The sequence below is a fragment of the Salegentibacter sp. BDJ18 genome (assembly GCF_017579965.1).
GTDB lineage: Bacteria > Bacteroidota > Bacteroidia > Flavobacteriales > Flavobacteriaceae > Salegentibacter.
In genome coordinates, this window is record NZ_JAFLQX010000021.1 from 57,672 (window position 1) to 115,342 (window position 57,671).

At 36.1% G+C, this 57,671-nt stretch carries 53 protein-coding genes (1 of these 53 only partly in view); 14 read left to right on the forward strand and 39 right to left on the reverse strand.

The window, feature by feature from the left end; all coding sequences use genetic code 11:
- From J0871_RS11855 to J0871_RS11865, 3 genes are all read right to left on the reverse strand, one after another.
- Positions 1-177, reverse strand: partial view of a VOC family protein gene (locus tag J0871_RS11855; protein ID WP_208225505.1) — the beginning only. 747 nt of this gene lie to the left of the window's left edge; 177 of the gene's 924 nt are visible here — the first part of the coding sequence; it begins with the start codon at positions 175-177; the stop codon falls past the left edge of the window.
- Positions 178-239: 62 nt separating this feature from the next.
- The gene (locus J0871_RS11860; RefSeq protein WP_208225507.1) at positions 240-602 is read right to left on the reverse strand and encodes a nuclear transport factor 2 family protein; all 363 of its coding nucleotides are present in this window, start codon (positions 600-602) and stop codon (positions 240-242) included.
- 41 nt (positions 603-643) lie between these two features.
- The gene (locus J0871_RS11865; RefSeq protein ID WP_208225508.1) at positions 644-1,024 is read right to left on the reverse strand and encodes a VOC family protein; all 381 of its coding nucleotides are present in this window, start codon (positions 1,022-1,024) and stop codon (positions 644-646) included.
- Positions 1,025-1,201: 177 nt separating this feature from the next.
- On the opposite strand from J0871_RS11865, the gene J0871_RS11870 reads away from it, so the two are divergent.
- A complete protein-coding gene (locus tag J0871_RS11870; protein ID WP_208225510.1) occupies positions 1,202-2,188 on the forward strand; it encodes a helix-turn-helix domain-containing protein in 987 nt (328 codons plus the stop codon).
- On the opposite strand, the gene J0871_RS11875 is transcribed toward J0871_RS11870, so the two are convergent.
- On the reverse strand, positions 2,189-5,107 hold the full coding sequence (locus tag J0871_RS11875; RefSeq protein WP_208225512.1) for an FAD-binding and (Fe-S)-binding domain-containing protein: 2,919 nt from the start codon (positions 5,105-5,107) through the stop codon (positions 2,189-2,191).
- Positions 5,108-5,246: 139 nt separating this feature from the next.
- Here J0871_RS11875 and J0871_RS11880 point away from each other — a divergent pair, with 139 nt between their 5' ends.
- On the forward strand, positions 5,247-5,747 hold the full coding sequence (locus tag J0871_RS11880; RefSeq protein ID WP_075326873.1) for a hypothetical protein: 501 nt from the start codon (positions 5,247-5,249) through the stop codon (positions 5,745-5,747).
- Positions 5,748-5,802: 55 nt separating this feature from the next.
- Here the strand turns inward: J0871_RS11880 and bshA are convergent, their stop codons facing one another.
- From bshA to J0871_RS11915, 7 genes are all read right to left on the reverse strand, one after another.
- Positions 5,803-6,936: an N-acetyl-alpha-D-glucosaminyl L-malate synthase BshA gene (gene bshA / locus J0871_RS11885; RefSeq protein ID WP_208225513.1), complete on the reverse strand. Its 1,134-nt coding sequence runs from the start codon at positions 6,934-6,936 to the stop codon at positions 5,803-5,805.
- Between the two features lie 101 nt (positions 6,937-7,037).
- Positions 7,038-9,965 carry a glycoside hydrolase family 3 N-terminal domain-containing protein gene (locus J0871_RS11890; protein ID WP_208225515.1) on the reverse strand — a complete coding sequence of 976 codons (2,928 nt, stop codon included), beginning with the start codon at positions 9,963-9,965 and terminating at the stop codon, positions 7,038-7,040.
- Complete coding sequence (locus tag J0871_RS11895; protein ID WP_208225517.1) at positions 9,965-10,450, reverse strand: ABC transporter ATPase; 486 nt, start codon at positions 10,448-10,450, stop codon at positions 9,965-9,967. Before J0871_RS11895 ends, J0871_RS11890 begins: the two co-directional genes overlap by 1 nt.
- A gap of 174 nt (positions 10,451-10,624) precedes the next feature.
- On the reverse strand, positions 10,625-11,416 hold the full coding sequence (locus J0871_RS11900; protein WP_075326877.1) for a (Fe-S)-binding protein: 792 nt from the start codon (positions 11,414-11,416) through the stop codon (positions 10,625-10,627).
- Between the two features lie 77 nt (positions 11,417-11,493).
- Positions 11,494-12,834, reverse strand: coding sequence for a (Fe-S)-binding protein (locus J0871_RS11905; RefSeq protein WP_208225518.1), 1,341 nt, complete (start codon positions 12,832-12,834; stop codon positions 11,494-11,496).
- A gap of 6 nt (positions 12,835-12,840) precedes the next feature.
- Complete coding sequence (locus J0871_RS11910) at positions 12,841-13,797, reverse strand: MlaD family protein (RefSeq protein ID WP_075326879.1); 957 nt, start codon at positions 13,795-13,797, stop codon at positions 12,841-12,843.
- A gap of 55 nt (positions 13,798-13,852) precedes the next feature.
- Positions 13,853-14,959 carry an N-acetylmuramoyl-L-alanine amidase gene (locus tag J0871_RS11915; RefSeq protein ID WP_208225520.1) on the reverse strand — a complete coding sequence of 369 codons (1,107 nt, stop codon included), beginning with the start codon at positions 14,957-14,959 and terminating at the stop codon, positions 13,853-13,855.
- 136 nt (positions 14,960-15,095) lie between these two features.
- Between J0871_RS11915 and J0871_RS11920 the strand changes: the two genes are divergently transcribed.
- Both J0871_RS11920 and J0871_RS11925 read left to right on the forward strand, forming a co-directional pair.
- Positions 15,096-17,825, forward strand: a complete 2,730-nt coding sequence (locus J0871_RS11920) for a putative LPS assembly protein LptD (RefSeq protein ID WP_208225521.1) — start codon at positions 15,096-15,098, stop codon at positions 17,823-17,825.
- Between the two features lie 20 nt (positions 17,826-17,845).
- Positions 17,846-18,229: a RidA family protein gene (locus J0871_RS11925; RefSeq protein ID WP_208225626.1), complete on the forward strand. Its 384-nt coding sequence runs from the start codon at positions 17,846-17,848 to the stop codon at positions 18,227-18,229.
- Here J0871_RS11925 and J0871_RS11930 read toward each other — a convergent pair.
- From J0871_RS11930 to J0871_RS11945, 4 genes are all read right to left on the reverse strand, one after another.
- Positions 18,226-19,071 (reverse strand): hypothetical protein, encoded by an 846-nt coding sequence (locus J0871_RS11930; RefSeq protein WP_208225523.1) that lies wholly within the window; start codon positions 19,069-19,071, stop codon positions 18,226-18,228. The genes J0871_RS11925 and J0871_RS11930 overlap by 4 nt on opposite strands.
- Before the next feature lie 61 nt (positions 19,072-19,132).
- Positions 19,133-19,498: a methylglyoxal synthase gene (locus J0871_RS11935; protein ID WP_075326884.1), complete on the reverse strand. Its 366-nt coding sequence runs from the start codon at positions 19,496-19,498 to the stop codon at positions 19,133-19,135.
- Between the two features lie 3 nt (positions 19,499-19,501).
- Positions 19,502-20,488, reverse strand: coding sequence for a 6-phosphofructokinase (pfkA, locus tag J0871_RS11940; protein ID WP_208225525.1), 987 nt, complete (start codon positions 20,486-20,488; stop codon positions 19,502-19,504).
- A gap of 120 nt (positions 20,489-20,608) precedes the next feature.
- Entirely contained in the window at positions 20,609-24,979 is a 4,371-nt protein-coding gene (locus J0871_RS11945) for a translocation/assembly module TamB domain-containing protein (protein WP_243870484.1), read from the reverse strand.
- A 126-nt stretch (positions 24,980-25,105) separates the two neighbouring features.
- Here J0871_RS11945 and tsaD point away from each other — a divergent pair, with 126 nt between their 5' ends.
- From tsaD to J0871_RS11975, 6 genes are all read left to right on the forward strand, one after another.
- Positions 25,106-26,128, forward strand: a complete 1,023-nt coding sequence (gene tsaD, locus J0871_RS11950; protein WP_208225529.1) for a tRNA (adenosine(37)-N6)-threonylcarbamoyltransferase complex transferase subunit TsaD — start codon at positions 25,106-25,108, stop codon at positions 26,126-26,128.
- 3 nt (positions 26,129-26,131) lie between these two features.
- Positions 26,132-26,842, forward strand: a complete 711-nt coding sequence (locus tag J0871_RS11955; RefSeq protein WP_208225531.1) for a 16S rRNA (uracil(1498)-N(3))-methyltransferase — start codon at positions 26,132-26,134, stop codon at positions 26,840-26,842.
- Between the two features lie 92 nt (positions 26,843-26,934).
- Positions 26,935-27,585, forward strand: coding sequence for a DUF4159 domain-containing protein (locus tag J0871_RS11960; RefSeq protein ID WP_243870485.1), 651 nt, complete (start codon positions 26,935-26,937; stop codon positions 27,583-27,585).
- Positions 27,585-28,103, forward strand: coding sequence for a TrmH family RNA methyltransferase (locus J0871_RS11965; protein WP_208225536.1), 519 nt, complete (start codon positions 27,585-27,587; stop codon positions 28,101-28,103). The genes J0871_RS11960 and J0871_RS11965 overlap by 1 nt, the downstream gene beginning before the upstream one ends.
- Positions 28,104-28,115: 12 nt before the next feature.
- Positions 28,116-29,204 (forward strand): AI-2E family transporter, encoded by a 1,089-nt coding sequence (locus tag J0871_RS11970; protein ID WP_075326891.1) that lies wholly within the window; start codon positions 28,116-28,118, stop codon positions 29,202-29,204.
- Positions 29,205-29,213: 9 nt separating this feature from the next.
- A complete protein-coding gene (locus J0871_RS11975) occupies positions 29,214-30,392 on the forward strand; it encodes a class I SAM-dependent methyltransferase (RefSeq protein WP_208225538.1) in 1,179 nt (392 codons plus the stop codon).
- On the opposite strand, the gene J0871_RS11980 is transcribed toward J0871_RS11975, so the two are convergent.
- The 4 genes from J0871_RS11980 to J0871_RS11995 form a co-directional block, all read right to left on the reverse strand.
- The gene (locus J0871_RS11980; RefSeq protein ID WP_208225540.1) at positions 30,389-30,784 is read right to left on the reverse strand and encodes a hotdog domain-containing protein; all 396 of its coding nucleotides are present in this window, start codon (positions 30,782-30,784) and stop codon (positions 30,389-30,391) included. The genes J0871_RS11975 and J0871_RS11980 overlap by 4 nt on opposite strands.
- A gap of 124 nt (positions 30,785-30,908) precedes the next feature.
- Positions 30,909-31,322 carry an NUDIX hydrolase gene (locus J0871_RS11985; protein ID WP_208225542.1) on the reverse strand — a complete coding sequence of 138 codons (414 nt, stop codon included), beginning with the start codon at positions 31,320-31,322 and terminating at the stop codon, positions 30,909-30,911.
- Positions 31,323-31,329: 7 nt separating this feature from the next.
- Complete coding sequence (locus tag J0871_RS11990) at positions 31,330-32,205, reverse strand: DUF72 domain-containing protein (RefSeq protein WP_208225544.1); 876 nt, start codon at positions 32,203-32,205, stop codon at positions 31,330-31,332.
- A 6-nt stretch (positions 32,206-32,211) separates the two neighbouring features.
- Positions 32,212-33,570, reverse strand: a complete 1,359-nt coding sequence (locus J0871_RS11995; protein ID WP_208225546.1) for an NAD-dependent succinate-semialdehyde dehydrogenase — start codon at positions 33,568-33,570, stop codon at positions 32,212-32,214.
- 189 nt (positions 33,571-33,759) lie between these two features.
- Here J0871_RS11995 and J0871_RS12000 point away from each other — a divergent pair, with 189 nt between their 5' ends.
- Entirely contained in the window at positions 33,760-34,167 is a 408-nt protein-coding gene (locus J0871_RS12000) for a glyoxalase (RefSeq protein ID WP_208225547.1), read from the forward strand.
- Here the strand turns inward: J0871_RS12000 and J0871_RS12005 are convergent.
- Entirely contained in the window at positions 34,144-34,875 is a 732-nt protein-coding gene (locus tag J0871_RS12005; RefSeq protein ID WP_208225549.1) for a DUF3307 domain-containing protein, read from the reverse strand. The two genes, J0871_RS12000 and J0871_RS12005, sit on opposite strands and share 24 nt — an antisense overlap.
- A 2-nt stretch (positions 34,876-34,877) precedes the next feature.
- On the reverse strand, positions 34,878-35,531 hold the full coding sequence (locus J0871_RS12010; protein ID WP_208225550.1) for a hypothetical protein: 654 nt from the start codon (positions 35,529-35,531) through the stop codon (positions 34,878-34,880).
- Positions 35,532-35,719: 188 nt separating this feature from the next.
- On the opposite strand from J0871_RS12010, the gene J0871_RS12015 reads away from it, so the two are divergent.
- Positions 35,720-36,169 (forward strand): transcription elongation factor, encoded by a 450-nt coding sequence (locus J0871_RS12015; protein WP_208225552.1) that lies wholly within the window; start codon positions 35,720-35,722, stop codon positions 36,167-36,169.
- 4 nt (positions 36,170-36,173) lie between these two features.
- Here the strand turns inward: J0871_RS12015 and J0871_RS12020 are convergent, their stop codons facing one another.
- A complete protein-coding gene (locus J0871_RS12020; protein WP_208225554.1) occupies positions 36,174-38,219 on the reverse strand; it encodes an HDIG domain-containing metalloprotein in 2,046 nt (681 codons plus the stop codon).
- A gap of 115 nt (positions 38,220-38,334) precedes the next feature.
- Between J0871_RS12020 and J0871_RS12025 the strand changes: the two genes are divergently transcribed.
- Positions 38,335-39,516 carry an acetyl-CoA C-acyltransferase gene (locus J0871_RS12025; RefSeq protein WP_208225556.1) on the forward strand — a complete coding sequence of 394 codons (1,182 nt, stop codon included), beginning with the start codon at positions 38,335-38,337 and terminating at the stop codon, positions 39,514-39,516.
- 18 nt (positions 39,517-39,534) lie between these two features.
- On the forward strand, positions 39,535-40,284 hold the full coding sequence (locus J0871_RS12030) for a C40 family peptidase (protein ID WP_208225558.1): 750 nt from the start codon (positions 39,535-39,537) through the stop codon (positions 40,282-40,284).
- 3 nt (positions 40,285-40,287) lie between these two features.
- Here J0871_RS12030 and J0871_RS12035 read toward each other — a convergent pair whose 3' ends face one another.
- From J0871_RS12035 to J0871_RS12115, 17 genes are all read right to left on the reverse strand, one after another.
- Entirely contained in the window at positions 40,288-41,544 is a 1,257-nt protein-coding gene (locus J0871_RS12035) for an AMP-binding protein (RefSeq protein ID WP_208225559.1), read from the reverse strand.
- A complete protein-coding gene (locus J0871_RS12040) occupies positions 41,545-43,215 on the reverse strand; it encodes a C45 family peptidase (RefSeq protein WP_208225561.1) in 1,671 nt (556 codons plus the stop codon). It abuts the gene before it with no gap.
- Positions 43,216-46,191, reverse strand: a complete 2,976-nt coding sequence (locus J0871_RS12045; protein ID WP_208225562.1) for an MMPL family transporter — start codon at positions 46,189-46,191, stop codon at positions 43,216-43,218. It abuts the gene before it with no gap.
- Entirely contained in the window at positions 46,192-47,391 is a 1,200-nt protein-coding gene (locus J0871_RS12050) for a DUF2062 domain-containing protein (RefSeq protein ID WP_208225564.1), read from the reverse strand.
- 60 nt (positions 47,392-47,451) lie between these two features.
- Positions 47,452-47,823: a hydroxymyristoyl-ACP dehydratase gene (locus J0871_RS12055; protein WP_075326907.1), complete on the reverse strand. Its 372-nt coding sequence runs from the start codon at positions 47,821-47,823 to the stop codon at positions 47,452-47,454.
- Between the two features lie 70 nt (positions 47,824-47,893).
- A complete protein-coding gene (locus J0871_RS12060) occupies positions 47,894-48,514 on the reverse strand; it encodes an outer membrane lipoprotein carrier protein LolA (RefSeq protein WP_075326908.1) in 621 nt (206 codons plus the stop codon).
- Entirely contained in the window at positions 48,501-49,271 is a 771-nt protein-coding gene (locus tag J0871_RS12065) for a polysaccharide deacetylase family protein (protein WP_075326909.1), read from the reverse strand. Before J0871_RS12065 ends, J0871_RS12060 begins: the two co-directional genes overlap by 14 nt.
- The gene (locus J0871_RS12070) at positions 49,261-50,325 is read right to left on the reverse strand and encodes a beta-ketoacyl synthase chain length factor (protein ID WP_075326910.1); all 1,065 of its coding nucleotides are present in this window, start codon (positions 50,323-50,325) and stop codon (positions 49,261-49,263) included. Before J0871_RS12070 ends, J0871_RS12065 begins: the two co-directional genes overlap by 11 nt.
- Complete coding sequence (locus J0871_RS12075; protein ID WP_208225566.1) at positions 50,315-51,505, reverse strand: beta-ketoacyl-[acyl-carrier-protein] synthase family protein; 1,191 nt, start codon at positions 51,503-51,505, stop codon at positions 50,315-50,317. Before J0871_RS12075 ends, J0871_RS12070 begins: the two co-directional genes overlap by 11 nt.
- A gap of 3 nt (positions 51,506-51,508) precedes the next feature.
- On the reverse strand, positions 51,509-51,766 hold the full coding sequence (locus J0871_RS12080; protein WP_075326912.1) for a phosphopantetheine-binding protein: 258 nt from the start codon (positions 51,764-51,766) through the stop codon (positions 51,509-51,511).
- Positions 51,741-52,361, reverse strand: a complete 621-nt coding sequence (locus J0871_RS12085) for a hypothetical protein (protein WP_075326913.1) — start codon at positions 52,359-52,361, stop codon at positions 51,741-51,743. The genes J0871_RS12080 and J0871_RS12085 overlap by 26 nt, the downstream gene beginning before the upstream one ends.
- A gap of 1 nt (position 52,362) precedes the next feature.
- Entirely contained in the window at positions 52,363-53,505 is a 1,143-nt protein-coding gene (locus tag J0871_RS12090) for a beta-ketoacyl synthase N-terminal-like domain-containing protein (protein ID WP_208225568.1), read from the reverse strand.
- Positions 53,505-53,924, reverse strand: a complete 420-nt coding sequence (locus J0871_RS12095) for a thioesterase family protein (RefSeq protein ID WP_093302737.1) — start codon at positions 53,922-53,924, stop codon at positions 53,505-53,507. Before J0871_RS12095 ends, J0871_RS12090 begins: the two co-directional genes overlap by 1 nt.
- 1 nt (position 53,925) lies before the next feature.
- Positions 53,926-54,375 (reverse strand): hypothetical protein, encoded by a 450-nt coding sequence (locus J0871_RS12100; protein WP_075326915.1) that lies wholly within the window; start codon positions 54,373-54,375, stop codon positions 53,926-53,928.
- Positions 54,376-54,387: 12 nt separating this feature from the next.
- Positions 54,388-55,266, reverse strand: coding sequence for a lipid A biosynthesis acyltransferase (locus J0871_RS12105; protein WP_208225570.1), 879 nt, complete (start codon positions 55,264-55,266; stop codon positions 54,388-54,390).
- 3 nt (positions 55,267-55,269) lie between these two features.
- Positions 55,270-56,001 carry a 3-oxoacyl-ACP reductase FabG gene (gene fabG / locus J0871_RS12110; RefSeq protein ID WP_208225572.1) on the reverse strand — a complete coding sequence of 244 codons (732 nt, stop codon included), beginning with the start codon at positions 55,999-56,001 and terminating at the stop codon, positions 55,270-55,272.
- A 48-nt stretch (positions 56,002-56,049) separates the two neighbouring features.
- Positions 56,050-57,582 (reverse strand): aromatic amino acid ammonia-lyase, encoded by a 1,533-nt coding sequence (locus tag J0871_RS12115; protein WP_208225574.1) that lies wholly within the window; start codon positions 57,580-57,582, stop codon positions 56,050-56,052.
- Between the last annotated feature and the right edge of the window lie 89 nt (positions 57,583-57,671).

The following is a 57,671-nucleotide window of genomic DNA, read 5'->3' on the forward strand; positions in this document are numbered from 1 at the left end:
CACAGTCAATACACTACCTGGCTTTTGCTTATGAATTTCCTGACCTGCTTTCCCATAGCGGGAAATATTTTTAATTTCAACGTTTTTAAAAATTGTTTTATAGAACTCCACCACTTTCTCTACCGAATTTTTTTCGTTGTCGAACCACAGATGGGGTATAATTTTTTGTGTTTTCATTTTTCTAATCATTTGAATTTATAGGTCATTTTAAAACAGTTCAGAGAGGTTTTTTTAAAAAACTATTCTTCCTTCAGCGAAATTACATACGAAGTCATTTTCTTTACTTTCGCATTTTTAAATCCGTTGAATTCATAGAGGTCACAGAATCCATATGCCTTTTCTTTACCGTTTTTCTTCAACCTGAAAGTACCATTTGAGGCAGCAGATTTTCCGTGGGTAATGATTTTATCAACCTTCATTTCCAGCATTTCAATATTTTTCATTGCAGCCATTTCTTTTTCAATTTCTGCTTTGCCGCGGCTGGTGTTTCCTCCAATCATTTCCCAAATAATATCGTCAGCCATACAATTTAGAATATATGGAACATCTCCTTTCGCAAATGCATCGTTAAGCTCCCGGATAAACTTTTCTTTTTCTGTCATAATTTCGTTTTTAGTAAAACTTGTGATGTTTATGTTTTGATTCATTCCATCAAAATCGAGATAATATTTCCAGCCGGGTCTTTAAACCAGGCTATATCTGGACCTTTTCCATCGCTTCTACATATTCCTTTGTCATCGGTGGCGATTTCTCCTTCATATCGTTCAAACTGAATTCCTTTTTTAACTAGGTGATCTACAGCTTCATCAATATTTTCTACCGGGATATTTAATACGGTAAAAACAGCCGGTTGGTGATCTGGTTTTGGATAGATTATAATGTTATTATTATCAGTAATTTCTAATTCAATATGTCCCATAGCATTAGTCTTCACTGAAAACTCCAGGATATTGCTATAAAACCTTACTGCTTTATCTATATCGTTTACCGAAAAGCCGCTAAATACTGATGAATACTTAAACATTTCATGTTAATTTATTGGTTATCATAAAATTACAGGGTTTTTAGTAAAAACAGCTGGGGGAAATACGCCAAATTTTAGGGGAGTTTGCGTCAAAAAAGTTTTAGAGTTATTAAATTAGTTCCTTGATTTTCAGAATAAATCAATAATAAATTCGTTTTAGATACAAGAGTAAGACCGATGAAAAAACATATTTCCATACTAATTCCCAGGGGCCATACCAGTTTGGTAAATATTGTTGGTTCTCACCAAATTTTTAATCAGGTGAACGGCTTTTTAGAACAGCGCGCTAAGAAACCGCTCTTTGAAGTGGAACTTGTAGGCGTTTCTAATCCTACCGAGCAAACCAACGGACTTTTTTCAGTTAAACCCGAAAAAATGATCGAGGAGATCACTAAAACCGATCTTATAATTATTCCCGCCATTCACGATGAACCGGAAGTTGCTTTGGAAAAAAATAAAGATTTTATACCCTGGTTAAAGAAACACTATGATGAAGGAACCGAAATTGCCAGTTTATGCGTGGCAGCATTCTTCCTGGCAGAAACGGGACTTTTAAACGGGAAACAGTGTTCAACCCATTGGATTCACGCTGATGATTTTAAATCTCGTTACCCTGAAGCCAATTTGGTAGCCGATAAAATTTTGACTGAAGATTCGGGTATTTATACCAGTGGTGGGGCTTATTCTTATTTAAATTTACTTCTGTATTTAGTTGAAAAATATGCGGGTCGTGAAATGGCTATTCTTACTTCTAAAGCTTTTATGATAGATATGGATAAAGCGGAGCAATCGGCATTTAGAATATTTGAAGGTCAAAAAAGTCATGAGGATCAAACCGTTAAAAAAGTTCAGGAATATATTGAAGCTCATTTTCCGGAAAAAATTACTGTAGATAATCTGGCTAATAAATTCGCTCTTAGCCGCCGCAGCCTGGAACGCCGATTTAAGAAGGCAACAGATAATACTATAAGCCAGTATACACAACGCGTAAAAGTTGAAGCCGCCAAGCGTAGCCTGGAAACTTCCCGTGAAAATGTTGGCGAAGTAATGTTTGAAGTCGGTTATTCTGATGAAAAAGCCTTTCGAAACACTTTCAAAAAAATAACCGGGATTTCCCCGGTTCAGTACCGAAATAAATACAATCGCGCAAGGGCGAGCACTTAATTAAACCAAAGCTTCCCTTAAAATACTCACAGGATGCAGTGCGTTGCGTTTTGTGCCATCAAAAATCTGGTGGCGACAACTTGTACCATTTGCTGAAATAAGCGTTTCTTCAGTTGCTTTTCTAACTGCAGGGAACAAAGTTTGCTCGCCAATATTCATACTCGCCTCGTAATGTTCTTTTTCGTAACCAAAAGAACCCGCCATCCCGCAACAACCTGATGGTATTATACTCACTTTAAAATTCTTTGGAAGATTGAGGATATCAAAAGTCACCACCGTATTTGAAAGTGCTTTTTGATGACAATGCCCGTGAATTTTAATATTTTTTTCTTCTGAAGTAAATTGTTCCGGGTTTATATTACCAAGTGCGATTTCCTTTTTTAGAAATTCTTCTATGATGAATGAGTTTTTTGCCAGTTTTTCAGCTTCCTTCTTATTATCGCCTAAACGCAAATATTCATCTCTAAAAGTCAAAATAGCCGATGGCTCCAGCCCAATTAAAGGGGTTTCTTCAGAAATTAAATCTTTAAAAATGGTTATGTTTTTATTAGCAAAAACCTTTGCTTCCTCAAGGAAACCCTTAGAGATATGGCTTCTACCGCTTTCTTCATGTTTTACAATTTCTACCCGATAATTAAGTTGATGCAATAATTCTAACGCATCAATTCCTATTTCTGAATCGAGGAAATTGGTGAATTCATCATTAAAGAAATATACCGTTTTGATAGGATTTTCAAGTTGAAAACGCTTCTTATTTTTCTTATAATAATTAGCCAGGGTTCGCTTTGCTAAAATTGGTAAATTCCTTTCCGGTGCTACGCCCATCATCTTTTTGGCAATGCTGGAAGTGAAAGAATTTTTAAAGAAAAAGTTAGCAATTCCAGGTGTTTTAGAAGCCAGGCCGTTCATTCTGCCATTGTTCGCAAATGCCTTACTTCTTAAGCTTTTCCCGTTTTCCTTTTGATATTGATACTGGAATTCGGCTTTTAAAGCAGCTACATCAACACTGGAAGGGCATTCGCTTTTACAGCCTTTACAACTAATACAAAGATCAAAGGCTTCCTTTATTTCTTCGTGGTTAAATCGGTTACTTTTATCTGAATTTGTTAAAAACTCCCGCAAAGTATTTGCCCGGGCGCGAGTAGTATCTTTTTCGTCTTTTGTGGCGCGATAACTTGGGCACATTGTGCCACCGGCTTCAGCCGATTTTCTACAATCTCCACTCCCATTACATTTTTCGGCAAGTTTTAGAATTCCTTCAGACTCTGAAAAATCCATTAAAGTGGAAATCTCAGGTTCCTTTCTATCTACCTCGTAACGTAGTGAGGTATCCATTGGAGCGGTATCGGTAATCTTACCGGGATTAAAAATATTATCGGGATCAAAAGTGAATTTAATATCTCTAAGAATTTGATAATTCTTAGAACCAATCATCATTTCAATAAACTCAGCCCTTACCCTACCGTCCCCGTGCTCACCGCTTAAAGAACCATTGTATTTTTTTACGAGTTTGGCAACATCAGTAGTAATACTTCTAAAGAGTTTTACGTCTTCAGATTTTTTTAAATTCAGGATTGGGCGTAAATGAATTTCCCCGGCACCAGCGTGCGCGTAATAAACAGCATCCTGGCCGTAATTTTTCATTATTTCGGCAAATTCAGCAATATAATCTGCTAGATATGGAATCGCTACCGCGGTATCTTCTATACAGGCTACAGCTTTTTTATCACCAATAATATTTCCTAAAAGCCCGAGGCCGGCTTTTCTCAGCTCCATTGCCAGCTCTATTTGTTCACCCATTAAAACCGGAAAGGCATAGCTTAAATTAGATTCTCTTAAAGTTTCTAATACACGTTTGCTCTGTTCCTGGACTTCGGCAGCGGTATTTGCCCTAATTTCCAGCATTAAAATCGCTTTGGGATCTCCTTCAATAAAGAAGCGGTTTTCTTTATATTTTAGGTTTTGTTTGGTGCAATCCAGGATGGTTTTATCCATCATTTCGCAGGTATACAGCGAATGTTTCATCACCGGTACCACGGCTTGCATGCAGCTTTCTATACTGTCAAAATGAGCGGCGATCATAGCGGCTTCCGGAGGTTGTAAATCGTCCAGCTTCAGCGTTATTTCTGTAGTAAAAGCCAAAGTACCTTCACTTCCGCAAAGTAATTTACACAGGTTTAAAGGCTCGGTAGAACCTTCAGAAAAAACTTCAGCATAGAGCAATTCATCTATTGCGTAACCGGTATTTCTTCGGTGTAAACTTTTAGGAGGATATTTTTCAATTAGCTCTTTTTTATTTTCTTCAGAAGATAAGTGCTTATGGATATTTCGATAAATCTCACCTTCCAGACTTTCCAGCTTTAATTTTTCCTGAAATTCTTCTGCAGAAATATCTTTAAATTCGGCTTCACTCCCATCGCTAAGAATGGTTTTTAAAGAAACCAGTTTTTCGCGGGTTGTACCGTATTTAATAGAAGTGGTTCCGCTGGAATTATTCCCTACCATTCCACCAATCATACACCTATTGGAAGTTGAAGTATTGGGACCAAAAAATAAACCAAAATCATTTAAAATCCGGTTAAGGTCGTCACGAATTACACCGGGCTGTAAAGTCACGGTCTTCGCTTCCTCATCTATTTTTATGATTTTTGTAAAATGCTTAGAAACGTCTACCACAATCCCATCGCCTACACACTGGCCGGCCAGCGAGGTTCCCGCGGTTCTTGGGATTAAAGAAGTTTTATTTGTTTTTGCAAATTTTATAAGTTTCTTTAAGTCGTTTTCACTTTTTGGATAACAGACTGCCAAAGGCATTTCGCGATAAACGGAAGCATCTGTAGCAAAGATTGATCGCCATAATTTATCGTCATATAACTGGCCGTCAATTTGCTGGGATAGTTGGTTAAGTTTTTCTTTCATAATTGTGGGTTAAAAATAGAAAATTTCCCCTAAAGTGCTTAACAGATTTTTAAACAATATTAACAATAGATTGGCTTACCAGAAGTTTTCGGAGCGGTTTTAACATTTAAATTTGCCAACAAATCTAAAAATGCTAACTATGAAGAAATTAGTTTTACTTGCCGTTTTTACAATCGGCGCTACGTTTTATAACCAGGCTGAAGCTCAGACTATTTCAGACAATGCCATTGGACTAAGATTTGGGGGTGGAGATGGTGTTGGTGCTGAAGTTTCTTATCAAAGAGCAGTAGGAACCAATAATAATCGTTTAGAATTTGACCTTGGATGGCGTGATAATAGCGATTATGATGCATTTAAACTTACCGGACTATACCAATGGGTTTGGAATATTGAAGGCGGATTTAACTGGTACGCAGGTGCGGGAGCTGGAATCTTAGGTGTGGATGCTAACCGGGAATTTCGTGATGAGGATGACGGTACTTATTTATTCCTTGCAGGTGATATAGGTATTGAATATAACTTTGATATCCCGTTATTGCTTTCTTTAGACTTTAGACCAGAATTTGGATTCTTTAGCGATAATAATGTACTGAATGAATTTTCTCCTGATATAGCTCTTGGAGTAAGATACCAATTCTAGATAATAACAGATAAGGTTAAAGAAAAAGAGGCTGATTCAAAATCAGCCTCTTTTTTTATACGGTAATTTGTAAAGCTCTTTTATAAATATCTTCATAAAGCGGCATTACATTTTTAATGTCAAATTTTTCAGCAACACTCCTGGCGTTGTTTTTAAATTTCTCCAGGGTTTCATCGTTTTCCAGGATTTTTAAAGCATTAGCTGCCATTTCCTGAACATCACCTACATTACTTAAATACCCAGAAATTCCATGTTGGTTAACTTCCGGAAGCCCGCCGGTATTTGTAGAAATTATGGCGACTCCATTGACCATCGCTTCCAATGCCGAAAGACCAAAACTCTCTTTTTCTGAAGGCAGTAAGAATAAATCAGAGAAGCAAAGAATCTTATCTATTTCGTGGCTTTGCCCCAGGAACATTACTTTATCTGCAATATTGAGTTCATCTACCAGGTCTTCTGCCATTTCTTTTTCAGGGCCTTCTCCAACCATCATTAATTTCGCATCTATTTTCTTCTGAATTTCATAAAAGATTTTAATCACATCATCTATGCGTTTTACTTTTCTGAAGTTACTAATATGCGTAATAATTCTCTCTTTATTTTCAGCCATCATTTCGCGCTGGCAGTCGGTAAAAGCTTTATTATCGTATTTGCTGCAATCTATAAAATTGGGTATTACTTCAATTTCATTCCTAATCTTGAAGAATTTTAAGGTGTCTTCTTTTAAACTTTTAGAGACCGAAGTAACTATATCGCTGTTATTAATACTAAAAGTTACCGCCGGTTTGTAAAAAGGATGATTGCCAACCAAAGTAATATCGGTACCGTGAAGAGTAGTTACCATGGGGAGGTTAATTCCTTCTTCAGCAAGCATTTTTTTAGCCATATAACCGGCATAAGCGTGCGGAATTGCATAATGAACATGCAACATTTCAATATCAAACTGTTTTACAACATTTACCAATTTACTACTAAGCGCAAGCTCGTATGGTTGATAGTGAAATAGCGGATATTCTGGAACGTGTACTTCGTGAAAACGTACATTGCTTGAAAGTTGATCTAAACGTACAGGTTGACTGTAGGTTACAAAATGTATTTCGTGACCGCGTTTTGCCAGGGCCAGCCCCAGCTCTGTGGCTACTACTCCACTACCTCCAAAGGTAGGATAACATACAATGGCTATTTTCATTAAGCTCGATTTACTCACCTTAGCGAGAATTTTAATAACACGGTCAAAGACCGAATTCTTGGTTTTTATATGAAGTTTTGCAGATAAATTCTCCCAATATTCTAAAAATCTATAGATTCGTAGATAACTTCCTGTATTCTAGATCTTACATCTTCCCTAATTAACTTCCTATTGGTAGAATCGGGAAAAGTTCTATTAGACAAAAATACATAAACAATTTCTTCTTCGGGATCTGCCCAGGCAAAGGTTCCCGTAAAACCGCTATGGCCAAAACTTTCCATAGATAAACAGTTACAGGTTGGACCCGAGCTTCCCAGTTGGGGTTTGTCGAAACCAACGCCACGTCTTACATTTTTTTCGCAATAATAACAGGTATTAAATTTAGAAATGGTTTCTTCTTTTAAATACCTTTTACCACCATACACCCCATTATTAAGGTAAACATGCATTATTTTAGCCACATCGATAGCGGTGCTAAAAAGCCCGGCGTGACCTCCAATACCTCCCTGCAAAGCTGCACCCTGATCATGCACCACCCCGTGAATAAGTTGCCTACGCCAAAGTTTATCAATTTCGGTAGGAACAATTTGTGCTAAGGGAAATCTTGAAGCTGGTATATAACCTGTATGGGTTGCTCCCAAAGGTTTATAAATTTTTTCCTGGGTAAGATTATGCAAAGTTTGGCCATAATAGCCTTCCAGGTAATATTTTAAAATGTAGAACGGTAAATCACTGTATTTATAATCTAATCTTCGTTCTAAGTCGCTATCCCTAATAATACTGATAATTGTATCTTTCATGTCATTTCTAAGATACATTTCATTGGCAACTTTAGTATTAAATTCAGCTGAAGGAGTTTTTTGAAAATAATCTTTAGAAGGTAACCTTGTTTTCCTGTCTATAGTATTAATATGAAAAGGAATCCAGGATTTTAACCGGGCATAATGCATAAGCATATCCTGTAACCTAATATTCGCTTTATTCGAATTTTGAAAAACAGGCATCATTTCTCCTAACTTTGAATCAAAACTTACAATCCTTTCTTCTTCCTGCTCCATAATAAGCGGTAAAGTTGCCAGAATTTTGGTTAATGATGCCAAATCGTAAACCGATGTATCTGAAACGGGAATTTGTTTATCGTAGGTATGATAGCCAAAATTCTTGTTGTAAACTATTTTTCCTTTTCTCGCTATTAAAATTTGAGCGCCGGGGGTCATTTCTTTGTCAATAGCTTCAGTAATAATGCTATCAATTCTGTTTAATTTATAGGAATTAAGACCTACACTTTCCGGTAACCCGTATGCCAACCTATCTATATTTCTGGTTTGATAACCAGTCCCTTCGGGAAAATTATTTCCTATGCTTACCGGGAGTTTTCCCCTGGCTTCAACAGCACCAAAAATTAATTGTGCAGCTTTTTTCTGGGCTACGGGATGGTTTTGGTAATTAACTAAAATACCTTCCAATTCACTGATTCCCCGAAGTTCCCTTAACGCATACGGACTCGAAAACAGACTTAGAACGGTTTTATTTTCTATGGCAATTTGATTGATCCAGTGTAATTCTCCCGAAGAAAATTTATATGACGCCCAGGGACTGCTATTAGATTTATGATAACCTAAAATTACAAGATCGTATTCTTCTAATTTCTTTTGTAAATCGTTTAAATGCGTTGCTGAAACCCAATCTATATGGGCATATCGTTTCAATTCGTTTAAAAAGGTACTCCCGTCATCATCTCCAAAATTCACATAGGCAATCCTGGTGTCGGCAATATCTTTAACCGGGATTACGGCTCTGTTATTTTTAATTAAGGTAAGTGCGTTTTCAAAGAGTTCTTCCAGTAGAACTTTATCGCGAACAGAATTAAGTTCTTCAAAAATAAAATTCTCCTGGATGCTTTCTTGCTGGTGCAAGCCTACTTTGTATTTCGCCTTCAATATTTTTTTTACTGAATGTGCCAATCTACCTGGACTTATAATATTATTCTTATAAGCATTGATTAAAACTTCAGAAGCAACTTCAACTTTTTCAGGCATTAATAATACATCATTTCCTGCTAAAAATGCTCTCAATTCGGCATCACCGGGCTCTGCATTGTTGGTGAGACCTTTCATATTAAGGGCATCGGTAAAAATAAGCCCTTCAAAATTCATTTTTTCATGTAAAAGGTCTGTAATTACCGCTTTTGAAAGCGAAGATGGCGTATTAGGATTTTCCTGAAGGGCAGGAACATTTAAATGAGCAACCATTACGCTAGAAAGTCCGTGAGCAATTAAGGGATAATATGGATATAATTCTAAACTATCCAACCTTTCTTTAGAAAAAGGAATGGTGGGTAAGGTTTTATGCGAATCGGTATCTGTATCACCGTGACCCGGAAAATGCTTTGCACTGGATAATGTACCTACCCGGTGCATACCACGCATAAACGCAAGCGATTTTTCGGCTACATTAATTTTATTCTCGCCAAAACTTCTATTTCCAATTATGGGATTATTGCGATTGGTATTAATATCTACTACTGGAGCAAAATTAATATGTACGCCAAGTCTTTTGGAGTGCCTGGAAATGGCCGCCCCGGCCTCTTCAATTAAATTATTATCCTGAATGGCACCCAGCGTCATATTCCAGGGTAGCGCAAAGGTAGAATCAAGGCGCATGGCCAGGCCCCATTCGGCATCCATCCCAATAAGTAATGGAGTTCTTGAAAGTTCCTGGAAATCGTTGGTTAATTTAGCCTGTCTAACAGGGCCACCTTTAGAGAAAATTACTCCCCCAATATATTCTTCTGAAATTTGCTTTTTTGCTTTTTCAATATAAGCTTTCCCACTTTCTGAAGAAACGCTAATCATAAGCAATTGCCCTATTTTTTCTTTAAGGCTAATTGCATTATAGGTACTATCTACCCATTCCTTTTGTGCAACCGTATCTTCTGCCAGCAAAGGATCGTTTTGTGCAGAAAGATTAGAGCAAACAAGAAGAAAACAGGCTAAGACAAAGATTTTCGGAGCGAAAGTGAATTTCATTAACTAACAAAACGCTTATGCCAACTTTCAGAAGCAGGAACCTCCCAATCTGAAAGAAATTCAGCTTTATTATTTACAAGATTATTAAATACAATGGTTTTAGAAGAAACAGCTTTTTCTTTGGCCATTTTTCTAAAATCTGAAAGGGTTTTATATGCAATGAACTCCCCCTGTTTGTAAGAGACATTCATTTTATCTAAAAGATCTACATTAAATTCTTTTTCTAATTGCTGAATAAAATGTACTGAAGCATCTATAGAACAGCCTGTAGCTGCATTTTTCTCCTGGTCTAAAGCCAGGATGATAAATCTTTTATATTTAATTAAATAACCGGCCTGTAAATCGGCGCCGTGAGCTGTCCATTGGGTTACAAACTGGTCTAAACGTGATTGTATTTCTTCTAACTCTTCAGTAGTAAAAGAGCGGTTTGCCTGGTATATCCACACCCTTGAAGAATCGGGTAGATTTTCGAATGGTACTAACATAAATTACTGAAATTATATTTTTACAAAACTAATTGATTTAAACATTGTCTCAAGGTTACTTTTACCTTTTAACGTTTGGATTTCCTCAAAAATTATACTTAAAAAGTCAAAAAGCCCGAGAAAAAATCTCAAGCTTTTTAAAATTGAATTATTTAATTGAATACTTAAAATATTTTAGAGATCGTGAGCATTGGCAATAAGTTCTGCCACATCCATTACTTCTACACTATCTTCTTTGTTTTTTCCTTTTACACCATCTGTCATCATCGTATTGCAAAATGGACAACCCGCAGCAATAACTTCAGGTTTAACCTCCATAGCCTGTTCGGTACGTTCAATATTCACGTCTTTATTTCCTGGCTCGGGTTCTTTAAACATTTGGCCACCACCTGCACCGCAACAAAGTCCGTTAGACTTGCATTTGCGCATTTCTACGAGTTCTACTTCAAGTTTTCTAAGTAAGTCCCGTGGCGCTTCATATTCACCGTTAGCACGGCCTAAATAACAGGGATCGTGAAAAGTAATTCGTTTTCCTTTAAATTTTCCTCCTTCAACCTTTAACTTTCCTTCAGTAAGAAGGGATTTTAAAAATTGTGTATGGTGCATTACTTCGTAATTTCCACCCAGGGCAGGATATTCGTTTTTTATGGTATTAAAACAGTGCGGACAGGCAGTAACCACTTTTTCTATTTCATAGCCATTAAGAACTTCAATATTTGTAGCAGCCTGCATTTGAAAAAGAAACTCGTTCCCGGCGCGTTTCGCGGGATCTCCCGTACAGCTTTCTTCTGTTCCTAAAACGGCAAAATCCACACCCGCTTCGTGTAATAACTTCACGAAAGCCTTGGTGATTTTTTTTGCCCTATCATCAAAACTACCGGCGCAACCAACCCAAAATAGAACTTCGGGTTTTTTGCCTTCTGCCATATACTCGGCCATTGTTGGTACTTTTAACGCTTCTGCCATATCTAATTTCTTTTAATTTTATTCCGAAGACTTTTGTAAGCCCAGGTTTCAAAAATATTTTGTTCGCTTTTAGAAAATTAATTTTCTTTAGCCCAGTTTAATCTATCTTGTTGGTTGTAAGGCCATGGTGCACCATTGTTTTCTATATTAGTCATTGCAATGGCGAGCTCGTTTGGCGCTGCACTTTCTTCCATCACTAAATAACGACGCATATCCAGAATAATAGAAAGCGGGTCTATCCCAACCGGGCAGGCTTCTACACAAGCATTACAGGTGGTACAGGCCCAAAGTTCTTCTCGTAAGATATAATCGTCTAATAATTGCTTACCGTTATCTTCGTATTTTCCTTTTGTATTGATAATCTCCCCTACTTCTTCCAACCTGTCTCGCGTATCCATCATAATTTTCCTGGGAGAAAGTTTTTTACCGGTTTGGTTTGCGGGGCATTCTGCAGTACATCTTCCACATTCGGTACAGGTATATGAGTTTAATAATTGTACCTGGTTAAGATCAAAAACATCTGATGCTCCAAACTTATCGGGTTCCGCGCCTTCCTCTTCTTCTGCCGGCGCAGCAAATGGGTCGGCATCGGGATCCATCATTAATTTAACTTCATCGGTAACCGATTGCAGGTTGTTCATTTCTCCCTGTGGCTGAAGTTTAGATAAGTAAACATTCGGGAAAGCCAGTAGAATATGCAAATGTTTAGAGTAATATAGGTAATTTAAGAAGAAAAGAATACCTAAAATATGTAACCACCAGGCCGCTCTCTCTATTATAATAAGTGTTGCATTGTTCATTCCTTCAAAAATAGGAAGTAAAAATTGGCTAATAGGAAAACTTCCGGTTATGCCTGCTTCACTTGCATAATGAGGAGCTCCATTAAGTTGAAGTTGATAATCTGTAGCATTCATTACCAGAAAAAGTACCATAAGCACCATTTCAAAATAAAGAATATAATTGGCGTCATTTTTAGGCCAGCCTTTTAATTCACGACTTAAAAACCGATAAATATTTAAGATATTTCTTCTAATCCAAAATACAATAACTCCAATTAAAACTAATAGCGCTAAAACTTCAAAAGAAGCGATAAGAACATTATAAAAGCCGCCCATAAAAGAGAGTACCCGGTGAGTTCCGAATAAACCATCTATTATAATTTCAAGAACTTCAATATTTATTATAATAAAGCCTACATAAACAACTACGTGAAGAAAGCCTGAAACTGGTTTTTTTACCATTTTGCTTTGCCCAAGCGCAATCCTGGCCATTTTAGCGAAACGTTCTCCTTTATTATCGCTACGATCTACTTCTTTTCCTAATTTTATATTTCTTAATAACCTGCGGATGTTTCGAATAAAAAAACCTATACCTACCACTAGGGCAATTAGAAATAAGACCTGGGAAATAATTTGCATAGTTGGTTATTTAATAGAATCCTTTTCTTTGGGTTCCTGATATGGTTTCGGGTTTTTTCCGAAGACAGAGAAATGTACGTATCGTTTAGGATTCAGTTTTACGTCTTGTAGTAATTGTTCCAACTGTTTGGTAGCATTATCCAGGTTGTTATAAACGGCATCATCATTAATTAACTTCCCGGCGGTACCTTCTTTATTATTTAATTTATCTGAAACGCTTTCAAAATCGGCTACCACTTTTTCAAGATCAGCGGTGATTTTACCAATATCCATCTTGGTTAAAGTATCTGAAAATGAATTGAAATTGGTAGTCATTTCATCAAGATTAGTAAAAGTATTATCTATTTTTCCTGAATTTCTACCTACAATTCCTTCTAGTGCGTTAGCGGTTACTTTAAACGAAGCAACAGTTGCATTAAGATCTTTAAAAGTGTTTTGTATATTATACCTGGTACTATCGTTTAAAATTTTATTAATTGCTGTAACTAAAGAATCTGCACTAACTATAGTATTTTCAACTTTATCCTGAAGCGGGGTCAACCTATCGTTTACCAACTCCATAATACCTTCTTCAATATCACTATTTAAGGTATCTCCAGATTTTGCCATTTGATTAATTTCGTAATCTGGAAGAATAGCAAGAGATTTTCCGCCAATTATATTCCCACCATAAATTTGCGCAGTACTATTTTTTGAGAATTCGAAATCATTTTCTACAGTAAAGCTAACTACCAGGGTTCCCTGGGCATCAAGAAAATTAATTTGGGTTACCTGCCCTACTTTAAGGCCGTTTATGGTTACTGCCGAGGAAGGTGATAGCCCTTCTACATCGTTATAAACTGCATGAAAAGTTCTGCTGGAATCCAACAGGTTTTTACCTTTTAAGAAACTATAACCAAATATTAATAAGAGGATAGCAATTATTGCTAGGAATGCAGTTTTTACTTCACGTGTAAATTTCAAAAGCTATTTTTTTAGGAATATGGACAAATTTAGAAATAAAAATAGAAAAGAACCGTTAATTCACCTTAGATTTTAACGCCTCATTAACTGTAATCTTGCTGCCTTCCTTAAATGCAACAATATAACTTGAAGGATATCCATTTTGTTTTGCCTCGTTATGAAGCTTATTTATTTTTATGTAATCTGAAGTAGCTCCATAATAGTATTTATACATTCCCTCTTCCCTTGCACGCTCTACATTTTGCAATCCTTTAAAATTATATGCTTTGGTTTCTAAACGTTTAGAACCGGCGGCTAGCTGAATTTTAAAGGTAATTCCCTCGTAAATCTGACTTTGAGGTGGTGTGTTTGAAGAGGAAGTACTCCCAATACTCTCAAGGTTAGACAGGTTTATAGTGTTGGCATATTTATTTATTGCTTCTACAATAGCCGCAGCCATTTTGTTTTGGCCGCCCGCACTGTTTAAATATGGGCCTTCGTGGTTATTGGTTAAAAATCCTGTTTCAATAAGTACACTTGGCATTACCGCCATTTTTAATACCACGAAACCGGCTTGTTTAACTCCACGATTTTTTCTTTTTAATTCGTTGGTGAAATTTTTCTGAACAAAATCGGCTAAAAGAATACTTTGGTTTAAATATTCTTCTTGCATTAGCGCCATTCCTATATAAGATTCAGGGGAATTGGGATTAAAACCCCCATAAGTTACTTCATAGTCTTCCTCTAAAAATATCACCGAGTTTTCTTTCTTGGCTACTTCAAAATTTTCTTCGGTTTTATGAAGTCCCAATACAAAGGTTTCGGTACCGTAAGCTTGGGAATTATGAGAATTACAATGTACCGAAACAAAAAGATCGGCATCGGCCTCATTGGCAATTTGAGCTCGTTTATCTAAAGGAATAAATATATCAGAATCGCGGGTATAGATTACTTCTATTCCTTCCTGTTTTTCTAATGCCTTTCCAATTTTTAAAATAATATTAAGCGCAATATCTTTCTCTTTAAAACCATTTCCCATATTTCCGGGATCTTTCCCACCGTGCCCGGCATCTAAAACCACCACAAATCTATCTCTCGGTTTATCATTATTTGCAAATAAGCTTTGCAAGCTTGCAAGAAAAATGAAGAAAAATACGAAAAGTTTAAGTAGGTTCGTTCTCATAAAAAGGTAACGCTAAGTTTAGGCTAATTATTTTAATTACTTTTTTCAGGAAATCTCAAATCTAAGCTGAAAAAATATATGTAATTTTGATTTTGCAAAAAGCAAGCCATTCTTTACAAAAATAGCACTTAGAGCATTGCAAACAAACATACCTAATATACTTTTTCGCTGTATTTTTATACTGCTTCCTATCGTTTGTATAAACGCACAGGAAATAGGGAATAATCAGGAAATAGATATTGAAGCCCGGGAACGAGATTCGCTGGTTACTGTGGGCGATTCCTTACCACTTGCCCAAACCATAAGGCTAACCGATAGTATTGTTGGAGATTCGTTGCAAACTCCGCAACGGGGCAACCAATTAATTACTGATGCGGTAAAGTACCAGGCTAAAGATTATATGCGAATTAGCCAAAAGGAGAATCGCATGTATCTCTATAATGAAGCGCAAATTATTTATGGAGATATGCAGATTAATGCCGGGCTTATTATAATGGACAATGAAAAAAATGAAGTCTATGCCTATGGAATTCCCGATTCTACCGGTGCGTATTCTCAAAAACCGGTTTTTGTACAGGGAAATCAAACCGTAGAGCCAGATTCTATTCGGTTTAATTTTGATACTGAAAGAGCACTGGTTTATAATTCCAGGACACAACAAGCCAATTTTAATGTAAGAGGTGAAGTTACCAAACGTGAAAACGATTCGGTGTATTTTATGCAAAATGTGCGCTTTACCACCGATGACGATTTAGATAACCCCGATTATTATTTCTATGCGAGAAAAATAAAATTTGTTCCAGATAAAAAGATCGTGGCGGGTTTTGTTAATATGTACCTGGCAGATGTACCTACACCGTTGGGGCTTCCCTTTGGATATTTTCCTTTAACCGAAGAAGAAACTTCAGGATTCATTATCCCCAGTTTTGGGGATAGCCGTCGTGGTTATTTTCTGCAAAACGGAGGTTATTATTTTGCGATTAGCGATTATGTAGATTTACTAACTTTAGGCGATTATTATACCAATGGAAGTTATGCCGTACGCCTGGAAAGTAATTATGCCAAGCGTTATAATTACCGCGGAAACGTAAGAATACGGTACGAGAACCTATTTCAGAGTGAACGAGGATTCCCAGATTTTGCTGAACAATCTGTCTATAATATTCAGTGGTCACACAACCAGGATGCCAAGGCAAATCCTAATTCAAGGTTTAGTGCTTCGGTAAACTTGGGGAGTAGTACTTATTACCAGAATTCTGTAAATCAAATGAATACAGGTAATTTCTTAACAAATACTTTAAGTTCTTCGGTTTCGTACAGTAAAACCTTTCCCGGTGAACCTCAGATTAATTTAAGCCTTGCAGCACGGCATCAACAAAACACAAGGACGCAAACTATAAATATGAGTTTGCCAACTTTACAGGCGAGTATGACGCGTATTTATCCTTTTGCTCCAAAAACCGGCGCAAAAAAAGGATTGATAGAAAATATAAATTTTCAATATAACGTAAGGGCCGAGAATCAAATTAGAACAACAGATTCTTTGTTTTTTAAACCAGAAATGTTCCAGGACGCCAATTATGGCGCGCAGCATTCTATTCCGGTTACCACAAACTTTAAGCTTTTCAATTATCTAAGTGTTAGTGCTAATGCTAATTACGAAGAAAGTTGGGTTTTCAAAACCTTCGAACAATCTTACGATGAGTTTAATAACGAGGTGGTAATTGATACTATAAACGGGTTTGATTCTTACAGAACCTATAATTTTGGAGCCAGTATTGGTACCACCTTATATGGATTGAAGAATTTTGGAAAGGACAAAAAAATCCAGGCTATTAGGCATGTGATGCGACCCTCGATTAGTTATAATGTAAACCCCGCTTTTGACCAGTATTACGATACTTATGAGCGTATTGATCCCGCAAACCCTATCGAGACTAATATGGTAGATTATTCCCGGTTTAATGGGACATTATATGGGGCGCCGGGAAACAGGTTTTCAAGTTCCCTGGGGCTTAGTTTAAGCAATACTCTGGAAGCCAAAGTACGTTCTAAAGACAGTACCGCTACCGAACCGGAGAAAATCACACTACTTAATAACTTTAGTATGAGTACGGCATATAACCTTGCCGGGGAAGACGGCCAACCAAAGCTGTCTCCCATTGCTCTTAGAGGTAGTATTCCCATAGTTCGCGATAAATTGGATATTAACGTTGCCGGTAATATGGATATTTATGCTTTAGATAATAATAACCGAAGAACCGATAAACTAAATATAAATAACGGTGGTAGTTTATTTAGGTTTACCAACGCCAATGTAAGCTTTGGTTATGCTTTCTCCAGTAAAGATTTTGAAGACGAGGGTGAAGACGAAAGTGAAGATGAAATAGATAACGATACTTATCGCGGTGGCGGAAGACGTGATGACCTTTTTGGAAAAGGATCTGATTTAGAAGGAAAGTTCTATGATGAAGAAGAAGATCCATTTGCAGATGAAGATCGTGAAGAAAGAAACGATAATTGGTATAATTATAAAATCCCATGGGATTTACGGCTTTCTTATACCATGACCTACAATAATACCGCTCGTCAAAATGAAATTACCTCCCACTCTATAATGTTTTCGGGAGATGTGGAACTTTCGCCAAAATGGGTAGTTGGAGCTTCCTCTGGTTACGATTTAAAAGAGTTAGGCTTTACTTATACCCAATTAAGATTTCAGCGTGATTTAAATACCTGGCGATTAAGTTTTAACTGGGTGCCTTTTAGTGAGCGTAGATCCTGGTATTTCTTTATCGGGATAAAATCGTCTATCTTAAGTGATATTAAATATGATAAACGAAACGAACCAGACCGAAGATTATAAAATTTAAAAGTTTAAAAATGATGAAAAAAATAATTAAAACCGACAAAGCTCCGGCTCCAATTGGGCCCTATAACCAGGCAGTTTTAACCGGCAATATGCTTTATATCTCTGGTCAAATAGCGCTTAATCCAGAAACTAACGAACTGGAAACAGGCGAACTTAAAGAAGAAACTACCAGGGTAATGCAAAACTTAAAGGCAATTTTAGCTGAAGCCGGGATGAATTTTGAAAACGTAATAAAAACTTCAATTTTTATAAGCGATATGAATAATTTCGCTAAAATAAACGAGGTTTATGGATCTTATTTCAATGCTGAAACTGCTCCTGCAAGGGAAACGGTAGAAGTTGCAAACCTCCCTAAATTTGTAAATGTAGAGATTAGTGCAATTGCGGTAAAAGATTAATAATTGCTAAAAAGATAAGCTTCACGCTCAAAATAATTGGAATAATAGCCTTCAAAAGATTTTTGGTCTTTTCCAAAATGCTCCATTTTATATAAACCAGCAAAAACGAAAATATTAAAATCGTAATGAAAGATTTTATCCATTTTCCGGAAGAAGCCAGAGCCTTTTTTGAATTCTTTCAATGGTTTATTTGCATAAGCGTTTAGTACATTAAAATCGTGATACTGGAACACGTGAATTAATTCGTGGGTAACGGTATTATAATTGAATCCGCCGGCTTCAGGATTTAGTAATATTGCCGTACTTATGGCTCTGCCAAGGTAATAATCGTTATTATCTTCATAGCCAAAAGTATTATTGCCTGAGAAGACAAATTCTCCAACTCTTAGACTTAATTCAGCTTCAAATTTATTTTGAACCGCGGTATAAGCAGTAAGAAGAAAAGAAACCGGTTGTATCCTATATTTAAGCTGAAAACGATTTTTGGTGTGAAATTCAATTCGGTTAAATCCAATATTCAGGTTCCATTGTTCCCAGAAATTTCTATTAGAAGCGGCATTTTCTATTATGGAGGTTCCCGCCGAATTCATAAATTTTGCCGGCCAGCCATAAGTAAGGTTTTTCTGGTTAGAAATTCTTCCGGCAATAACTTTACTTTCATAAACTAGGTAGCCGCCAAGTGCACCCTGTGCCATTCCTTTAACCAGTACTTTGCCGAACTTTTCCTGCGGTTCTTTATTAATTACAGCACCAATTCCACTAAAAACCGTACCTATTCCTATATTAAAAATAGCCGCTTCAGTTTGGTTGCTCTGTGACCGTACCAGGGAGGTTGAGATCAAGAAAACAGTAATTAAAAATAGAAGAAAGCGGAATGAAAATTTCAATTAAATAAATTAGATTTTAGAAAGCCTGCATTAATAAACGGGCACTGGCGGGATTTGTAGCCAGGGGAATATCGTGTACATCGCACAAACGCATTAACATAAAAATATCGGGTTCGTGCGGATGCTTGTCCAGCGGGTCTCTAAAGAAGATTACCATATCTACTTTACCTTCGGCAATACGGGAGGCTATTTGCGCATCTCCACCTAAGGGGCCTGATAGTAGTTTTTCAACCTCAAAACCGGCAGATTCCGTTTTTGCGCCCGTAGTTCCCGTAGCAATTAAGGTAATATTTTTGGCCTGAAGGGCTTCTCTATGGTTATTTAAAAACTGAACCATCTCAGCCTTTTTCCCGTTGTGGGCAATGATTGCAACTGTTTTCATAAATTAGACAGATAAAATATCAGAAATGCGAAGTAATTCTTTATTAATTGTAGGTTTTGATTTTAATGCATTTACCAGTTCTATAGATTTTATTTCATTATTCATCATTCCAACCATAATATCCTGCTGACCGTCCAGGGCAAGTTCTACTGCTTTCACGCATAATCTACTGGCCAAAACACGATCAAAACAAGTTGGGCTTCCACCTCGTTGAATATGCCCTAAAACGGTTACTTTTGCATCGTAATAAGGTAAATTGTCTTTTACGTAAGCTGCCAGCTCAAATACGTTTTTACCAATTTTGTCACCTTCAGAAACAATAACTATACTTGATGTTTTTCCAGATCTACGGCTGCGCTCCAGGGAGTTTAGCAAACGATCTAAACCAAGATCTTCTTCGGGAATTAAAATTTCTTCTGCTCCTGCGCCAATTCCACTGTTTAGCGCAATAAATCCCGCGTCTCTACCCATTACTTCTACAAAGAATAATCTATTATGGGAACTGGCAGTATCTCGAATTTTATCTACAGCATCTATAACTGTATTTAAAGCCGTATCGTAGCCTATGGTATAATGGGTTCCAAAAATATCGTTATCTATAGTTCCGGGCACGCCAATTACAGGGATATTATGTTCTTCACTAAAAACTTTTCCACCTCTAAAGGTCCCGTCACCACCAATAAGAATCATTGCATCTATATTAGCTTTTTTAAGATTGGCCGCGGCTTTCGCCCTACCTTCTTCAGTTAAAAATTCTTTAGACCGGGCAGATTTTAGGATAGTTCCGCCTAAATTGATGATATTCCTAACGCTACGCGCATTAAGCTCTATATAATCGTTTTCTATCATTCCCTGGAAACCTCTCATAAATCCGAGACATTCTACACGATAATAAGAACTTGCCCTTGCCACAGCTCTTATTGCAGCGTTCATTCCGGGGGAATCTCCGCCAGAGGTCATTACTCCAATTCGTTTAATTCTTTTTGTCATACTTTAAAATTCTTGCCTAAAATTACAAACTCAGAAGCTACCTGAAAAGAAAAAAGAATAAGTTTTACCCAATATTAGAGATTTAAATACTCTAAATTGATTTGCTTAATATTCCTAATTTTAATTTTCATCTGGAAAACGAATATAATCAGGAGACTGGGGACGCGTTGCAGGCTCTTCTTTCTCGGTTTCGCTATTTAAAGATTGAATTTCGGTATTTGCAATTTTTCTAATCAATTCTTTGAAGGTGTCAAAATCTACCGAATAAGACAAACCAATTCCCTGTGTAAAGCCTATTTCTTCCCCTATAAACTGAATATTATTTTCCCGATTAAAAACCTTTGCTCTTAGGCTTCCGTCTTCGTTTAAAAGAAAATCTATCTCCAGGTCGCCTACAATAATAGATTCGGTAACGCCTCCAATGGGGACACCTACCTGGCCATTAATAATTACGCGGTCGTTAATTTGGGTAGAAAGTGTTAATCCAAAACGGTCTACAGTTTGTTGGTCTGGCGTACGATCTCCCTGCACATAATTAACGCCAACCTGGAATTTACCATCATCTCCCGCAAAAATATCGTTAACTATACTCGAAGCTCTTTCGGCCAAAGTTCCTGTAATTGCATTTTGCCTTAAGCCGAATTCACTATAGAAAGCTCCCTGGGTTACCAGGAATAACGCCTGAAGCTCTTTACTGGAGCGGTCGTCCATTCTATATTCTAACTCAGATCTTACCACAGAGCTGGCGTTTGGAAAAGCAATATCAAAAGTAATATCGGGTTGTTCTATTTCTCCCTGCAAATTGATAACTACTTCCACCGGAATTTTTCTATTAATTGAAGGATTTTCAAGTAAAACTGCTGGGTTTGCGTTTAAGGAATAAATAGCACTTACATCAAGTTGAGCATCGGTAGGATCTCCATTCCAATTGATACTTCCGCCAGATTCTACATTAAAAACTTTTTGAACCAGCCCCGCATACTTAAAATTATAAACTCCTTCATATACTACGAAATCACCCCACATATTAAATTTACCGTTGGTATTTATCTCCAAAAGTAAGTTTCCAGAACCACGGCCTTTTAATGTACTTCCACTGGTTTGATCTACTACTACTTCTACTTCAGCATCATTGGTAACATCTAGATCAAATATAAGTTCCAGGCCAGTGACTTCGGGCAGCTCAATAGATTCACCGGCTTCACGGGCAGCTTTTTCTTCCGGACTTAAAAAATGAATGTACGAGTTATCTCCTACCGATTCTGTATCACTTAACGGAATTTTAAAAACCGTTCCGCGCTCGGTTGTGGCGGTAACATCTATAACTAATTGATCTGTTGGGCCGGCTATACTTGCGTCTCCACTTATAAAAGCTGTTCCGTAATACAATGCGTCTTCATCACCTTCGGTATCTAAAACCAAAAGCCTGTCTGTATCTATATTTAGATCTAAATCCCATTCCTTGAAGTTTTTATGCCCAATACTTCCATTAAGCGTTCCCGTGGTTTTGTATTTAGTATCTTCAATTTCAACATCGTCAAATACAAACTCTTGCTGGGTTAAATTAACTATTGCTTCATCTTTAAAATCCAGATCTATATTAAGATATGGAACCCGTAAACCTGCATTTTCAAGACTTATTTCTCCTGAAAAATCGGGGTTTTTGTAATTTCCTGAAACCTGGGCATTTCCTGAGGCACCACCCCTAATATTACTAAGTACTTCACCTCCCAAAGGACTAAAAGCGGCGAGATTCAGCTCGTCTAAATCTACATCCATTTCTATGGTAGGCTCACTCCCACTCACATTTATACTTCCTATGGCATTTAAAGATTCATTGCCATTTTTACGCAAATTGGCGTTTATATTATAATTGGTGAGATTTTCATTTCCTTCTACATCCAGCACCAAATTACCCAGTAAATTGTCGTTAATATTTAAAGAATCTACCTTAAGATTTGTATTGGGATAATAAGCCCCGTTTTCCTGAAGTAAATCAAATTTTCCATTTAGCGTTCCCGCAAGGTCCAGGCTATCTATGTGGGGAGTGATTTTGCCAATATCTACATTATCAAATTCCATTTTAAAATCTTTATATGTAGAATCTCTCATAACGCCGCTAAGCCTTATTTCTTCGTTTTTATGATTCATCACCAAAGAATCTATCGCAAAATCTTTAAAATCGAGGTCAAAAACTATTTTATTGCTTTTATTGCTTTCCTCATTTATATACCACGTATTATTTTTAAAAGTAAGATCTGACCGCTGTATACCAACAACCGATTTATTTTCTTCGTTGATAGTATGAAAAAGGTTAAGGTTAAAAAAATCTTCATTGTTTTTGCCACCCTGAAATTCAGATCTTATAAAAAGCGTATCGCGCTGGGTTACGTTAATAAAGCTGAATTCTGAAAAATTATAAAAATTTGTAGAAACACTATCGGCTTCAAAATAGGTATTATAAATAGGATTGGTATTATCTACGTTTAGATTTACGGTTTCCATCATATTCCCGAATATATCTATTCTGGGAGAACGGAAATTCACCTTAAATTCAGATTCATCTGAAGCTAAGTGACCGCGAATAAATGTATTTGGCGCAAGATTAATTTCGGGGTAAAAAACTTCTATAATCTTATTATAAATATCAAAATCAAATTCAAGGTATTGATTATTGGTAATGGTTCTGGGTTGGTAATTGGTATAAATACTTCCCAGGGAATTCTCAATTAAAGGTCTTATTTCTGAAAGATTGAAATCTCCAATAATTTCACCGCTTATCACATCGGGAGAGTTTATACTTAAAGTTCTTTCCCTGCCTTCAAAACTGGAAGTTATGCTGAAATCATCAAAAAAGTAAAGATCATTTTGATTTTGGTAGGAAGTGTTAAGCAGCAAAATTTCACCAAAGGCATCGTCTATACTGGTGCCTTTCATATTCATAATCACGTCTCCTTTAAAAATAGAAAGGGTATCGCGAGATACAAAATTTAAGGCATTAAGATCGGCATAACCAACAGAAGCTTCAAAATCGTAGTTATTTATATCTTCAGAAAGGTCGGCCAAACCATTAAATTCCATTTTTAAATTAGGATCGCTGGCCATTAATAAACCATTAAAAACCGGGTTTCTAAGATTTCCAATAACCCGTATGCTTTGGTAGGTATACCCGTTAAATTGTAATTTAGAAATTTGTCCTTTTAATTCGGCATCAAGCGATTCAGCATCAAATCCGCTACCATCTATATCCAGGTTAAAGCTGGTTTTTCCCAGGCTTGTATTATTAGCGAGTTTACCAGTATTTACATCTTCAAAAATTAGTTTACCCTGGTAGGTTACTTCTCTTGGGTTGTCAAATCCACGTAAAATTAGATCTGCTTCAGCCGAGCCTAATTGTGTATTTATAATTACATCTGCATCTAAATTTGAACCGGTAACAATAGCATCACCACGCATTCTTAAATTACCAAAATCCCGAAGATTTTCGGGAAGTTTTCCCTGAAGGTCACCCGGCAATAAATTTACCAGGTCATAATAATTAGTAGTAAAATCGCTAAAATCTCCTGTTAATTTAAAATTTTCACCTCCGCGGGAAAATGCTCCTTCAACATTAACTTCTCCCTCAATCCTGCTACGATCCATCCCGGTTAATTGCAAATTGGGAAGAACAAAATCGTTTAACGTTCCATCAATATCGCTAGTTAATTGCATTATTTGGTCATCTCCAAAACTTGAATAAAAAGCCTGAAGATCGGTACTGGAAATAATACTTTCAGTAAAAGTTCCTGTTACTTCAACTTTATTTACAAAATCTGAGAAATACTCGGTTTCATAATTAAATTCCAGGTTTGCTTTTACAAAAGACTGCGGAGTTTGAATCCTGAGATTATCAAAAACCATTCTTTGCGGACTATAGAAAAAATTCGTGCTTAGGTTATCTACTCTTAAACCACGCTTTTCGTAACCCTTAAGTCCTTCAATATCAACATTAATTTCGGGCCCTTTAATTTTTAAATCTTTAGCATAAATATTTAAATCGTCCAGGACTACGAATTCAGGGTTTTCACTATCTTCATTTATAAAACTGTAAGAACCGTTATTAATCTCTACCCTATCTACCAGGAGTTCAAATTGTGTAGAATCGCCAGAGGGTTTAGTGCTTAATTGCTGAATAAAATAGGCAAGATTATCCCGGTCTTCGCCTTTATATTTTTTCATATTTAGTTCTAAACCTTCTAAATAGGTCTTTCCTAAATGTGGGTTATTACTAAAGATATTTGAAATTCCTAAAAGTGAAGTACGTAATTCTTTAGAAAAAATTAAGGTATCTTTATGATGATCTTCAATGTAAACTCCGTTAATTTTCACCCGGCCAAAATACGTGAGACTAACACGGTCTACAGAAATATTTACCTGGTTATTTTCGTTAATTGAAGTAGTAATGCGGTTTGCAATACCGGTTTGAACGGCAGGAATGGAGAATACGATCAAAATTATGACAAAAAGTAAAACCAGCGCAACCACTGTTCTAGTTAATATTTTCCAGAATTTTTTGATACGCTTTTATATTTTAACTTTGTACACAATATTAACAATTTCTATGCCCCTTATTTCTTAATGGCTTCACAAAATATTTACATATTAGGGATCGAATCTTCCTGCGACGATACTGCTGCAGCTGTACTGCATAACGGTAAAATACTATCTAACATTGTAGCAACGCAGGAAGTTCATAAACAATACGGCGGGGTGGTACCAGAACTCGCTTCCAGGGCTCACCAACAAAACATAGTTCCTGTAATTCACCAGGCATTGGCCAGCGCAAATATCGGTAAAAAAGATGTATCTGCAATTGCTTTTACCCGTGGTCCCGGCCTTATGGGTTCTTTGCTTGTGGGCACTTCTTTTGCAAAATCTTTATCGCTTGGGTTAGGAATTCCGCTTATTGAAGTGAATCACATGCAAGCGCATATTTTAGCGCATTTTATTGAGGAAGATGGTTTTAAAAAGCCAGAGTTTCCGTTTCTGGCTTTAACCATAAGCGGTGGTCACACCCAAATCGTGAAAGTTTCTAATTATTTTGACATGGAAGTAATTGGGGAAACTACCGATGATGCCGTGGGAGAAGCCTTTGACAAAAGCGCTAAAATTCTAGGTCTACCCTATCCCGGCGGGCCTTTAATAGATAAATATTCTAAAGAAGGAAATCCTAAAGCTTTTCCGTTTCCCAATCCTAAAGTACCTGATTTGAATTTTAGCTTTAGCGGATTTAAAACTTCAGTGCTTTATTTTGTTCAGAAACAAACCAAAGAAAATCCTGATTTTGTTGCTGAAAATTTGAAAGATATCTGCGCTTCCATTCAGTTTTCAATAGTTAGAATTTTAATGGATAAACTTAAAAAGGCCGTAAAACAAACCGGAATTAATCAAATTGCCATAGCCGGTGGGGTTTCAGCAAACAGCGGGATTAGAAATGCCTTAATGGATGCCGAAAAAAAATACGGCTGGAACTGTTTTATTCCAAAATTTGAATATACTACAGATAATGCAGCGATGATTGCTATCGCGGGCCATTACAAATATTTAGAAGAAGATTTTTCAGACTATTCTATTACTGCCCAGGCACGCTATAAATTTTAATCAATGCAACTTTTCTATACCCCAAATATTGAAAAAACCGATAAACAAATTGTTTTCCCAAAAGATGAAAGTCGGCATATTGCGAAGGTTTTGCGAAAAAATGCTGGGGATACTTTAAAAGTAACCAACGGAAAAGGTTCCTTATTTACAGCAGAAATAATTGAAGCTAATCCTAAGCAGTGTTTAGCTAAGGTTATTAAGGTTGAAGAAGAAGCTTCTAAACCTTATCGTTTGCATCTAGTAGTAGCGCCTACCAAAATGAATGACAGGTACGAGTGGTTCCTGGAAAAAGCTACCGAAATTGGGATTGATGAGTTCACCCCTATAATTTGTGATCACAGCGAAAGAAAAACCATAAAATTGAATCGTTACGAAAGGGTTTTGCAAAGTGCGATGAAGCAATCTTTACATTATAGATTACCTATGCTTAATGAAGCGATTAGTTTTTCAGAATTTATAACAACTGAAACCGAAGGGCAAAAATTTATTGCTCATTGTGAAGACGGAATGGAACGTTTTTCATTAAAAAATCAAGCTAAATCACAAGAAAATATAACTATTTTAATTGGTCCCGAAGGTGATTTTTCTCCTGAAGAAATAAAATTAGCACTTAAAAATAACTGGAAACCTGTGAGTTTAGGTGAAAGCCGCTTAAGAACAGAAACTGCAGCCATAGTTGCCTGCCATACCGTAGCACTTATAAACCAGGATTAAGCCTATAGAATTAACCTAAATTTTTTCAAAATATTTTGAAATTTATTACAGGTTAGTAAACTCCCTTTTTTATTGATATTTTTACCCAAATGTTGAGTTTAAAAAAATATTTTTTCTTAGTTCTTTTTCTTGGTTGCTGCCAGTTCTTAGCAGCTCAGGAAATAGCGCTATTAAAATATAATGGTGGCGGCGATTGGTATGCAAATCCCACTTCTTTGCCCAATCTTATAAATTTTGCCAACAATAATATTGGCACAAATTTAAACACCAAACCGGTTACGGTTACCCCAGAGAATTCAGATATATTTCAATATCCATTTGTACATATGACGGGTCATGGAAATGTAGTTTTCAATGATAAAGAAGCCGAAAATCTTAGAAACTATTTATTAAGCGGTGGGTTTCTTCATATAGATGATAATTACGGAATGCAGCAATATTTAGAAAAAGAGCTAAAGAAAATTTTTCCCGAAAAAACACTTGAAGAATTGCCGGCCAATCATCCTATTTTTAATTCAGCATTTAATTTTCCGCGTGGCTTGCCTAAAATTCACGAACATGATAATAAACCGCCACAGGCTTTAGGCATTTTTGATAAAAATAGACTGGTACTTTTATTTACTGTAGAAAGTGATTTAGGTGATGGCTGGGAAAGCCCCGAAGTTCACAACGATCCCGAAGAAGTAAGGTTAAAAGCACTGCAAATGGGAGCAAATATTTTAAAATACGTATTTGAGAATTAATGGAACAACTCACCCATTTTGACGAAAAATTCAATAAAGAAAAATCGCCGGTTATTCTTCTATTAGACAATATTACCGGGGAAGCAAATATTGGTAGCATCTTTAGAATCGCCGATGCTTTTAATGTAGAAAAGATTGTATTCTCGGTTACTGAGCCTAATCTTGATAGCAGAAGACTGCAAAAAACGTCAAGAAACACTCATAAAACCGTAGTTCATGAATTTACGCAGGATGCACCGGGTTTTATAAGAGATTTAAACAATAGTAGCGTTTATGCGCTTGAAATTACTTCAGGCAGTATTCCGGTAGAAAATTTTCAATATCCTGAAGAAAAAAAGAACGTTATTCTAATCCTGGGAAATGAAGTTTCAGGAATTAATAAAGAATTATTAAAGATTTCAGATAAACATTTGCATATCAATATGTTTGGGCAAAATAGTAGTATGAATGTTGCCCAGGCCGCAGGAATTGCATTATATGAAATATCAAAAACAATATTCGCTTTCACTAAGAAATAATATATTTACCTCGTGAATTCAAAATCGATTACTTTAGGGATATTAAGAGCGGCAGGAATAATGATTGGCATTGTTCTCTTGCTGTATTTTTTATGGGAAATCCAATCGGTATTGGTTTATATCGCTATTGCGGCTGTAATTTCGCTTATTGGCCGGCCTGTAGTCATCTTTTTTAGACAAAGATTAAAGATTCCAAACCAACTTTCGGTAATTCTTGTACTTATTCTTGTTCTTTCCATATTTGCGGGAATTATTTTCGTCTTTGTCCCCATCGTGGTAGAGCAAAGTCAGTATTTAAGCCGAATAGATATGGAAGCTTTTAGAAGCGATTTAAATGAACTTAACGACCAAATAAATAACTATCTGGGAGTTCAGGAGATTAACTTAATTGAAGGCTTAAAACAAAGCGAATTTATTAGAAACTTTGATATAAGTGCGGTTCCCAGGCTTTTAAACAATGTTTTTAGTATTTTGGGAGCTACTATTATTGCTATTTTTTCTATACTATTTATTTCCTTTTTTCTACTTAAAGACAGTAAGTTAATGCTGAATAGTATCCTGGTTTTTGCAAACCGTGGTGACGAAAAGAAATTTCAGCGTGTTTTTAATAAAATTAAAATTTTATTATCGCGCTATTTTGTTGGGCTTACCTTACAAATAACCGTACTATTTGTTCTTTACGCGGTTTTATTAAGTGTTTTTGAAATAAACAATCCTATAGCCATTGCTTTTATTTGTGCATTTTTAAACCTGGTACCTTATTTAGGACCTCTTTTTGCCGGAATTTTAATGGCATTGTTTGTAATTTCCAGTAATCTTGGAGCCGACTTTCAACTAATTATACTCCCAAAATTAGGGTATATAATGTTGGGCTATGCTATTTGTCAGCTTATAGATAATATGATCTCCCAACCTATGATTTTTGGTGCCAGCGTAAGATCACATCCATTAGAAATTTTTCTAATAATCTTAATTGCAGGTATCATTTTTGGAATTACCGGAATGGTTGTCGCAGTACCCTTCTATACGGCGCTTAAAGTAATTGCAAAAGAATCTTTAAGTGAGTATAAGATCGTAAAACGACTTACCCGAGACCTTTAAACCTTAATTTTGAATAAAGCGATTTTAAATGAAGAGGTTCAGGAATTTCTTAGAAATAACCTGAAAACCACTGCTGCTGAGTTAGCGCTACGCGGAAGCTCCTTTAGTGGAATTTCTTCTTCAGAATTAGCACAACAATTAACAGGATTACAAAAGGCTGAAAAAAAGTTGCCAACCTGGTTTAAGAACTTCCAGATATATTATCCACCAAAACTAAATTTAGAGCAAACTTCTTCTGAAACTACCGCAAAATACAAAGCTTCTCTTGTAAAAGGCAAAACTTTAATAGATATAACCGGCGGACTGGGAATAGATGACTTTTATTTCGCTCAGAATTTTAAAGAAGTAATTCATTGCGAATTAAATGCTGAATTATCTGAAATCGCAGCACATAATTTAAAACAATTAGGGCGGGAAAATATTTCCTTTAAAAATGAAGATAGTATTGAATATTTAAAAAATACAGATCAAAATTTCGATTGTATTTATGTAGATCCTGCGCGGCGTGATAATGCAGGAGGAAAAGTCTTCAGACTGGGCGATTGTTTACCAAATGTTCCTGCAAATCTTAACTTGCTTTTCAAGAAAACCGATATAATTCTTATAAAAACCTCTCCACTACTCGATTTACAAGCCGGAATTTCAGAATTACAGTTTGTTACTGAAATACATATAATAGCAGTAAATAATGAAGTTAAAGAATTACTCTGGTTACTTAAGAAAGGTGATAATCAGGAAACAAAAATCAAAACACTAAACTTTACAAAAAAAGGTGTAGAAAAATTTGAAGGCATTTTAGACAAGCTCACCGGCGAAGTAGCATATTCTTTGCCTAAAAATTTTCTATATGAGCCAAATTCCGCCATCATGAAAAGCGGACTTTTCAGGGAAATTGCTTTAGAAACGCAAACGTCTAAACTTCATACCAATTCTCATTTGTATACTTCAGAAAAGGAAATTAATTTCCCGGGAAGAAAATTCAAAATACTTGAAATTGAAGAATATAAACCCGGTTTATTAAAGAAGAAGTTTAAAAATCTGAAAGCTAATATTACCACCAGAAATTTTCCTGAAAGCGTTGTTATTTTGAGAAAAAAATTAAAAATAAAAGACGGGGGAAAAATCTATTTATTCTTTACCACCAATATCAATAATCAAAAAATAGTGCTGGTTTGCGAAAAGTTTTAGGCGCGATTCTGTAACCTGTCTTTTACAAATTCAACCTTGGTTTTCCCGTGCGGGGTTGGTTTGCCCTCTTCATCTAAAGTCACCATAATTACTTTATCTATAGTAATAATAGTATGACGTGTCATTTTATTTCTAACTTCACATTTTAGGGTTAAGGAAGTAGTCCCAAATTTTAAAACTTCTATCCCTATCTCCACAATATCACCCTGTTTAGCAGAATATTGAAAATTAATCTCACTCATATATTTAGTGACACATTTCGAGTTTTCTAACTGGATAATACTATATAAGGCACATTCTTCGTCTATCCAGGCCAATAATTTCCCTCCAAACAAAGTTCCGTTAGGATTTAGGTCTTCAGGCTTAATCCATTTTCTGGTATGAAATCTCATATTTTTCTTTTAAAATTAACCATAAAATATGGGCTGGTAAAAACTTTTAAAAGTATTACCGGCTCCATAATTTCAATCCGATTATTTTAGATATTAATAATTAAAAGTATAGAATTTAAAAAATCTATAAATAATTTTTAGCCGCTTCAATTATTTCAGCGTGGTCAAATGCTAATTCTGGTAAATCGTTAATACTCACCCAGGAAGCTTCTCCTGCATCGTCCCCGGCCTTAAGCTCTTCTTCACAGAATATTCGGCTTACAAAAGCTATAGAAATGGTTCTTCCCCTGGGATCACGGCCCGGAGCACCAAAAGCTCTCACCTGTTCCATTGTTTTTACCGCAACTCCTGTTTCTTCTTCGAGTTCCCTTTTGGCGGCTGTTTCTAAATCTTCGGCCTCATTAATATAGCCGCCAGGCAATGCCCACTGGCCTCCGTAAGGATCATTTTTTCTTTTTATAAGTAAAACCTTGAATTCATTATTTGCATTACAAAAAACTACACTATCTACGGTTACTGCTACTTCTTGCTGTTTCATTATTATTCTAATTTAAAGTTTTAGGTATTTTAATATCTGTTTTAAATCTTTTATTGAAGCGTTCTATAAAATATGCTGAAAGCAATGGCGAAGCCTCTTCTATATTCTGATGTATAAAAAAGTATACATTCTCCAAACCTTCTTTATGCCATTCTTCAAGCTTATCTAACCAATCGTCTAACCTTGTATAATCTGAACTATGATTAGCGCCGTTGTATCTAATAAAAGCGGTAGGATTACTCAATCGCATATGAATAAGATCGCGTCTTCCGGCTGTATCTGTAATTATATGTGCTACATCTCTTTTAATCAGAACATCGTATAGTTCATTAGCTGTGTTTTCATCAGCATACCAATCCGGGTGCCTTAATTCTAAAGAGAGCGGAATTTCCTTTGGCCAATGTGCAAGGAAATCATCTAACCTATCTATAAACTTTGGAGCAAAATCGTCTCGCATTTGAAGAAAAACCATTCCTAATTTCTCTTTTAATTGAAGCAGGTTTTTTACAAAATCATCAGTTAGCTCCTCGGTTCCATTAAGCCTTTTTATATGACTAATAATTCTTGGAACTTTTGGGAAAAACTTAAAATTATCATCGGCTTTTCCATACCACTTTTCAAACTGTTCTTCGGGATACATTCTATAGAAAGAACCGTTGAATTCTATACTATTAAATTGGGAAGAGTAATATTTCAACTCATCTTTTGTACCCTTCGGATAAAAGTTCTTCAGGTCTTTTTTGTTCCATTTTGCACAGCCAATACGCACATCTTTGAACCCATTTTTATTTCCATTCTTATTAAGCACTTTAATGGTGTCTGGATGAGTCTCAGGCAGCGTAAAATCTATATTTTCGGGATGGTCTACTTTTCCAAAATTCATTTTAAACTAATATTTGTTAAAGTAAACAGTTTTTCTATTGGTAAATTCTTTGATCCCGTGATGCGATAATTCTCTCCCATAGCCCGAAATCTTAGTACCGCCAAATGGTAGCCTGGGGTCACTCTTCACAAGCTCGTTCACGAAAACGGCTCCATCTTCAAATTTGGGAACCATTTTAAGGGCAAATTTTTCATCTTCTGTGAAAATAGAAACGCCAAGCCCAAAACTGGAAGAATTAACGAGATCTACCGCTTCCTGGTCATCTTTAAATTCGGTTACAGAAATCGCAGGGCCAAAAGTTTCTTCATCAAAAACCGGCATTCCTTCCTTAGCACCGGTAATAATTGTAGGTTCAAAATAAGTTCCATCGCGTTTTCCGCCCAGGATAATTTTCGCACCTTTTTTTACAGAATCTTTGATCTGGTCTTCCAAATCTTCCGCCAGGCTTTCTTTAGCCATCACGCCAATAAAGGTTTCTTTATCCATAGGGTCGCCACTTTTTAATTCGCGAACCTGCCTGGTGAATTCATCCAGGAATTCTTCCGCAATATCTTTATGTAATAGTAAACGTTTCCCGGCAATACAGCTTTGACCTGTATTTTGAAACCGAGCTTGTACGCAGGTTTTAACGCTTTCAGCAATATTAGCGTCTTTAAATATCACCAGGGCATTACTACCTCCAAGCTCTAAAACCGATTTCTTTATTTCTTCGCCGGCAATTGAAGCTACACTGCTTCCGGCACGGCCGCTACCGGTTAAGGTTACGGCTTTTACATTTGTGTGACGTATTATATTTTCAACTTTTTTACTCCCAATAACCAGGTTTTGAAAACAATCCTTTGGAAAACCTGCCCTTTCAAATACTTTTTGAATATTATTGGCGGAAAGCATCACGTTACTGGCGTGTTTTAGAATTCCAATATTCCCGGCCATAAGTGCCGGTGCCGCAAACCTAAATACCTGCCAGAATGGATAATTCCATGGCATCACCGCCAAAACAACTCCTAAAGGCTCATAAGCTACATAAGAGTTTTTGGCATCGGTTTTTATCTTTTCATTTTCTAACTGAGATTCTGCATTTTCAGCGTAATATTCACAAACCCAGGCACATTTCTCTATTTCTGCAACAGCCTGGGTAATAGGTTTCCCCATTTCTTTTGTAATAGCTTCTGCGTATTCCTGGGAATTGTCCTTAAGTTCTTTTGCAGCTTTCATCATTAAATTATTGCGTTCTGCAAATGAAGTTTCCTTCCAGGATTTAAACCTGGAATGAGCTTTTTGTATGCATTTTTCAACTTCGGTATCACTTAATTCATGATGGTTAGAAATTTCCTCTCCTGTATATGGATTCCTTGAAATTATCATTGGCTAATTAATGTTTTTAGAATTTGGTTGATCTAGGCTTTCATTTAAAGATAAAAAGAAGAATAGGCTTAGGCAGGCCGATTAAGACGATTTTAACGTGCAGAAATGTTTATAAGTAGTTTACAAGTCTTTAAAGGGGCTCGACTTTTGAGGTATAAAGTTTATTAAATTTAAGAAAACACAGTTCTTATGATACCACGTGACCTTCAATTAGTAGAAATTAGGCCAGAAATTCCTTCGGCCAGAGTTTCAGAAAACATGAGTTTAGACGAACAATTTCAGAACAGAACTTTACGGCCAATTGCCAAACTTCAGGATGAATTGTTACTGGAAGTCTTTAGAAATTACACCAAAAAACACAAGAACAAATTCTATGAACTTAAGCTTGAAAAACGCTTTATTTATATTGAAAACGCAATCCAAAAGGATATAAAATTCAGAAATAGTTTAAAGGGTATTATAATAGGACAATTCACTTTAGAGGAATATGCTACCTATATTGAGAATTCTTCGGCCTTAAATAAACGTATGATGAATATTGTAAAAGAGCGTTTACAAAGCAATATTCAGCTTTTAGAAGAGGAAGTAGCGTACTAGAAGTCCGATTAAAATAGTGATCGCAAAACTCATTAATGTACCTATAAGTACGTATTCGGTTTGCTTTCTGGCGCTGGCATCGGTTTTATCGCTGAAGCGTAGAATAGATTTTGCTGCGATCAGAAATCCTATGGCCGAAAAATTTTGAGTTAATATAAAGGTTAGCACTAAAATCCTTTCAAAAATACCTATATATCTTCCTGCAGCTTCCAGGCTGTGGCTTTCACCATTGGGTTCAAGTTCATTATGCCAGCGGCTGGTAGCCTTCCCTATTAGGAAACCGGTTGGGAAAACAACCAGTAAATATCCCATCAAAATTGCAAGAATCTGTTGTGAGGAAAATATTTCAGCGATAAAAGGAATCAATTCTGAAAAGCCATCAATAAGATAAAGCCAAACCAAAATTATGATTAAGATGTGCCATAATTGATCTAATAAAAACAGTTTTAAAGTATCTTTTTTATGCTGAAGTTTCCATAGATCGATAAAAAAATGACTTACACTAATTACAATGGGTATATACCATAAATGCCATTGCTGAAGGAAAAGATAAGTTAGAAAACCTGCTAAGAATGAATGAAAATATAAAAACCAGGAGCTCGCTTTGTTCTCTCTTTTTTGTTTTACCAGTTTGGTGGGTTGCAGCACAAAATCGGTTAAAATATGTGCCAGGAGAAGTTGAAGCAGGATTAATGTAGTTTCTTCCATAATTAAAAGCTCTGGGCGGTTACATTTTCAAAACGTTTCAGTAGGACCGAAATTGCTTCCCAGCCACAAGCCTTTTTTCGCTGATTTACCGCCGACTGACTTATATTCAATATTTTAGCAATCTCTTTTTCTTTCATTCCTTTTAAAAGAAAATAAACCACTTCTGCCGAAGCCTGGCTCCATTTTTCCATTACTGCGTCTAATAGAAATAAGCTTGCCTCAAATTCAGAATTTAAGCTCTCCAGGGGTGTCTTTAAACGAATTTTCCTGGAATCGTTTTTCATCTCGTCTAAAGTTCTTCCCGATAACTGAAAAGCCTGTCCGTTAGATTCGGCTATAGAATCTCCTTTATAATCGAAATTGCCAATTCCAATAGCAATTTTCACGTCGGCCAAAGTACTTGAAGTTTTTTGATCTTTGGATTTTACTTTATTAATAAGGCTCTTTATTCGCAAAGCTATTTTTAATGAATCCTGATAGTTTGAAATAATGCCCTGGAAACTATCGCCGCGATAAATTTCAAAATCAATTTCATTTTCGGCATAATCCTGCTGCAATTTTTCAAATTCTGAATTTAGATTCTTTAAAATTTCATCTAAAAACGATTCTGAATAATTGGAAGAATCCACTAAATCGGCTGTAATTACGGCTGTCATATTTCAAATATAATAAAAATATTAGTCTGTAAGCTTATATTAACTATTTATAAGGTTTTAGACTTATATTCAAGTATTATAAGTTTATGGGCTTATACACAATTTAACCGGTCTTATTAAACTTTTGCTAAATGTTCTTGTAGACTGTTTAGGTTATTTAATTTTAAAAAAATCAACAAAAAAATAATATGGTAAGTAATAAAAAAGAACTCTATTTAAACTGTTTAGATACTGTAAATAAGCAAATAGAACGATATCAAAAAGAAATGGACCTCATAAAAGAATCTATGGAGGCCAATGATGTAAAAACAGATTATGATGAAGATAATAAAGGGGAATTACTAAGCGATTTCGAAAAAAATGCGAGTCGTTTGAGTGATGCCCGGGAGATGAAAGAAAGTTTAAGCCGCATAGATCCAGATCATTATAGTGAGAAAATTAGTTTTGGTAGCGTTGTAGAAACCAGCGGGAACTATTATTTTATCTCAGTTCCTATTGGTGAAATTTCTATGGAAGATGGAAGCAGCGTGTATGCAATTTCTACTGAAGCACCAATTTACCAGGAAATGGAAGGAAAAGAAAAAGGAGATACCTTTAAATTTAATGATGAGGAAGTGAAAATTACCGCAGTAGGTTAAAAACCTATTCCGGATATTCTACCCTGAGGTGAAAAATGTTCTTAAGCTTACGTTTAAGGATTTTTTTCACCACTTGTATTTCTTTAAAAGTAATATTAGCATTTAAAAATTGCTCTTCCTTCATTTGCTTATCAATAATCTTCTCAACAAAATTATCTATCACTCCGGCAGTTGGTTCTTTTAAACTTTTACTGGCGGCTTCCACACTATCACACATCATTAATATTGCCGTTTCTTTGCTGAAAGGAATAGGGCCGGGATACCTAAAATCATCTGCTACCGCGTTATCATTTTGCTCTTTCTCTTTCATATAAAAGAAGTAAACCGTGGTGGTCCCGTGATGTGTTCTAATAAAATCTATAACCCTATCTGGAAGATTATGTTTTTTAGCGATTTCAATGCCGTTAATTACGTGATCGGTAATAATTTGGGCACTTTCTTTGGGTGCTAACTCATCGTGAGAATTCACCGCTGAAGTTTGATTTTCAGAGAAATAAGTCGGATTTTTCATTTTCCCAATATCGTGATAAAGCGCTCCTACCCTAACCAACATGGCATTTGCATTAATTTCATTGGCGGCAGCTTCTGCAAGGTTAGCAACATTGAGAGAGTGGTGAAATGTTCCCGGTGCTTTTTCTGAAAGCTCTTTCAGTAATTTTGAATTGGTATCTGAGAGTTCCAGCAAAGACATATCTGAAACCATCCCAAAGATCTTTTCATAGATATAAATCAAAGGCTGTACAAATAGTGTGGCCAATCCTCCAAGCAGGAAGGTTAGTAAAACTTCACCTTCCACATCGGCAATATTTCCCTCCTGAATAACGGTGAAAGCAAAGTATGAAATAATGTAAACCAAAGTAATTTGTCCTACCGAAATAAAGAGATTCGCACGCTTATAAAGTTCAGAAACCGTCAGAATAGTAACAATTCCTGCTATAATTTGCAGAAACATATACTCGTAACTGTTAGGCACAATAAAACCTAATAATAGCACCGTAATCACGTGAGTGAACATTCCTAAACGAGCATCAAAAAAGGCTTTTAAAGTAAGTGGTAAAATACACAAAGGCACTACATATACGTAATCTATATTGAAATTAACCACCAGGGTGGTGAGCAACACCATAAAGAGAATATTGAAGAAAATAAATGTTACCTTCACATTGTTCTCAAAAATTTCCTGTCGGTATTTTCTAATGAATAACAATAACATTAAAAGCGCCAACGCCACTAATACGCTATATCCAACTATAATCCACTTATAATTGCTTTCACTCCAAACCTGGGATTCATATTCGTTTTTTAGCGATCTAAGAATATTATATTTATTGCCTTCTACCACTTCTCCCCGGGCTATTACCCTACTTCCCTGCTCAATATTACCGCGGGTATAAGAAATATTATCTAATTTACTTTGAAGTTCTCTTTGGGTAAATTCACTATCAAAACTTACGTTAGGTTCTATGAGATTGAAGAATACTTCTAATAATTCATTTTCAACTTCTGAAAGATTAGATTCTTCAATTTCAGTATTTAAGAAATCCCTTACCTGGTCTTGTTTTAAAATATTTTTATAAGAAATTTCAAAGGCTTCATTTCCCTTTCGTAAATAAACCAACTGATTATCTTCTAACCTGTTGTTGTCCTGTAATAAACCATATTCGTAAACCCCTTCCAGTGTTTCATTTACAAAATTAATAATTTGAATTTCCCTGTTATTTAAAATAGAGTCGGGAAAAACTTCCGTTACTACCTCGGGCACTTCAGATTTTACCTGATTGGGAATTTCCTGGTTAAACTGAAAATATGGAGTATGGTTGTTTATTATTTGCTGGCGCTCATCCTGGATTTCTTCTTCAGATTTTAATATAGCGAAATCAAACGGCGCATATAAATTTTCATATTGCCACGGCTTTCCCTTAGGAATTTCATATTTAAAATTTCCACCTTTAGGAAGCAGGTAAACAATTAGCACTGCGGTAAGCGCAAATAAAAATACCTTGTAAAATAACGCCTGATTCTTATACAGGTTATTTACGAATTTCTTCATATAAATCGTGCTATTGCTCAAATGTACTAAAAAATAGCGGCCAAAGTGGCACTCTTGTTAAGTTCCTTATAAAATCACTAAATTCGCAAAAGAAGAAATAACTAAAACATAAATGATGAATAACGAAGTAGTAATTGTAAGCGCCGCAAGGACTCCAATTGGAAGTTTTTTGGGTAGCTTATCTACCGTAGAAGCTACCGATCTTGGTGCTGTTGCCATCAAAGGAGCTCTGAATAAAATTAATTTGAAACCTGAACTTGTACAGGAAGTATTAATGGGAAATGTAGTGCAGGCCGGTGTTGGCCAGGCACCTGCAAGACAGGCCGCTTTAAAAGCCGGAATTCCAGATACTGTTCCTTGTACAACTGTAAATAAAGTATGTGCCAGCGGAATGAAAGCCGTGATGCAAGGCGCACAATCTATTATGCTGGGACAAAATTCTATAGTTGTTGCCGGTGGAATGGAAAATATGAGTTTGATTCCGCATTATTTATACCATAGAAAAGGTCAGAAATTTGGACCTGCTAAAATGGAAGACGGGATGCAAAAAGATGGTTTGGTAGATGCTTACGACCATAATGCTATGGGTGTTTGCGCCGATCTTTGTGCTACCGAGCATCAATTCTCCAGGGAAGATCAGGATGCATTTGCCATTAAATCTTACGAACGTTCTGCTCAAGCCTGGGCCGATGGGAAATTTGATAATGAAGTTGTGCCGGTTGAAGTTCCACAGCGAAAAGGAGATCCTTTAGTGGTAAAAGAAGACGAGGAATTCAAGAATGTGAGAATGGATAAAATAACCTCACTTCGTCCAGCGTTTAGTAAAGACGGTACTGTAACTGCTGCAAATGCTTCTACCATTAACGATGGTGCTGGTGCCGTGGTTTTAATGAGCCGTGCAAAAGCTGAAGAATTAGGTGTAGAGATCCTGGCCAGCATTAAAGGTTTTGCTGATGCCGCACAGGAACCAAAATGGTTTACTACTGCTCCAGCCAAAGCTTTGCCTTTAGCACTCAAAAACGCAGGTGTTGCTCAAGATGAAATAGATTTCTTTGAATTTAACGAAGCTTTCTCTGTAGTTGGACTGGCTAATATGAAGATTTTAGGAATTAGCGACGAGATCACCAATGTTCACGGTGGCGCTGTTTCTCTAGGTCACCCACTGGGTTGCAGCGGAGTCAGAATTCTTATTACTCTATTAAATGTATTGCAGCAAAATAATGCTAAATTAGGTGCGGCCGCAATTTGTAATGGCGGTGGCGGTGCATCTGCAATGGTAATAGAGCGAAACTCTTAATTTTATATTTTTTATTGAATGCAATACGGAATTTGCCCCCTAAGCATTGTGCCACTTCGCGAAACCACATCTAATAATAGCGAAATGGTCTCTCAGGTTCTTTATGGAGAACATTTTAAAATACTTGAAGAACGTGCTCAATGGAGCAGGATTCGTGTTGCATTCGATAATTTTGAGGCCTGGATTTCAAATAAACAATTACTTAAAATTCCGGAAGAAACTTACTTCCAGTTAGACCATGCTACTCCAAAATATTCTGCAGATCTTTTTGATTTCGTGACCGATCATAACGGGCATCTTATTACTATCCCTATTGGCGCGTCCCTTAATGCTACCGGTTTGTTGAATCATCATTTTGAAGGCCATTCTGTTTCGGGAGAGAAACCTAAAATGGAAATTGTAAAAACTGCACTACTCTATTTAAACAGTCCGTATGCCTGGGGCGGGAAATCACCGCTGGGAATTGATTGCAGCGGACTTACACAAATGGTTTATAAGCTAAACGGCTATAAATTAAATAGAAATTCAGCCGATCAGGCAAAACAAGGCGAACCACTTAGTTTTATTGAAGAAAGTGAAGCCGGAGATCTTGCCTTTTTTGATGATAAAGAAGGAATAATAGATCACGTGGGTATTATGATGAATGATAACTACATTATTCACGTAGATGGGAAAGTTAGAATTGATCGCATTGATCATTCAGGAATTTTTAATGCCGAATTAAAAAGACATACCCACCAATTACGGGTAATCAAAAAGATAATTTAGCCTTTAGCGATAATCGTGGAAAAGTTTTGGTTTCCTGCTTTCTTTAGGGAACTTCATTTTTTCAATTTTTTCTACGGAAGTTTTTTCTAGAGCTACTTTCACTTTTAATCCAGCCTGTAAATGCTCCTGAAGCTTACTAGTTTCAGTAAAATCATTCGGAATCCTAATCAGGATTTCATCAGTTTGATTCTCATTTAAACTTGCTTCAATAACAAATATTTTAAGAGGTTGAAAAGCCGTTAGTAAATTGATGATTTGCTGCGGATAAAGGGTAGTTCCTTTCAGTTTTATCATTTGCTTTTTACGCCCAACAGGTGTGCTAATTCTCATTGACTTTCTACCGCAATCACAATTTTCACCGTAGAATTTTACCATATCTCCCGTTGCAAATCTCATTAAAGGCATAGTTTGGGTTTGTAAAGGCGTAACCACTAATTCACCAATTTTACCAGGTTCAACAGGATTTTGATTTTCATCTAAAACTTCCGAAAAGATCAAATCGGGCAAGCTATGATTGCCCTTATGGAATTCACACTCGGTAAAAGCGGTACCCATTTCGGTACTGGCGTAGGTAGAAAATAACTCTATATCCCACAAATCTTTTAATTTTTGTCCTAAAGAATTCAAACTGAAATCTGGGTTTCGCAAAGGTTCACCAATACAAACAGCAGCTTTAATTGAAGAGTTTTTATAATCTATTCCATTTTGGTTAGCAAAATCAATCATCTTCAACAAAAATGATGGAACTGCAACTAAAAAATCAGGTTGAAATCGTTCTATAGATTCCCACTGCAAACCGGGTAATCCACTGCCCGTTCTTACAATTCCGGCGCCCAGTTTTCGTAATCCCATGAAATAAGCCATCCCTGCCATAAATCTGCGATCTAAAGTCGTAGTGAGTTGCACCACGCTAGATTTCCTGACTCCTACCATTTCAAAAGACTGGCGTTCATTTTCGGCAAGTCTATCTAAGTCGACGTCATTTAAAGCAAAACTAACCGGATTCCCAAGCGTCCCTGAAGTAGTTACATAATCTATAATTTCATCTTTTCTAACCGCAATAAATTCTGCGTTATCAAGTTGTAAATCCTCTTTGGTAGTAATCGGGATCTTTCTGAATTCCTCATAAGATTGAATTCCTTTTATATCAATTTTGCAATCTGTAAAACGCTTTTTATAAAAAGGAGAATTTGCCACAGCGTAACTTAGCTGTTTTTTCAGCAATTCTTCATTTATATTTATAACGTAGAAATTAGTCATTTAGATTTTGCGGTAAGATTTTTTAATCATTTTGTCTAAGTATACTTCGTCCGGTAAAGTGGTCACTTCCCTCCTTTTCGCCTGCTTATAATTGATCACCGCTTTTTTAAATTCTTTTTGCTGAAAATAGTAATCACCGGCAATTTTATATGCTTTCCAGAAATGAGGATTTAGGTTTTTTAATTGCTTAATTTTATCTTCTGAAACTTCTTGTTCTTTAGAAATGGCTTCAATGATTTTCCCATTTAATTTTCGGTATTTTTCGTAATCCTTATAAGCTTTAGAATTTACAAAAGGATCTTCTGCAATGGTTTCTTCAGCAAACATAACACTGCCGGAAACATTTCCGGCTTCAAACTTTTTAAAAGCTACATCTAAATCATAGGCTACAAAAGCACCCAATTGATAAGGATTAGCCGATATCCAAACTTTATTTTCTTCAGGTTTAAAAATAATGCCGTGGTGGGCAAGCAACTGATTTATGGCCATTTCATTTCCCATTCCCAGGTTAGTACCTTCCAAACCTTCTTTATTTCTTAATATTTCAGCAGCTTTTTTCGGGTTTAATTTCTCTTTTTTAGAAAGCAGTTCTTGCATTTTATCAAATCGGTATTGCGTATGACTTTCCGCTATTGTTTTTAAGTTTCGGTTATCTTCCGTATAAGCTTCACTTTGAAAATGGTTGCTGCACACTAATTCATTAGAATTTTCAACCTTATAAACTCCAAAATTCCCCGGCGCTACTTCAATTAAGATCGCCTTACGCTCTTTAGCACTGCCCACCATAATAGATTCCGAAACAAAAACTTCACGCTTTTTAGCGATCTCTACCGCTTCTGCAGTTGAGGAGGCATATTGAAGAATTTCACGGGCAACCAGACTAATTGGAGTTTTCGCCTGCATTGGAATTTTACTTTTCCCGGCATTTATGGTTACACTTATTCCCTTTTCATTTAAACCACTCACTGAGCCAATCATTCCCGCCCAGGTATACATCATAAACTTATGTCCTTTGTCGGGATTCACGAAGGCTGCAATTTTTTCTTCAGCAAACTCATCTCCCGCATAGAAATCGAAATTCCTGCCTAAAAGCAATTGCCCATCTTCTGTTTTATCATCCCAGGCTGCAAAAGAAGTACAACCTACCAGCATTAGATCCTGCAAGGCGTGACCAATATCGTGTGCTCCATGGAAATAGAGCATACGCACATAAGCCGGGGCAAAATCATTGTACTTTTCCAATCCAAAAAGTGAGGTGCCATAAATTTCCTGTTTATACTCTTCCGGAACGTGCAAATACATTTTTCGGTTAAACCAGGCGACTGTTTTTTCTAAGAAATTACGGTAACCGGTTTCAGGAACCAACTCATAGATTTTCTCCATAAAGGCAGTTTCCTGTTTATGCATCAACTCCCGGGTTAAGCTTCCGCTAATAACGCCACGTTCCAGCGCGTCGCCTTCAATATAAAGTTCCCAAATTCCATGTTTATTTTTATAAAGGGAATTCTTCCCTACACGATAATGATTGTCGCTTATCTTGGTTCTGGTAGTATCTATTTTTTCTATTCCGGTAATATCTGGCCGGTCTTCCATGGATCGCTTTACTCCGCAGGCATTTAGGAGGAACAAAATCCCAAAAACAATAGATATTTTAATAAAAAGTAACTTCATTTAATCCATTCTTTTTAAAACCAGGATATTGTTTTGTCGATAAATAATCTCAAAATTTAAATCGATAAGCCACCGGTTCTCGTATTCTGAAGTTAAAATAATCACTTGTTTGGCGTAGCGGAAAATATTTTCTTTTAATACTGAAGCGATTTCTTCTGAAGGTTTTTCACTAATTATATAAACCGGATATTCTTTTAAATCTTCTGGCCAGGATTTGCGAAAAGTAATATTCTCAGCATTACTTTGAGCAGTGTTTTTGGAAATTTTTCTATTTTCTTTATTTATATCTAAAACAAAGAATTCATTTTCAAAATTTTTCAGACTTAAAAATACAGGGAGAATCCCGTAAGAGGAATTCAGCATAAATATTTTTTCACTTGGATTTATATAGGCGGCAACCTTTAAAAATCGTTCCCGATTTTGGGTAAATTCCTTTTTAGCAAATGGATACACAGATTTATACCTGTAATTCCCCAAAACAGCATTTTTTAAGTAAAGTTGCTCTTTACTCCCTGATTTTTTAAACAGAGCATAGAAGCTAAAAGGAGCTTTCTGCAACAATTTTCTTCGGAAAAATAAAAGATCGAATAATTTTGTTTGAATTACAAAAGCCACCAAAACCGCGGTTAGAACTCCAATCACAGAAACCACAGAAACCGATTGGAGAGCCGGGTGTTTGGCGAAAACCAGCGCGCCTATGCCCAGTAAAGTAGTAATTACCGAAAGCAAAATGGAAGCCTGGTAAGTTTTTAAAGCAGGTTTCCCTGTCTCGTATTCCTTTAAGCAGGCGTTGGTGATAAAAATACTGTAATCCAGCCCGAGCCCGAAAATAAAGGTGGAAATTATAATATTTAGAATATTGAATTCTATGCCTAAAACGGCCATTATGCCCAAAGCGATGATCCAGGTTATGGCAATGGGCAATAAAGTGAGTAAACTAAGCAACAAATTCCGGTAAAAAACGAGTAAAACAATAAAAACAGCAATTAGAGAGAATAAAATAAGTTGGTTAAATTCGCTCTTTAAATCCCCAAGGAAATCCTCATTCATTTGCTTTCGGTCTATAGCAATAATGCCCTCTTTTTCTTCAAGTTCCTGTAATATCTCAGGATTATTTTCTTCAAAACTTAGCGTACTGGTCACCGTGGAAAACCCCGGATTATTATTTATAAAATCATCTAAATAAAGAGTGGAAACATCACGATAATCGTCCAGAAATATACCATCAAAGTCCTTATTCAATTGCTCGTAAAACCGGTTAAAACTTTCTGCTTTAAAGCCAAGTTCGGCAGATTCGTTTATAAGAGTATTTTTTAGGTTTTCTTTTTTAGCATCTGTCCAAAACTCTTCCCAGGTTGCTATTCTTTCGGTTTGTTTATCAGTAGAAAGCACTACCCCGCCAATACTGCTAAAACTTTTAATTTCACCTGTTTTTTCCAGTTTTTTAAGGTCCTGGTAAAGCTCGTTATTTCTGGAAAGAGCTTCCTCTATATCGTTCCCGAAGGAAACTAAATAAGTGGTATTAGCAGCTTCACCTGCAATCTGCTTAATTTTTTCTTCGGTTTGCTGTAGGGCTTCCGGCTCAAAATTAAGTTGGGAAATATCTTCATTAAACTCGACTTTTGTAAAGAAGAATAATCCACAGAGAAAAAGCAATAATACAAATCCGACTAAAAATTTATGATTGTAAAATCGCTGAGATGCGAGCTTATCTATCCAGTTGTTTTTAACTTTTTGCTTGTTTTTAGGCGGCTTGTAGAACTGCGGAATAAGAATTAAAGAAAATACTGAAGCCGTGATTACACTCACAGCAGCAAAGATCCCCAAATCATTCAAAGCTTCACTTTCCAGGAAAAGCAAACACAAAAATGCGATAGCCGTAGTAAAGCTGCTCATTAAAATAGGTCTGCTCACTTCTTTATATAGAATTCTTACATCTGCATTATTTCTAAAATGGGTGAGTATATGCAACGCATAATCGAGGCTTATTCCCAGTAAAATTGCACCTATTCCTAAAGAAATTGCTGAAACACTTCCATTGATAAAATATAGCAAAGTAATTGCTGACAAAGCGCCCAATAGACTAGGAAGAAAAAGCAATAATGGTACGTAAAACCTCCGGTAAAATAAGATTAGAAGGATTAGTAAAATAGAAAAAGCAATACTAAGCGTAAGCTGAATATCGCTTTTTATTTGTTTTGCATTGGCAATGGCGTATAGAACTCCTCCAAAATATTCAGCTTTTACCTCTGGATTTCCATTTAATTCAGAAATAATTTTGTCTAATCTCTCAATAAAAATCTGATTATTTTTGGTTTCAGAAGCCGTATATGTAGGTGTGATAAAGAGCAGTAAATGTTTTTCATCTTTTGTAACCAGGTAATTATTGTAAATTTTAAAATTATCGTCTACCTGTAGTTCCTGTAATTTCTCCAATCCCAGGTTGGTTAAAGAAAGCGGATCTTTAAAGAGAAATTGCTTTGTTATAAATCCGGTTGGGGAAATTAAGTCTCTGTAAGAGCTTTCCAATCTTTCCTGAATGCTGTCTTCCCGAAGTCGCGCATTTATTTCTTCATAATCCTGTGAATTAAGAAATAATGGTAGATTTTGATAAACAAAATCATAAACTTCCAAAATTCCTTCTTCCGGAATTTTACCCTGGATTTTGGTAATATATTCCGGGAGTTTTTTATCTAAAGAATCAGTGAGTTTATTGGCATAACCAGTAAGTTCTTCCGGATTTTTGTCTTCCGAAGAAATCGCAATAATTAGTTTATCTGAAAACTCGGTATTATCCAAAACCTTGCGCAAAGCATCCTGCTTTTTCCCTGAAGGAATTAGTTTGGTAATATCTTCTTCCAGTTGAATCTTAAAAGAAAAATATCCGCCGGCAAACACAAATAGCAGCAGTAACAAAAAACCAACAGCCTTTAGTCTTCTAAAAAAATAATAAAGCTTTAGGAAAAAATTGTGCATTTAAGGTTTTACCACCTGTTTTTGGTTTCTTACCGAAAATAAGAAATAAAAGACAATCCAAAGCAGTACAGCGGCAATTCCTGCCAGCGCAAAACTACCAATTATATACTGCCATAATCCAAGGAAAATATCGGCAGTAGAATCAAAATCTTCAGGTCTTAATTCCCAGGCAAATCCGCGGCCGGTTAATAAAGATCCTGCCTGGTAACTCGCATAAATTATAAAAGGAATAAGCGGCGGAATACTAATATTACTGAATAAAAATGCTACAACTTTATTGAGCTTAAACATTGCAGCTAAACTAAAAACAAGCAAAGTATGTAAACCCCAAAACGGTAAAATTCCCACAAATACACCCAGGGCAATCGCTGCAGCTTTTTTATGCGCAGGCTCCTGACTTTTAATTATATTTTCTTTCCAAAAACGCTTAAAGCCTTTCTTTCTAAAATCCTGGTAAGTATCGCGAGGGTGGATATAGAAAAAACTCACCAAAACAAACCAAATGTAGAGCAGTGTGATCCTGGTAATATCCCAAAACGGCCGGAAGTGTGTTACACGGTTTTCTTCATAAAAAACCTTAATAGGGACATTTCTTACCTTCACTTTACGCCAGGCGGCTTTTACTATAATCTCAATCTCCAATTCAAACTTACTGGTATACAGCTTAATTTGGTTTATTACCTTTAAAGGGTAAAGCCTGTAGCCGCTTTGCGTGTCGGTTAATTGGGTGCCGGTTACCACTAAAAACCAGAAGTTAGAAAATTTATTTCCGGTGGTACTTTTTCCGGGAATTCCATCCTGTCCCATATTGCGATCTCCAACCAGTAAAATTTCAGAATCGGGACTTTTTTCTTCTAAATGACTTAAAAAAACATCCAGATCGTCAGGATAATGCTGCCCGTCTGAATCTATGGTTATTGCATATTCGTAACCAAGTTCTTCCGCAATTTTGAATCCGTGTTTTAAAGCTTCTCCCTTCCCCCTGTTTTCTTCAAAATGATGCACATTTATTTCAGAAAATTCTTTCAGAATTTCTTCCGTAGCATCGGTAGAACCATCATTTACTACCAAAAGATTAGAGGTGTACAACAATAGATCCTGTAAAACGCTGGCCAGGCTTTTTTCATTGTTGTATGTAGGAATTAGGATACAACAATTTAAAGCTTCAAATCTGGACTGGTGTATGGGTTCTTGGTTCAAATTAAAATGGCTTTAATTGCAAAAGTAAAATTAAAAAGTAAAGCACAAACTCCTAAAAGCTTAAGATTCAACTTTTTTATAAAGAGAGTTGATTTTCAAAGAAATACCTTCAGAATTCTTAGCTATACCTTTAAGTTTTATTTCCTGATTTTCTTCTGTAATTTCTGTTTCAAGGTTTAGTACCGCATCGGTATTTGGATCTACCACGGCCATAAATTTTACGTTATTACCTTTTTTAAACTGAAGTTTACATCCACATCTTCGCTCTGCTTCTTCTTTGAATAAATTCATTAAAATAACACCCGGAGTTACCGGCCTACCTGGAAAATGGCCCTCGTAAATCTCGTGATCTTTATTAATTTTTATCTGGGTAAGCTGCTTCCCGTTTTCTTCGGAAGAATTTAAAACTGAATAAAAATTCTTTAATAACATGTATTGGCTGGTATTGTTGTCTTACTAAATTACACAGAAAAATTCAGGTATTTTACCTTTCATAAACATTTTATGGTTCAAAAAGGCTAGCAGGTATTTCGCGGTTAATTTTAATATTACTAAACTCAATAGTCGTCATATCTCCTGCTTCTTCCCGCAAATCAACTTTTTCAACGATATTTTTTTCATTAAAGGATAAGTGGATTTCAGCAAACATTGCTTTTAAGTTTTTATCCTTCGGAATTATTAAAGCAGCAATCAAATTGTTTTCGCGACTATAGGAAATATCAAAATTCTCATTATCCTGAAGCAATTTCCCGTTAACACTTCCTGTAATAAGTTTGGCAATTTTATCAAAAAGCTTGTTAGAGCCGGTGTTTCTCACGCTTTTATCACCTGCGTCATTTATATGAAGTTCACCTTCTACAAAAAGAATTACATAATCTTGTGGCTCTGCGTATTCCCATTTTAATTTTTCAGGGTTTTGATAATAAAGTTTGCCGCGGCTCACAGATTCTTCTGTGATCATTTCAATCTTTTTGGTTTGTATAAAGTCGGCTTCCAGAGTGGTGAGCTCGTTAGCTTTAGTCATCATTTCCTCCTGAAATTGAGATATTTCATCTTTAGAAAGCTCCTCCTGTGCCGCTAAATTCAGACTTAGAAATAAAATTAGAATATTAAGAATACGCATTGATTTCCAATAATTTATCAGGTCTTACAACCTCATATTGATTATTTTTCAAAAATAGCAACAACTGTTCCAGTATATTGACGGTTTTAGCATTATTATCGTGCAAAAGGATTACCGCTCCCGGTTTAAGCCTTTTTTTAATTCTATTCAGAATAATTTCTTCTGAAGAAAGTACCGCATCAAAAGACCTAATGCTCCAGCCTATAGATTGCATTCCTGTTTTTTGAAGAGCTTTTTGCGTTTTGGGACTTACAATTCCGAAAGGCGATCTAAAAAGATTCATTTTTATCCCGGCGGTTTCTTCGGCAATTCTATTACATTCTTCTATTTCACGCACCAGGGTAGAAACGGGTAAAGCTCCCATTTTACGGGTATGACTATATGTATGATTGCCAACCAAATGATTTTCTTCAATAATTTTTCTGAAAATTTCAGGTTGTGCTTCTATATGCTTTCCAATACAGAAAAACCCGGCTTTTACCTCATATTTCTTTAAAACCTTTAGAATTTCCAGTGTATTTTCCACCGGGCCATCATCAAAAGTTATCGCTACTTGTTTATTTATAATATTTCGATTTTCACTAATAGAGTTTACAAAGAAATTGAACCTAACATTCGTTGAGACGGTAAGTAAAAAAAGCAGGTAGAGAATAATAAAAGTTAAGACATACCAAAATGAGGTGAGACCGAAGAAAGTCAGTACCAAAGCTCCGCAAAGCAGAAAGATAATAACCGTATTTATAATTTTAAACCGCACTAAGTAGCATTAAACTGTGATCCCTGCCAAGATACTGATTGTAAATAAGAATATGTTTCGGGATTTTACAATCAACATTGTTTAGCTTTAAAATTGCAGGAATCTTACTAGTTTTTAGAATTTTAGCAGCCACAAAAACTGCATATCCCGACGCCGTATCAAAGTCGCCCACAAGATGCTTATAAGCTAACTGAGGTTTATTTTTCAACAATTTTCTTTGAAGATTTTTATAAAAATAATCGTACCTATTATCTCCATTTTTTCCTAAAATAACTGCATCTATAGCTGTACTATTCAGGTTGTTTTTTGCCAGAAAATTTTCAATTTCATTAATAATAGTTTCAGGTTTAATCACATTTTTTATAGAAACACTTTGAAATTCAGCATAAGTATTTTCCTTCTTTTCTTTAGAAAGGACAAAAAAATGTGCACCTTCTGAAGTAATCGTACCAGTAGAATCTTCCCTCAGTAGATCAAGATTTTTAATGGGATTCAGTTTTAACTGACCATCAAGTTTTTGAAATGAAGTGATTTTTTCTGAAATCTCATCTACTCCTCCAGCTAATATTGAACCAATTTCAGGATTTTCATTGAACTGCATTTGGGCATCCAGCAAAGCAGTTTCCAGGGAAACCGAATTTTGGGTGTAAGTCACATTATAATTTTTACATCCTAAATTTAAGGCTATTTGCCCCCCAATCGTGTTGTGGGTAGATTGGATAAAAGAAGTTGGAGTCAATAATTTCTCGTCCAAATCGAGCAGATTTTCCAGGAATTTCTCGGTATCCTGTTTGCAGCCTTCGCCTGTTCCGGTAATAATTGCACCGGGAACTTCAACTTTGGCTTCTTTTAAAGCAATTTTGGCTGAAGTAACTCCCATTTTTATGGCTTTAGACATTCGCCTTAAAGCCATAGGTTTTATAAATTCTTTATAATTTGGGGAAATTGCAGGAAAAATGTTCTCCCGATAAATAGTTGCAGATCCTCTGGAAAATAAATCTTCCTCCTGAGCAGAAATACTCCCAATCCCATTTATATAGATCTTATATCCCATTTTTACTAAAAATTAAAGAAGTACAATTTCCCCCGAAGCCAAAAGAGTTTGATAACACGTAATCTATAGGTTTTTCCTTCAAATTAGTCACCGGTATAAACCCAGGATTTAGCATTGGATTAGAAAAATTAAGGTTTGGAAATACCTGTTCATTTTGAATTGCTAACAAGCTATAAACCGCTTCCAAAGCTCCCGCTGCTGCTAAAGTATGCCCGGTAAAAGCTTTTGTTGAACTAAAATCTGGAAGTTTATTGCTAAAAATTCTCTCCAGAGCTGCACTTTCAGCCTTATCATTATTTTTGGTTGCGGTACCGTGGGCATTTATATAATTAATTTTTTCGACAGGAATTCCCGCAGTTTTTAAAGCTTTTTGCATAGCTAAAAAAGCTCCTTCCCCATTTTCTGAAGACGCAGTTTGGTGAAATGCATCGTTAGCATTACCATATCCTGAAATTCGCCCTAAAACCGGTTTACCATTAATTTCCTCTTCAGCTTCTAAAACTAAATAGGCAGCGCCTTCGCCTAAATTTAATCCTTTACGGTTTTCATCAAAAGGTTTGCATTGTTCATTAGATAGAATCATTAAAGAGTTAAATCCGTTAAGTGTAAATTTTGTGAGACAGTCTGTTCCGCCAACAATTACCCGTTTCAGCTTTCCGGTTTTAATCATTCTAGCGCCCAGCATTATCGCATTAGCTCCAGAAGAACAGGCGGTACTTATTGTACTTACAAACCCGTTAACTTCAAAATACTCCGCGATCTTTTCCGTAGTAAAACCGGGATGCTGCGCACGAATAAATCGGTTATTATCAGTTTTCCCTTCTGAAAAATCTTTGAAATAGGTTTCAGTAGCATCCATTCCCCCAACGCTGGTGCCCGAAATAAAACCAGTATCTCCATCTAATTTAAGATTAGCCTGGAATATGGCTTCTTTCACGGCCAACGCTCCTAATAAAGCAGCCCGTGTATAACTATGATTTTCCGGAAGGTTTAATTTTTTAGCAATGCTTTCGTTAGAAATTTTTATTTCCCCCACAGGCAAATGCTTATAAATTGTTTTTAGAACTTCAGGAGTAGAAATACCGTGCTTTCCTGAAATTAAAGAATTATAATTTGCCGCAGTGTTGTTGCCAATCGCAGAGATAATCCCCATTCCGGTAACGGCAACACTTTTATTCATAAATTATTTAGTTCGGTTTTCTTCAATAAATTGAGCCATTTGGTTTATGGAGACAAAAATTTCTTTTCCCTGAGCTGGATCGGTGAGTTTTATCCCATAATCTTTTTCCAAAAGCACAATAAGCTCCAATGCATCTATAGAATCCAGGCCAAGACCATCGCCAAAAAGCGGTTCGTCGTTGCTTATATCGGCAGGTTCCATATCTTCCAGGTTAAGTTGCTCGATGATGCTTTCTTTAAGTTCGGTGTGTAGGTTTGTCATTTTCAGCGCAATATAATTTTTTGAGGCTTTCTTCAGAAAATGGAATGTTTTTTTCCTTTGAAACCAGGCACAAAAATACATCATATTCGCCATTTTGCAAGTCTAACCAACCACAAAGCACCCTGGAAGTTTTTTCTGAAGATAACAGGGATTCTGAATAATCTTTTAGCAGGCCGGCATTAAAATCTTCTGAAATAAAAAAGGCATTTTCACTTTGCAATTTATATTTAATACTTATTTCACCTAAAACTATATTTGGAAGTGTATAAACAAACAACGCAGGCGACGCAAAAGTTTTTGTGCTTTCCTGAAATTGCTTATCGGTTTCCAGGCTGGAAGCATTGTTTGAGATTACCAGGGCGGTATCTTTTGTGGGTTTATTTTTTCTGAAAATAATTTCTGAACCCAAAATTCCCAATTTTGACAGTCCGTCCATTTTGTGAAATTTAGGATACTTTATTTCTAAAAATTCATAGCATTCCTTTAGAAAAAGATTAAGTTCCTTTTCTGTAGATTCAAAAATCAATTTTCCTGAATTAAAAATTTCACCGTTTTTAATCTTTACCCAATCCTGTATGTAAAATTGATTTGACATTTTATTCTTTTTCTGCTTTAAAAACCAAAGCCAGGTTACATCCGCCAAATCCCGACGCGGTTTTTAGGGCATAATAGATTTCTTTGTGTTTATTACTTTGAATAATATTTAAAGACTTCGAAACTCCCAATTCGCCGAAATTTTTAGAAGCAATTAATTCATTATTCAGCATCGAATGTTTGGTTATAATACTTTCTAATAAAGCTGAAGCGCCCAAAGTATGCCCATAAAAACCTTTTAAGCTATGAATTGGCACTTCCTGCAAACCAGATCTATGAAATGCAATACTTTCCATCTCGTCATTATATACCGTAGCCGTGCCGTGTGCCGATAAAAGCCCGACTTTTTCTGCGGAAATTGATGCATCTTTTAGCGCTTTTTGAATGCTTATATATAAACCCTCCCCGGTCCGCGAAGGCCCCGAAATATGGTTGGCATCATTCGCAGAAGCATCACCAATCAAACTGATAACATTTGAAATCTCGGGCTTTTCAGTACTTACCATGATAGCTGCTGCGGCTTCTCCAAGGCTAATCCCGTCCCGTTCTTTTGAAAAAGGTTTGCAGGCTTCAGTGCTTAAAGCCTGGAATGAATTAAAACCCGAGATCACAAAATCACTCACCAAATCCGCTCCAACAACTATGGCATTTGTAAATTTTTCAGAATTCCCCAACCTTCTTGCCACTGCAAGGCCTAATCCTCCGGAAATACAGGCGTTGGAAAGAATTATGGGTGTTTGCTTAAAACCGAAAAAATTAGCAACAATTTTACCCAATTTACTTAATTTTAAACGACTTTCAGGAAAATCGCCAGGTTCTTTTAAAAGGTTTATGTTTCCTTTGGTGGTTGTAAGAATTAGCGCAGTTTCTGTTAAATCCAGGTTTTTATTTTTGTCCAGGAGCTGCTTTACTGCCAGCAGGATCATTTTTTCCAGTTTGGTAAACTTTTCAATAGCTCCAATTTCTGAAAAAACCTGGTTTAATAGTGTTTCATCAATAATTCCGGCAAAAAATTGGTTTTCGGTAAATTCTGGTTTCTGAAATTTTAAACCCGACTTTCCCTCACGAATGGCCTGGATATTTTCTTTGGTAGAAAATCCCAATGGAGAAATAATCGCATCTTCTAACAGGTAGAGTTTCTTCATTAAAGCAGCTTCATTTTCTTTTTCCAATCTAAGAAAAACGGCGGATTATTTAATATCAATTTCCGGTTTTCATCCAGAAAAACCTGTAGCGTTTCTCCGGTGCAAATCAGGTCTTCCCCTTTAAAAATTTTATAACTGAAATTTATTTTTGCAGCTTCAGAATTTATAAAAGTGGTTTCCACCTGAAACGAATCGCTATATTTTAAAGGCAATTTGTGTTCGCAAATAGATTTTACAATTGGTGTGGAAAAACCTTTAGTTTGAGCATCTAAGTAAGAAATACCGTGTTCGCGGCCAAAATCTTCACGACCTTCTTCGAAATATTTTAGATAGTTGCCGTGCCATACAATTTGCAACGGATCACACTCGTGAAAACGGACTCTTAATTTTGTAATGGTGGTTAAGGATTTCTCCAGCATATTAATCTACAGTAACAGTTTTCATTTCTGAAGTGGCTAAAAGCTTTCCTTCTTCATCAAAAGTACGTGCACCAACCGAAGTTACATTCATAAACTCCTGAAGGATTTCTACGTACGTGACTAATTTAGTTCCAGCTTTTGGAAGTTCAAGGATTTCAACAGCTTTAATAGCGCCAATAAAACCGGTTTTTGGTTTATCCAGTCCGCTTAAAAATCCTTCGTAACCACGCCAAAGCGACATACTTTGGGCCATATGCTCAATAAGACCCGGTTCAGAAAAAATGGCATCTTCCACCAAAATATTATCCATAGGTATGGTGAACCCGGTAGTGCCGGTCTTATCGGTGTATTCCAATAAACTGTCTACCATAACAAATGGAGGTTTTTGTGGAATTAACTGCAGAATTCGGTCTAATTCTCTAATTGGTTCTTTGAGTAAATTTTCTGCCATAAGCTGTTTTTTTTAGCTGAAATCGTTCCAGTAATCGTAATAATTATACCATTGATGCGGATACTTTTTTAGCATAATTTCCAGGTTTTCAAGATAAGCTTTTAATAGATTTTTCGCATCATTATTCTCAGGATTATAAGGCCTGGCATAAAAATGATAATGAAAATTCTTCTCTCGCATAATATGTACAAATAATACAGGAATTTCATTACGGGCCGCTAATTTAAATGGTCCCTGCGGAAATTTCACTGGTTTTCCCATAAAATCTTGAGTAAAAGTCTTAGCATTTTCGGTATACCGGTCTGCGGCAAAAACCAGGAGCTCGTTGTTTTGAAGTGCACGGTTCATCTCAAAAATATGGGAAAGATCTTCTTTTAAAACAATGAGTTTTATAGCCGATTTCCCTGTAACCGAATCCAGGTAGTCTTTAATTTCCTCGTGCTCTAAATCGGTTACCACCAGGTTTACAATATGATGATTGTTGGTTTCATCAAAAAAATGTTTTGCAAGATTAAAATTTCCAATGTGAGCGGTAAGTAAAATTCCTCCTTTTTTCTGTTGAAGTAAGTTTTGGATATTCTGAATCCCATCAAATTCAAAGCTATATTTATGTTTTAATCCAGAAGCTATAGCCACGCGATCTAATTGAATTCTTCCGAAGGTAAAATAGCTTTTATAAACATTTAAAGCCGCTTTAATTTTTAAAAAACCTAATCTTTTTCGAAATAAATAATAAACACTTTTAGTAGAATTAAAAGCGAAGAAAATAAAGTAAAAAGCTACAAAAAGAAGGACAAAATAAGAAGCATCAAGCCCGAAAGTTTTAATTATAAAAACGTAGATCCTTAATCCCAGAACGGTACCACGCGATTGTCCTTTCCAATTAGACATAATTTATGAATAGAGTCCGCCGTTAATATTAATGACTTCACCGGTAATGTAAGAAGCTTTCTTTGAAGCGAGAAAACTCACCAAATCGGCTACTTCCTCGGCTTCGCCAAAACGATTTAAGGGAATCAATTTTTTAAGTTCATTTTCATCAAAATCGGCTGTCATGTCTGAAGTGATAAAACCGGGCGCTACAGCATTTACAGTAACTTTTCTTTTACCAATTTCCTGCGCCAGAGCTTTCGTGGCAGCGACCACCGCTCCTTTTGCCGCCGAATAATTTACCTGGCCGGCATTGCCTTTTAATCCGGAAAGTGAAACAATATTGATAATTCTACCATAGCGCCTTTTCAGCATATCTTTTAATAGAGGCTGGGTAACATTGTAAAAACCGTTTAAGCTAGTGTTGATTACCGAATGCCAGTCTTCAGGTTTCATCCACATAAAAAGTCCGTCGCGGTTTATCCCGGCATTATTTACAATGATTCCAATTTCTGCTTCCGGATTATCTTTATTGAAATATTCAAGCGCTTTAGAAGTTCTTTCAGCATCAGCCACATCAAACTGCAGCAAATTACAGTTTACGCCTTCAGCCTCAATTAGTTTTTTGGTAGATTCCGCAGCTTCGGCATTGGATTGGTAATTCAGTAAAATATTATACTGCAATTCCTGGGCTATTTTTAAAGCAATAGCTTTTCCAATTCCACGAGAAGCACCGGTGATGAGGGCGTATTTCATTTAATCTTAGGTTTCAGGTAGGTCTCAACTGTGCTAGACCTCACATTCTTAATAAACTTCGTTATTTTTTAGATAATCTTTTACTTCGGCGTTGGTTTTATACAAGGGGAAATCCTCTTTTATTTCAGGGATAATTTTATTCATTTCCTTAAAAATCTCCCGGGTTTTTTTTGATAGTTTTTCATCAAAATCCAGGTACCGCAAAGCCTGCACAATAGTAATAATTTCTACCGAAAGTACTTCAAAAGCATTATCTATAACAGTTTTTGTAATATTCGCTGCATTAGTGCCCATACTCACAATATCCTGGTTATCATTATTGTTTGGAATACTGTGAATATACATTGGGTTAGCTAAAGTTTGATTCTCGGCAGTTGTAGAAACCGCGGTAAATTGCGCGCCCTGCAATCCAAAATTTAATCCCAGTTTTCCAAGATTTACAAATGCCGGTAAAATATCGTTGAGTTTATTATTCAATAAATAGTTGAGTTGACGTTCCGCCAGCATTGATAGTTTAGTAACCACCAATTTTAATTTATCCATTTCCAGAGCTACATAATCTCCGTGGAAATTTCCGCCGTGATACACATGCTCGTTTTCCACATCTATAATAGGATTATCGTTGGCAGAATTTACTTCTTCGATAAGGATTTTGGCGGTATGTTCTATGGTGTCATAAACCGGACCTAAAATTTGTGGCACGCAGCGCAAACTATAATATTCCTGTACTTTTTCTTTAAAATACGTGTTTTTATCGGCCGTATCATTATACAAATGCTCATTACGGTCTCGCGTAAGTTTACTGTCTTTTAAATGATTTCGCATTGTTTCAGCGATCTTTTGCTGGCCTATATGTTTTTTAGCGGTGTTTAACTCTTCAGATAAATGATCGTCGTAAGCCTGAACGATCTCATTAATAGCCGAAGAACAAAAAACCGACCAATTGAGCAGGCGTTTGGCGTAAATTATATTTACAATCCCAATGCCGGTCATTGCCGAAGTACCGTTCATTAAAGCCAGGCCTTCCCTGATTTCAATTTTTATAGGTTGAATATTTTCTTCAGCAAAAACCTCTTTAGTTTCACGACGTTCATTTTTATAAAAAACTTCTCCTTCTCCAATTAAAACCAGCGCTAAATGCGCTAATTGCACCAAATCTCCCGAAGCTCCTACTCCACCATGTTCAAAAATTAATGGGGTAATATTTTTATTGATAAGCTGTTGCATAACTTCAGCCACAGATTTGTGTACGCCAGATTTCCCCAGGGAAAGCGTATTTAAACGCGCAAGCATCAGCGCTTTTACATACAGCGGTTCCATAGGTTTCCCGGCACCTGAAGCGTGACTTCTAATTAAATTATACTGAAGTTGTATACGGTCCTTATCTTTTATCTTATACTGGGCCATTGGGCCAAAACCCGTGTTTACGCCATATATCACCTTATTCTGAGAAAAATCTTTTAGAAACTCAAAACTGGATTCAATTTTGGAAAGATTTTGTGAAGAAGACTGAATTTCAGTATTTTCAAACAAAACCTTGTAAAAATCTTCCAGGCTAAGGGCATCATTAATTTGGAGCATAGGCCGCATTATTGTTAAGAATCTTAACAAATGTACTATATTTAGACCGTATTTAAAATTGCTGATTTTCGATTTAGAATGAATATTTA

Coding starts and splice junctions, on each gene's coding strand:
- J0871_RS11995 (WP_208225546.1), bottom strand. CDS start 33,570: ATGATAATTTCAAGGAATCCATATACAGGAGAGGAAATTTCTAACCAT.
- J0871_RS12095 (WP_093302737.1), bottom strand. CDS start 53,924: ATGCTGGAGAAATCCTTAACCACCATTACAAAATTAAGAGTCCGTTTT.
- J0871_RS11865 (WP_208225508.1), bottom strand. CDS start 1,024: ATGTTTAAGTATTCATCAGTATTTAGCGGCTTTTCGGTAAACGATATA.
- J0871_RS12115 (WP_208225574.1), bottom strand. CDS start 57,582: ATGCTCCAAATTAATGATGCCCTTAGCCTGGAAGATTTTTACAAGGTT.
- J0871_RS11990 (WP_208225544.1), bottom strand. CDS start 32,205: ATGAATTTTGGAAAAGTAGACCATCCCGAAAATATAGATTTTACGCTG.
- J0871_RS12015 (WP_208225552.1), top strand. CDS start 35,720: ATGGTAAGTAATAAAAAAGAACTCTATTTAAACTGTTTAGATACTGTA.
- J0871_RS11935 (WP_075326884.1), bottom strand. CDS start 19,498: ATGAAAACAGTTGCAATCATTGCCCACAACGGGAAAAAGGCTGAGATG.
- J0871_RS11870 (WP_208225510.1), top strand. CDS start 1,202: ATGAAAAAACATATTTCCATACTAATTCCCAGGGGCCATACCAGTTTG.
- J0871_RS12025 (WP_208225556.1), top strand. CDS start 38,335: ATGAATAACGAAGTAGTAATTGTAAGCGCCGCAAGGACTCCAATTGGA.
- J0871_RS12105 (WP_208225570.1), bottom strand. CDS start 55,266: ATGTCTAATTGGAAAGGACAATCGCGTGGTACCGTTCTGGGATTAAGG.
- fabG (WP_208225572.1), bottom strand. CDS start 56,001: ATGAAATACGCCCTCATCACCGGTGCTTCTCGTGGAATTGGAAAAGCT.
- J0871_RS11985 (WP_208225542.1), bottom strand. CDS start 31,322: ATGAAACAGCAAGAAGTAGCAGTAACCGTAGATAGTGTAGTTTTTTGT.
- J0871_RS12020 (WP_208225554.1), bottom strand. CDS start 38,219: ATGAAGAAATTCGTAAATAACCTGTATAAGAATCAGGCGTTATTTTAC.
- J0871_RS11860 (WP_208225507.1), bottom strand. CDS start 602: ATGACAGAAAAAGAAAAGTTTATCCGGGAGCTTAACGATGCATTTGCG.
- J0871_RS12075 (WP_208225566.1), bottom strand. CDS start 51,505: ATGAATAAAAGTGTTGCCGTTACCGGAATGGGGATTATCTCTGCGATT.
- J0871_RS12085 (WP_075326913.1), bottom strand. CDS start 52,361: ATGTCAAATCAATTTTACATACAGGATTGGGTAAAGATTAAAAACGGT.
- J0871_RS11875 (WP_208225512.1), bottom strand. CDS start 5,107: ATGAAAGAAAAACTTAACCAACTATCCCAGCAAATTGACGGCCAGTTA.
- J0871_RS11925 (WP_208225626.1), top strand. CDS start 17,846: ATGAAAAAAATAATTAAAACCGACAAAGCTCCGGCTCCAATTGGGCCC.
- J0871_RS11905 (WP_208225518.1), bottom strand. CDS start 12,834: ATGCAAATTATTTCCCAGGTCTTATTTCTAATTGCCCTAGTGGTAGGT.
- J0871_RS11895 (WP_208225517.1), bottom strand. CDS start 10,450: ATGTTAGTACCATTCGAAAATCTACCCGATTCTTCAAGGGTGTGGATA.
- J0871_RS12005 (WP_208225549.1), bottom strand. CDS start 34,875: ATGGAAGAAACTACATTAATCCTGCTTCAACTTCTCCTGGCACATATT.
- J0871_RS12060 (WP_075326908.1), bottom strand. CDS start 48,514: ATGCGTATTCTTAATATTCTAATTTTATTTCTAAGTCTGAATTTAGCG.
- J0871_RS11900 (WP_075326877.1), bottom strand. CDS start 11,416: ATGGCAGAAGCGTTAAAAGTACCAACAATGGCCGAGTATATGGCAGAA.
- J0871_RS11965 (WP_208225536.1), top strand. CDS start 27,585: ATGGAACAACTCACCCATTTTGACGAAAAATTCAATAAAGAAAAATCG.
- J0871_RS12070 (WP_075326910.1), bottom strand. CDS start 50,325: ATGGGATATAAGATCTATATAAATGGGATTGGGAGTATTTCTGCTCAG.
- J0871_RS12010 (WP_208225550.1), bottom strand. CDS start 35,531: ATGACAGCCGTAATTACAGCCGATTTAGTGGATTCTTCCAATTATTCA.
- tsaD (WP_208225529.1), top strand. CDS start 25,106: ATGGCTTCACAAAATATTTACATATTAGGGATCGAATCTTCCTGCGAC.
- J0871_RS12055 (WP_075326907.1), bottom strand. CDS start 47,823: ATGTTATTAAAGAATTTTTATTCAGTTTTAAATTCTTCCGAAGAAAAC.
- J0871_RS12035 (WP_208225559.1), bottom strand. CDS start 41,544: ATGACTAATTTCTACGTTATAAATATAAATGAAGAATTGCTGAAAAAA.
- J0871_RS12080 (WP_075326912.1), bottom strand. CDS start 51,766: ATGACAAACCTACACACCGAACTTAAAGAAAGCATCATCGAGCAACTT.
- J0871_RS12030 (WP_208225558.1), top strand. CDS start 39,535: ATGCAATACGGAATTTGCCCCCTAAGCATTGTGCCACTTCGCGAAACC.
- pfkA (WP_208225525.1), bottom strand. CDS start 20,488: ATGACAAAAAGAATTAAACGAATTGGAGTAATGACCTCTGGCGGAGAT.
- J0871_RS12090 (WP_208225568.1), bottom strand. CDS start 53,505: ATGAAGAAACTCTACCTGTTAGAAGATGCGATTATTTCTCCATTGGGA.
- J0871_RS12040 (WP_208225561.1), bottom strand. CDS start 43,215: ATGAAGTTACTTTTTATTAAAATATCTATTGTTTTTGGGATTTTGTTC.
- J0871_RS11890 (WP_208225515.1), bottom strand. CDS start 9,965: ATGAAATTCACTTTCGCTCCGAAAATCTTTGTCTTAGCCTGTTTTCTT.
- J0871_RS12045 (WP_208225562.1), bottom strand. CDS start 46,191: ATGCACAATTTTTTCCTAAAGCTTTATTATTTTTTTAGAAGACTAAAG.
- J0871_RS11880 (WP_075326873.1), top strand. CDS start 5,247: ATGAAGAAATTAGTTTTACTTGCCGTTTTTACAATCGGCGCTACGTTT.
- J0871_RS11955 (WP_208225531.1), top strand. CDS start 26,132: ATGCAACTTTTCTATACCCCAAATATTGAAAAAACCGATAAACAAATT.
- bshA (WP_208225513.1), bottom strand. CDS start 6,936: ATGAAAATAGCCATTGTATGTTATCCTACCTTTGGAGGTAGTGGAGTA.
- J0871_RS11915 (WP_208225520.1), bottom strand. CDS start 14,959: ATGAGAACGAACCTACTTAAACTTTTCGTATTTTTCTTCATTTTTCTT.
- J0871_RS12100 (WP_075326915.1), bottom strand. CDS start 54,375: ATGGCAGAAAATTTACTCAAAGAACCAATTAGAGAATTAGACCGAATT.
- J0871_RS12000 (WP_208225547.1), top strand. CDS start 33,760: ATGATACCACGTGACCTTCAATTAGTAGAAATTAGGCCAGAAATTCCT.
- J0871_RS11980 (WP_208225540.1), bottom strand. CDS start 30,784: ATGAGATTTCATACCAGAAAATGGATTAAGCCTGAAGACCTAAATCCT.